The 57,671-nt window shown below is 60.0% G+C and carries 53 protein-coding genes and 1 pseudogene (1 of these 54 cut by a window edge); 23 read left to right on the top strand and 31 right to left on the bottom strand.

The window, feature by feature from the left end; translation table 11 throughout:
• From EN824_RS26475 to EN824_RS26500, 6 genes are all read right to left on the bottom strand, one after another.
• Positions 1–951 carry the 5' portion of an FAD-dependent oxidoreductase gene (locus tag EN824_RS26475; RefSeq protein WP_135881089.1) on the bottom strand. Its footprint begins 156 nt before the window's first position, so 951 of the gene's 1,107 nt are visible here — the first part of the coding sequence; it begins with the start codon at positions 949–951; its stop codon lies off the left edge, out of view.
• A 184-nt stretch (positions 952–1,135) separates the two neighbouring features.
• Complete coding sequence (locus EN824_RS26480; RefSeq protein ID WP_245521018.1) at positions 1,136–2,248, bottom strand: ABC transporter substrate-binding protein; 1,113 nt, start codon at positions 2,246–2,248, stop codon at positions 1,136–1,138.
• A gap of 97 nt (positions 2,249–2,345) precedes the next feature.
• On the bottom strand, positions 2,346–3,713 hold the full coding sequence (locus EN824_RS26485; RefSeq protein WP_245521019.1) for a branched-chain amino acid ABC transporter permease: 1,368 nt from the start codon (positions 3,711–3,713) through the stop codon (positions 2,346–2,348).
• The gene (locus EN824_RS26490; RefSeq protein ID WP_135881091.1) at positions 3,710–4,723 is read right to left on the bottom strand and encodes a branched-chain amino acid ABC transporter permease; all 1,014 of its coding nucleotides are present in this window, start codon (positions 4,721–4,723) and stop codon (positions 3,710–3,712) included. Before EN824_RS26490 ends, EN824_RS26485 begins: the two co-directional genes overlap by 4 nt.
• The gene (locus EN824_RS26495) at positions 4,716–5,420 is read right to left on the bottom strand and encodes an ABC transporter ATP-binding protein (protein WP_135881092.1); all 705 of its coding nucleotides are present in this window, start codon (positions 5,418–5,420) and stop codon (positions 4,716–4,718) included. Before EN824_RS26495 ends, EN824_RS26490 begins: the two co-directional genes overlap by 8 nt.
• A complete protein-coding gene (locus EN824_RS26500; protein ID WP_245521020.1) occupies positions 5,417–6,151 on the bottom strand; it encodes an ABC transporter ATP-binding protein in 735 nt (244 codons plus the stop codon). Before EN824_RS26500 ends, EN824_RS26495 begins: the two co-directional genes overlap by 4 nt.
• Before the next feature lie 386 nt (positions 6,152–6,537).
• On the opposite strand from EN824_RS26500, the gene EN824_RS26505 reads away from it, so the two are divergent.
• Positions 6,538–6,729 carry a hypothetical protein gene (locus tag EN824_RS26505; RefSeq protein ID WP_135881093.1) on the top strand — a complete coding sequence of 64 codons (192 nt, stop codon included), beginning with the start codon at positions 6,538–6,540 and terminating at the stop codon, positions 6,727–6,729.
• 44 nt (positions 6,730–6,773) lie between these two features.
• On the opposite strand, the gene EN824_RS26510 is transcribed toward EN824_RS26505, so the two are convergent.
• The 5 genes from EN824_RS26510 to EN824_RS26530 form a co-directional block, all read right to left on the bottom strand.
• The gene (locus EN824_RS26510) at positions 6,774–7,202 is read right to left on the bottom strand and encodes an FCD domain-containing protein (RefSeq protein WP_189522227.1); all 429 of its coding nucleotides are present in this window, start codon (positions 7,200–7,202) and stop codon (positions 6,774–6,776) included.
• Positions 7,203–7,340: 138 nt separating this feature from the next.
• A complete protein-coding gene (locus tag EN824_RS26515) occupies positions 7,341–8,771 on the bottom strand; it encodes an NAD-dependent succinate-semialdehyde dehydrogenase (RefSeq protein WP_135881095.1) in 1,431 nt (476 codons plus the stop codon).
• A gap of 38 nt (positions 8,772–8,809) precedes the next feature.
• Positions 8,810–9,622 (bottom strand): NAD(P)-dependent oxidoreductase, encoded by an 813-nt coding sequence (locus EN824_RS26520; RefSeq protein WP_135881096.1) that lies wholly within the window; start codon positions 9,620–9,622, stop codon positions 8,810–8,812.
• A gap of 39 nt (positions 9,623–9,661) precedes the next feature.
• Entirely contained in the window at positions 9,662–10,552 is an 891-nt protein-coding gene (locus EN824_RS26525; protein WP_189522228.1) for an SMP-30/gluconolactonase/LRE family protein, read from the bottom strand.
• Position 10,553: 1 nt separating this feature from the next.
• Positions 10,554–11,618 (bottom strand): GntG family PLP-dependent aldolase, encoded by a 1,065-nt coding sequence (locus tag EN824_RS26530; RefSeq protein WP_210236366.1) that lies wholly within the window; start codon positions 11,616–11,618, stop codon positions 10,554–10,556.
• 149 nt (positions 11,619–11,767) lie between these two features.
• On the opposite strand from EN824_RS26530, the gene EN824_RS36715 reads away from it, so the two are divergent.
• The 3 genes from EN824_RS36715 to EN824_RS26545 all read left to right on the top strand — a co-directional run bounded on the left by EN824_RS36715 (position 11,768) and on the right by EN824_RS26545 (position 14,459).
• Complete coding sequence (locus tag EN824_RS36715; RefSeq protein ID WP_189522229.1) at positions 11,768–12,253, top strand: Lrp/AsnC family transcriptional regulator; 486 nt, start codon at positions 11,768–11,770, stop codon at positions 12,251–12,253.
• A gap of 441 nt (positions 12,254–12,694) precedes the next feature.
• Positions 12,695–12,928: a hypothetical protein gene (locus tag EN824_RS26540; RefSeq protein ID WP_135881099.1), complete on the top strand. Its 234-nt coding sequence runs from the start codon at positions 12,695–12,697 to the stop codon at positions 12,926–12,928.
• 226 nt (positions 12,929–13,154) lie between these two features.
• Positions 13,155–14,459 carry an FAD-dependent oxidoreductase gene (locus tag EN824_RS26545; RefSeq protein WP_272483022.1) on the top strand — a complete coding sequence of 435 codons (1,305 nt, stop codon included), beginning with the start codon at positions 13,155–13,157 and terminating at the stop codon, positions 14,457–14,459.
• Positions 14,460–14,512: 53 nt separating this feature from the next.
• Here EN824_RS26545 and EN824_RS26550 read toward each other — a convergent pair whose 3' ends face one another.
• The 11 genes from EN824_RS26550 to EN824_RS26600 all read right to left on the bottom strand — a co-directional run bounded on the left by EN824_RS26550 (position 14,513) and on the right by EN824_RS26600 (position 24,951).
• Complete coding sequence (locus EN824_RS26550; protein WP_135881101.1) at positions 14,513–15,235, bottom strand: amino acid ABC transporter ATP-binding protein; 723 nt, start codon at positions 15,233–15,235, stop codon at positions 14,513–14,515.
• Positions 15,228–15,842, bottom strand: coding sequence for an amino acid ABC transporter permease (locus tag EN824_RS26555; protein WP_135881170.1), 615 nt, complete (start codon positions 15,840–15,842; stop codon positions 15,228–15,230). Before EN824_RS26555 ends, EN824_RS26550 begins: the two co-directional genes overlap by 8 nt.
• 65 nt (positions 15,843–15,907) lie before the next feature.
• Complete coding sequence (locus EN824_RS26560) at positions 15,908–16,570, bottom strand: amino acid ABC transporter permease (RefSeq protein WP_135881102.1); 663 nt, start codon at positions 16,568–16,570, stop codon at positions 15,908–15,910.
• Between the two features lie 18 nt (positions 16,571–16,588).
• On the bottom strand, positions 16,589–17,404 hold the full coding sequence (locus tag EN824_RS26565) for a transporter substrate-binding domain-containing protein (protein WP_135881103.1): 816 nt from the start codon (positions 17,402–17,404) through the stop codon (positions 16,589–16,591).
• 191 nt (positions 17,405–17,595) lie between these two features.
• Positions 17,596–18,603: a trans-3-hydroxy-L-proline dehydratase gene (gene lhpH, locus EN824_RS26570; protein WP_135881104.1), complete on the bottom strand. Its 1,008-nt coding sequence runs from the start codon at positions 18,601–18,603 to the stop codon at positions 17,596–17,598.
• A 620-nt stretch (positions 18,604–19,223) separates the two neighbouring features.
• Positions 19,224–19,934, bottom strand: coding sequence for an ABC transporter ATP-binding protein (locus tag EN824_RS26575; RefSeq protein WP_135881105.1), 711 nt, complete (start codon positions 19,932–19,934; stop codon positions 19,224–19,226).
• Positions 19,921–20,841 carry an ABC transporter ATP-binding protein gene (locus EN824_RS26580; protein WP_135881106.1) on the bottom strand — a complete coding sequence of 307 codons (921 nt, stop codon included), beginning with the start codon at positions 20,839–20,841 and terminating at the stop codon, positions 19,921–19,923. The genes EN824_RS26575 and EN824_RS26580 overlap by 14 nt, the downstream gene beginning before the upstream one ends.
• A 61-nt stretch (positions 20,842–20,902) precedes the next feature.
• Complete coding sequence (locus EN824_RS26585; protein WP_135881107.1) at positions 20,903–21,616, bottom strand: FadR/GntR family transcriptional regulator; 714 nt, start codon at positions 21,614–21,616, stop codon at positions 20,903–20,905.
• On the bottom strand, positions 21,613–22,707 hold the full coding sequence (locus EN824_RS26590) for a succinylglutamate desuccinylase/aspartoacylase family protein (protein WP_210236368.1): 1,095 nt from the start codon (positions 22,705–22,707) through the stop codon (positions 21,613–21,615). The genes EN824_RS26585 and EN824_RS26590 overlap by 4 nt, the downstream gene beginning before the upstream one ends.
• 16 nt (positions 22,708–22,723) lie before the next feature.
• The gene (gene livM, locus EN824_RS26595; RefSeq protein ID WP_135881108.1) at positions 22,724–24,034 is read right to left on the bottom strand and encodes a high-affinity branched-chain amino acid ABC transporter permease LivM; all 1,311 of its coding nucleotides are present in this window, start codon (positions 24,032–24,034) and stop codon (positions 22,724–22,726) included.
• Positions 24,035–24,036: 2 nt separating this feature from the next.
• A complete protein-coding gene (locus tag EN824_RS26600) occupies positions 24,037–24,951 on the bottom strand; it encodes a branched-chain amino acid ABC transporter permease LivH (protein ID WP_135881109.1) in 915 nt (304 codons plus the stop codon).
• A gap of 187 nt (positions 24,952–25,138) precedes the next feature.
• Here EN824_RS26600 and EN824_RS26605 point away from each other — a divergent pair, with 187 nt between their 5' ends.
• The 5 genes from EN824_RS26605 to pgeF all read left to right on the top strand — a co-directional run bounded on the left by EN824_RS26605 (position 25,139) and on the right by pgeF (position 30,805).
• The gene (locus tag EN824_RS26605; RefSeq protein WP_135881110.1) at positions 25,139–26,305 is read left to right on the top strand and encodes a branched-chain amino acid ABC transporter substrate-binding protein; all 1,167 of its coding nucleotides are present in this window, start codon (positions 25,139–25,141) and stop codon (positions 26,303–26,305) included.
• 26 nt (positions 26,306–26,331) lie between these two features.
• Positions 26,332–27,816, top strand: coding sequence for an NAD-dependent succinate-semialdehyde dehydrogenase (locus EN824_RS26610; protein WP_135881111.1), 1,485 nt, complete (start codon positions 26,332–26,334; stop codon positions 27,814–27,816).
• A gap of 254 nt (positions 27,817–28,070) precedes the next feature.
• The gene (gene thrC / locus EN824_RS26615; RefSeq protein WP_281041397.1) at positions 28,071–29,153 is read left to right on the top strand and encodes a threonine synthase; all 1,083 of its coding nucleotides are present in this window, start codon (positions 28,071–28,073) and stop codon (positions 29,151–29,153) included.
• 9 nt (positions 29,154–29,162) lie between these two features.
• Positions 29,163–29,972, top strand: a complete 810-nt coding sequence (locus EN824_RS26620; RefSeq protein WP_135881113.1) for an aspartate dehydrogenase — start codon at positions 29,163–29,165, stop codon at positions 29,970–29,972.
• Between the two features lie 44 nt (positions 29,973–30,016).
• A complete protein-coding gene (gene pgeF, locus EN824_RS26625; protein ID WP_135881172.1) occupies positions 30,017–30,805 on the top strand; it encodes a peptidoglycan editing factor PgeF in 789 nt (262 codons plus the stop codon).
• Positions 30,806–30,881: 76 nt separating this feature from the next.
• Here the strand turns inward: pgeF and EN824_RS26630 are convergent, their stop codons facing one another.
• The gene (locus tag EN824_RS26630) at positions 30,882–31,628 is read right to left on the bottom strand and encodes a FadR/GntR family transcriptional regulator (RefSeq protein ID WP_189522231.1); all 747 of its coding nucleotides are present in this window, start codon (positions 31,626–31,628) and stop codon (positions 30,882–30,884) included.
• A gap of 205 nt (positions 31,629–31,833) precedes the next feature.
• On the bottom strand, positions 31,834–32,499 hold the full coding sequence (locus tag EN824_RS26635) for a GntR family transcriptional regulator (protein WP_135881115.1): 666 nt from the start codon (positions 32,497–32,499) through the stop codon (positions 31,834–31,836).
• 372 nt (positions 32,500–32,871) lie between these two features.
• On the opposite strand from EN824_RS26635, the gene EN824_RS26640 reads away from it, so the two are divergent.
• The 3 genes from EN824_RS26640 to EN824_RS26650 all read left to right on the top strand — a co-directional run bounded on the left by EN824_RS26640 (position 32,872) and on the right by EN824_RS26650 (position 38,793).
• Positions 32,872–33,648, top strand: a complete 777-nt coding sequence (locus EN824_RS26640; protein WP_135881116.1) for an SDR family oxidoreductase — start codon at positions 32,872–32,874, stop codon at positions 33,646–33,648.
• Positions 33,649–33,822: 174 nt separating this feature from the next.
• The gene (locus EN824_RS26645) at positions 33,823–37,461 is read left to right on the top strand and encodes a hydantoinase B/oxoprolinase family protein (RefSeq protein WP_135881173.1); all 3,639 of its coding nucleotides are present in this window, start codon (positions 33,823–33,825) and stop codon (positions 37,459–37,461) included.
• 105 nt (positions 37,462–37,566) lie between these two features.
• Positions 37,567–38,793 carry an amidohydrolase family protein gene (locus EN824_RS26650; RefSeq protein WP_135881117.1) on the top strand — a complete coding sequence of 409 codons (1,227 nt, stop codon included), beginning with the start codon at positions 37,567–37,569 and terminating at the stop codon, positions 38,791–38,793.
• Positions 38,794–38,998: 205 nt separating this feature from the next.
• On the opposite strand, the gene EN824_RS35660 is transcribed toward EN824_RS26650, so the two are convergent.
• Both EN824_RS35660 and EN824_RS35665 read right to left on the bottom strand, forming a co-directional pair.
• Complete coding sequence (locus EN824_RS35660; protein ID WP_210236370.1) at positions 38,999–39,418, bottom strand: molybdopterin cofactor-binding domain-containing protein; 420 nt, start codon at positions 39,416–39,418, stop codon at positions 38,999–39,001.
• Positions 39,346–39,876, bottom strand: a pseudogene (locus EN824_RS35665) (molybdopterin cofactor-binding domain-containing protein); the annotation flags it as partial. The pseudogene EN824_RS35665 and the gene EN824_RS35660, both read right to left, overlap by 73 nt.
• 691 nt (positions 39,877–40,567) lie before the next feature.
• On the opposite strand from EN824_RS35665, the gene EN824_RS26660 reads away from it, so the two are divergent.
• The 4 genes from EN824_RS26660 to EN824_RS36720 all read left to right on the top strand — a co-directional run bounded on the left by EN824_RS26660 (position 40,568) and on the right by EN824_RS36720 (position 42,984).
• A complete protein-coding gene (locus EN824_RS26660) occupies positions 40,568–40,864 on the top strand; it encodes an adenylate cyclase (protein WP_210212440.1) in 297 nt (98 codons plus the stop codon).
• Between the two features lie 322 nt (positions 40,865–41,186).
• On the top strand, positions 41,187–41,627 hold the full coding sequence (locus EN824_RS26665; protein WP_127281091.1) for a hypothetical protein: 441 nt from the start codon (positions 41,187–41,189) through the stop codon (positions 41,625–41,627).
• A gap of 257 nt (positions 41,628–41,884) precedes the next feature.
• Positions 41,885–42,373, top strand: coding sequence for a hypothetical protein (locus tag EN824_RS26670; protein WP_245464549.1), 489 nt, complete (start codon positions 41,885–41,887; stop codon positions 42,371–42,373).
• 359 nt (positions 42,374–42,732) lie between these two features.
• A complete protein-coding gene (locus EN824_RS36720) occupies positions 42,733–42,984 on the top strand; it encodes a hypothetical protein (RefSeq protein WP_031240466.1) in 252 nt (83 codons plus the stop codon).
• Between the two features lie 84 nt (positions 42,985–43,068).
• On the opposite strand, the gene ggt is transcribed toward EN824_RS36720, so the two are convergent.
• The 3 genes from ggt to EN824_RS26690 all read right to left on the bottom strand — a co-directional run bounded on the left by ggt (position 43,069) and on the right by EN824_RS26690 (position 48,527).
• A complete protein-coding gene (gene ggt / locus EN824_RS26680; protein WP_135932877.1) occupies positions 43,069–44,808 on the bottom strand; it encodes a gamma-glutamyltransferase in 1,740 nt (579 codons plus the stop codon).
• Between the two features lie 235 nt (positions 44,809–45,043).
• On the bottom strand, positions 45,044–46,336 hold the full coding sequence (gene rhaI, locus EN824_RS26685; protein ID WP_127276990.1) for an L-rhamnose catabolism isomerase: 1,293 nt from the start codon (positions 46,334–46,336) through the stop codon (positions 45,044–45,046).
• Between the two features lie 88 nt (positions 46,337–46,424).
• The gene (locus EN824_RS26690; protein ID WP_135932878.1) at positions 46,425–48,527 is read right to left on the bottom strand and encodes a bifunctional rhamnulose-1-phosphate aldolase/short-chain dehydrogenase; all 2,103 of its coding nucleotides are present in this window, start codon (positions 48,525–48,527) and stop codon (positions 46,425–46,427) included.
• Between the two features lie 186 nt (positions 48,528–48,713).
• Between EN824_RS26690 and EN824_RS26695 the strand changes: the two genes are divergently transcribed.
• The 7 genes from EN824_RS26695 (at position 48,714) to EN824_RS26725 (ending at position 56,125) form a co-directional block, all read left to right on the top strand.
• A complete protein-coding gene (locus EN824_RS26695) occupies positions 48,714–49,517 on the top strand; it encodes a DeoR/GlpR family DNA-binding transcription regulator (protein WP_027145694.1) in 804 nt (267 codons plus the stop codon).
• 55 nt (positions 49,518–49,572) lie between these two features.
• The gene (gene rhaS, locus EN824_RS26700; RefSeq protein ID WP_127276986.1) at positions 49,573–50,568 is read left to right on the top strand and encodes a rhamnose ABC transporter substrate-binding protein; all 996 of its coding nucleotides are present in this window, start codon (positions 49,573–49,575) and stop codon (positions 50,566–50,568) included.
• 84 nt (positions 50,569–50,652) lie between these two features.
• A complete protein-coding gene (locus tag EN824_RS26705; protein WP_127276984.1) occupies positions 50,653–52,194 on the top strand; it encodes a sugar ABC transporter ATP-binding protein in 1,542 nt (513 codons plus the stop codon).
• On the top strand, positions 52,191–53,165 hold the full coding sequence (locus EN824_RS26710) for an ABC transporter permease (RefSeq protein ID WP_127276982.1): 975 nt from the start codon (positions 52,191–52,193) through the stop codon (positions 53,163–53,165). The genes EN824_RS26705 and EN824_RS26710 overlap by 4 nt, the downstream gene beginning before the upstream one ends.
• 268 nt (positions 53,166–53,433) lie before the next feature.
• On the top strand, positions 53,434–54,435 hold the full coding sequence (locus EN824_RS26715; protein WP_135932879.1) for an ABC transporter permease: 1,002 nt from the start codon (positions 53,434–53,436) through the stop codon (positions 54,433–54,435).
• Positions 54,435–54,752, top strand: coding sequence for an L-rhamnose mutarotase (gene rhaM / locus EN824_RS26720; RefSeq protein ID WP_127276978.1), 318 nt, complete (start codon positions 54,435–54,437; stop codon positions 54,750–54,752). The genes EN824_RS26715 and rhaM overlap by 1 nt, the downstream gene beginning before the upstream one ends.
• The gene (locus EN824_RS26725; RefSeq protein ID WP_127276976.1) at positions 54,749–56,125 is read left to right on the top strand and encodes an FGGY-family carbohydrate kinase; all 1,377 of its coding nucleotides are present in this window, start codon (positions 54,749–54,751) and stop codon (positions 56,123–56,125) included. The genes rhaM and EN824_RS26725 overlap by 4 nt, the downstream gene beginning before the upstream one ends.
• On the opposite strand, the gene EN824_RS26730 is transcribed toward EN824_RS26725, so the two are convergent.
• The gene (locus EN824_RS26730; RefSeq protein ID WP_210212410.1) at positions 56,126–56,338 is read right to left on the bottom strand and encodes a hypothetical protein; all 213 of its coding nucleotides are present in this window, start codon (positions 56,336–56,338) and stop codon (positions 56,126–56,128) included.
• A complete protein-coding gene (locus tag EN824_RS26735; protein ID WP_127276974.1) occupies positions 56,339–57,589 on the bottom strand; it encodes a D-amino acid dehydrogenase in 1,251 nt (416 codons plus the stop codon).
• Between the last annotated feature and the right edge of the window lie 82 nt (positions 57,590–57,671).

Below are 57,671 nucleotides of genomic sequence, written 5' to 3' on the forward strand. Positions count from 1 at the left end.
GCGCACGAAAAAGGCCCGATCGAAGGTGTTCGTGTAATAGCAGGCACGGCCACCGAGGATCTGATACTCGTCGAAACTGGCGAGCGCCTCGCGGGCGATGCCGGTAACGGTTGAGATTTCAGCCGGGCTCGCTTCGCGCGTCGTGTTCGGATCGTTGCGCTCGAAAGGCAGGTCGAATGTCATCTTCATTTGCGTACCGCGTAGCGGCGGCGTGACGTAAAAGTTATCCTCGACGGTCCAGTCCGCCAATGCGGGTGCGGTGGACCAAATCTTGGCCAGCCGCTCGGGAGGTCGGGCCAACAACATGAGCATGCGCGACGGCTCCAACTCGTTTCCATTGGGAACCAATTCCCCAGTCCAAGATCCGGCCGCGACAACCACCTGATCGAACTGTTCCCAGGCGCCCAACACCCTGACGCGGGCCCTGTCGTGGTCAACTTCGTCGACCCTCGCGTAGGGTCGCAACGAGGCGCCCTTCGCAATCAACCAGCGCGCCAGGGAAACCAGGATCCGTTCGGCTAGAAGAATGCCGGATTGCGGGAACAGGACGGCGCGATCGGTCAGCCTGGGGCGAAGATGCGGGAAACGCTTCACGAACTCAGCGTCGTCGATCTCGTGATACACCATGCCGTTGTCCTGGGCAAAGGCGACTGACAGCGCCACGTCCTCATTGGCGGCATCCGCGACGTAAAGCACACCGGTCTCGATGTACAATGTCTCCTGCAGGTCGTTCCAAAGCACGTCCCATGCGTCGGTCACGCCGAGTGCCAACTTAGCGTATCCAGCCATTCTTCCATAGGCGAAGCGATGATAGCGCTGCTCGTCGTAGGACGACGCCATCGGGTTCGGGATCGGCCCACGATCGAACACCGTCACATCGTGACCGCGGCTTCGGAGTGCCCAAGCCGTAGCCAAGCCTACGATCCCCGCACCTACAATTCCTACCCGCATCTTGCCCTGCCTTTATTGATTTGCGCCATTCCACCCCGCAGTCTGGCGATCTTATGCGCTGCTTTTAAGGGTGTGGACCCGGGCCGGTCCGCCGGCAGTTGGAAGAGACGCGTCTCTTTCAACTGCCATGGCCCGGGTCCAAGAGGGGTGCGCTCCCGGCACCCCTCTTCTTTTAAGTCCTCGATTAGCGAACCCCGATAACCTCGAACTTGCCGTTCTTGACCTCCTCGACGCGATAGGCACCTGGCACCTCGCCCTTATCGTCGAATTCGACGCCGGTCGCGCCTTCATAGTTTATCTTGCCACCCTCTTTCAGAATTTTGAGGGCCTTTGCGAGCTCGCCGGGGTAGATCTTCTCACCGGGAGCGTTAGCCACCTTCCGAATATTATCAGTGACGGCTTTACGATCCGTCGAGCCAGCAGCCTGCGTTGCAAGCACAAGAATTGCTGCGGCGTCATAGGACTCCGGCCGGAAGCCACCGTCGCCATCGAAGCCCGCAGCCTTGGCAAGCTCGACGAATTTCTTGGAAGCGTCCGATGAACTGCCGGGCTGGGTTCCGAAAGACCCTTCCAATCCGGCGCCGATCTTGTCGATCAACACCTGGCTGATCATGCCGTCGGCCAGCACGAATTTTTTAAACGCTCCGGTGTCCAACGACGTCTGGATAATAGCGGCGCCCCCCTGATCAAACCGGCCGAACACGACCAAGACGTCCGCGCCGCTGGCGCTCAGTGCGCCAACCTCGGCGGAATAGTCGCCACGGCCATCCTCATGCGCGGCGTTCAGCGTCACCTTTCCGCCCTTTGCGGTATAGGCCGCGGCGAAGGACGTGCTCAGGCCCTTGCCGTAGTCGTCATTGACGTAGCTGATAGCGACAGTCTTGATGCCGCGTTCGAGCACAAGGTCGGCGAGGATCTGGCCTTGCCGGGCGTCCGATGGAACGTCGCGGAACGTGTAGCCGCCATCGTCGAGATCGGTAATCGCCGGCGAGGTCGCAGACGGTGAAATCATCGGCACGCCGATGGTGCCGGTCACGTTTTTGGTGATGGCCACGGTGATGCCGGAGCAGGTCGGGCCCATGATGCCGACGACGCGCTCGCTGTTGACGAGGCGTTCTGCGGCCGCGGTGGCCGCACCCGCGTCCTCGCAGGTGTCGTCGCCGCGTACTGAGACGATCTTCGATCCGTTGAGGAAGATGCCGGAATCCGAGGCTTCCTTGAAGGCGAGCTCCGCAGCCAGCGCCATATTCGGGGCGATCGATTCCGCAGGCCCGGTAAACCCGAGCAGCACTCCCATTTTGACGTCCTCAGCGGAGGCTGGAATTGAGCCGGCAAGTGCAATCCCCCCGACCAATAAAAGAACATTCCTATTCATTTTCTATTCCCTCTACGCTTCATGATTGACGGTTGCGGCCTGGCCGCTCCGGTAGAAAGCCCTGCGGGTGGAAGCGCAGCACCAACAGAAGGATTGTACCCATCATCAACACGCGGAAGTATTGCGCCTGCTCCAGCAGGTGCGCGCGGATTGGCGAGGTATTACTCATCCAGGAGGTCGTGGTCTTGACAACCCAATAGCCAAGCGGCTCCGATTGCACCCATACAAACCAGATGAGAAAGGCGCCGAATACCGAACCGACATTGCTACCTGAACCGCCAACGATCACCATCACCCAGATGAGGAAGGTGTAACGCAGCGGGATGTAAGCGGCTGGCGTCAACTGGCCATCCAGAGTGACAAGCATTGCACCGGCCATGCCGACAACGGCCGATCCCAGCATCAGGATCTGGAGATGGCGCCAGGCAACGTCCTTGCCCATTGCGCCCGCCGCAGTCTCATTGTCGCGAATGGCACGGATCATGCGGCCCCAGGGCGAATTGAGCGCTAAGACGCAGAGCGTCAACAGACCGGCCAGCACTGCGGCGAACAGGCCCGCAAAGACAAGCTTGACGATGATCGACGAGGCTTCGGCGATGAGTAGCCGAAGCGCCGCGGTCTGCTCGGCGGCTGGTAGCGCGTCGAGAGAGGACCGGTTCATCCATGTGACGAGGTCGACGAGCCAGGTCTGTTCCTGCAGGAGGCGACCATCTGGAACCGGCTGCGGCAGGCCGGTTGCGTTCTTGACGCCACGCGTCAGCCAGTTCTCGTTCTTGACTATGGCGACGATGATCTCCGATATGCCGAGGGTCGCGATGGCAAGGTAATCCGACCGAAGGCCGAGCGCGACCTTGCCGATCAGAAATGCCGCGCCGGCGGCGGCCAGTCCCGCCAGCGGCCAAGATAAGAGTATCGGTAGGCCGAGGCCGCCCATGAAGCCGCTGGCGGCCGGATCATACGATTCGATGGCCACCCGGGCAGGCACGAATATCTGCCTGAAGAGCACAAAGGTTCCGATCAGGACGGCGGCCGGGAGGGCGTATTTGAAGACCCCTTTGAGGTATTTAAACAGTAGCCCCGACGCCGAACAGCCCGCTACAAGGACGATGAACGATAAAGCAACGCCCGCCCCGCCCGCTTCAATGGCACCCGACACGGGGGCATGCCCGATCAGGAGCGCCACCACGCCGCCTATGGCTGCGAAGCCCATGATGCCGGCGTTGAAAAGCCCAGCATACCCCCACTGGATATTAACGCCGAGCGCCATAACAGCGGAAATCAGGCACAGATTCAGGATTGCGAGCGCCACGGACCATGACTGGAAGAAACCGACCAGCAGGAACAGGACGATCAGAACGCCATACAGTCGGATCGCACGCTTCATCATGACGACTTGGCCTTTAGGATGCCAGTCGGCGCAATGACGAGAATGACGACCAGGATGACAAAGGAAATGGAGAACTTGTAGTCGGTCGGCACGAGCTGCAGGAGACTGTCGCCAACGTCCGAACCGGGCATGAAATAGAGCACGACTTTGCGGTAGGCGTAGGTGAGCGCTATCTCGGAGAAGGCGACGATGAACCCGCCAATAATTGAGCCGGCGGGCCTGCCGAAGCCGCCAACGATCGCCGCCGCGAAGATCGGCAGCAGAATCTGGAAATAGGTGAACGGCCTGAAGCTCTTGTCGAGGCCGTAGAGCACGCCCGCAATTGTCATTAGCGTGGCCGCGATGACCCAGGTCGTCCGGATCACGATCTTCGGGCTGACGCCGCATAGCAGCGCCAGCGTCTCGTTGTCTGAAAAAGCGCGCATAGCCGATCCCCTGCGCGTCCGCTGGAGGAACAGGAAGAGTGCGAGAACCGCCGCCATTGCGACAGTGAGCGTCAAAGCTTGGGAGGTCCTGATTGTCAGCCCTTCAAGAAGGCCGGTGGCGTCCTTGAATTGCTGCGCGGTAACCAGAAATCGTTCGCCATCGGCGAAATTCCGTTCGTCCGGCCCGATGATGACGCGGACGACGCCGTTCAGGATGAACATCACGCCCATGGAAGCCATCATAAACACCACAGGAGCGGCCTTCTGGCGCCGATAATGCGCGTAGATCAGGCGGTCAGTGGCAAGGCAGAACAGGATCGTCCCGGCAATACCGAGCGGCAGCGCTGCCAGCGCCGTGGGCAGGAAGCCGAGCGAGAATCCCGCGCTCTGCAGCGCCCATGTCCCGAGGATGGTGAGCATCGTGCCGAAGGCCATTGTGTCGCCATGGGCGAAATTGGAGAACCGCAGCACACCGAAGATCAGATTGACGCCGAGCGCGCCGAGCGCAAGCTGAGCGCCGTAGGAGGTTGCCGGCACGACGACGAAGTTCAGGAAAAGAATCAGTCCGTTGAGAAAATTATCCACCTAGAAAGCTCCGTCGGACTTCGGGATCTGCAAGGAGGTCTTGACCGCTGCCCGTGAAACGGTTTTCCCCGAGCACGAGTACGTAGCCGATATCGGCGATTTCGAGCGCCTGACGTGCATTCTGCTCCACCATCAATATCGCCAGCCCGCGCTCCTTGAGCGCCACGATCTGATGCAGCAGGTCCGCGGCGACATTGGGCGACACACCGGCGGTTGGTTCGTCTAGCATCAGAACGGTGGGCTTGCTCATCAAAGCACGCCCGACCGCCAACTGCTGTCGCTGGCCTCCCGAGAGAGTGCGGCCGAGTTGGGCGCGTTTGGCCCTCAGGATGGGAAAGGTCTCGAAGACCTCTTCGATACTTTCGTCGATATTGTCGCGGCGCAGGTAAGCCCCCATTTTGAGGTTTTCCAGCACCGTCATGGTCGGGAAGATGTTGTCGGTCTGCGGAACGAAGGAGATGCCCCTGTTCACCCGTGTTTGTGGATCCATACGGCCCAACGACTGCCGGTCTAAGGTGACGTCGCCAGCGGTTAACGGTACAATGCCCAGCAAGGCCTTCATCGCCGTGGACTTGCCGGCACCATTCGGTCCGACGATCACAGCCACCTGGCCGCGATCGACAGCAACGGAACAACCATTGAGAATCTGAACCCCATTGTAGCCGCCGCACATCTTGCTGCCATTCAGGTAGCTCATGCGGCAGGCCTCGATACGGGTGCGCCTAAATAGGATTCGATCACCGCCGGATCATCCATCACCTGCTGTGCGGTGCCTTGGGTAAGAACCCGGCCCTCGGCCATCACGATGACACGGCCGCATAGGCGGGAAATGAAGCCCATGTCGTGCTCAATCATGCAGAAGGTGTAACCTCGCTCCTCGTTAAGCCGGCGGATCGCGTCCTCGATCGAGACTAGCAAGGTCCGATTGACGCCGGCGCCAACCTCGTCCAGCAGCACCACCCGCGCATCGGTCATCATGGTCCTGCCGAGTTCAACCAGCTTCTTCTGGCCGCCGGACAGATTGCCGGCCGGCTTGTCGCGCAGGCGCGTGAGGCCCAGGAAGTCGATTACTTCAAGCGCGCGCTGACGGAGCTCGGCCTCCTGTGCGCGGATGCGGCGACGGCCGATCCAGGTATCGATGATCCGCTCGCCGAACTGCTGGGCCGGAACGACCATGAAATTTTCGAGGACGCTCAAGGTTGGAAATTCGTGGGCGATCTGGAAGGTGCGCACAACGCCCTTTGCGAACAGCGCATGCGGCGGCAGCCCCGAGACATCTTCGCCTTCGAGCAGGATGCGTCCTGCCTGCGGGCGGTAGAGGCCGGCAATCGTGTTGAACATGGTGGTCTTGCCGGCGCCGTTGGGACCGATAAGACCGGTGATCGACCCTTTATCGATGTTGAACGAGGCGCCGTTGATCGCCTTCAACCCGCCGAAACTCTTCTCGACCTCCTCAACAGCAATGAGCGGTTTCTGGGAAATCCGCGCTGCTTCGTTCGAAACTGCCTCGCGCCAAACAGAATTCAAAGCTTGCAACTCCCCTAGCCCACTTTCCTGAGCTCTTATTTTGATTACAGGAATTTCGAGGAGATTGCGGCTCGAATGTCGTCAATATCGACCTCAAGATGAAATTCTTGATCGCTTTATGCCATCTTTTGTGAAATCTGAATTCACGAGGCGCGAAACGGATCCCGATTGGCCAAAGCTTGTCGCACTTACATCGGCTCAGGCCGCTCAACTGCGCTCTTCAGGACGCCGGCTAGCGGCGGCCTGTACGGTATCAACTATGCCGATTACCGTTTCGGGCAGGGTCGTTGGAAGGCAAAGCGCTTGCCGACCGTCGCTATAAAGGGCGAACAGATCGCGCAGTCGAAAGCGATGAAACAGGAGCAACCAGTCGGGCGGTTGCAAAAGCGGCAATCGAGATGGCGTTATTGCGGTACGGGTTTGCACCGGCCCATGCCATCGGGCTCAAACCGGACCGCGTTCTGATGAAAGTGGTTTAGGTTTGTCGACCCGCGCGATCGGGGTGCCTTACTGGGCGCGGAGGTCAAGCGCGTCCTGCAATCTCCGATATGCCGAGGCAGGCGCAGTCTATCGCCTCCCTTAATATATCGAGTGCCTGATCCGTTTGTCTGCGTCGGCAGTGTTCTAATAGGCACCAAAGCTGATGCTGGGTGCGCTCACCCGTCAGTATGACCGAGGCCCTCTCGGAGATGTTTTCAAGAACGGTTGCGTGAACGGTCAACACTCTGGCCAGCAAGGCCGTGTCACCGCAGCGCTGCATGAGGCGCCCGTGATAGTCCAATGCCAGTTTCACACGCGACTTGGCCAGCATCGACAGATCACAACGCACGAGAATGCTTTCAGCATCCGCGACGTCGGCGTCGCGCAGCCTCGGAATCGCAAGTCTGAGCGCTCTCGGTTCATACAGGAGACGCCGCCGCAGCAATGTCTCGAGGCCACGAAGTTGGTTCATGTCCGTTGTCGGTTCGGCGAGGGAGACGTTTGGAGCTACGGCCAGACCTTGTAGAACGTCGCTGCAGCGCATTGTCAGCGGTGCGCGCTTCCACGTCCGACCGGCCGGTCGTGGAGAAGCAGGCAAATATTTTCAGAGCTACCAGCTGGCTGAGATGTACTGGGTTTCCATGAATTCGAGCATGCCTTCATGGCCACCTTCGCGGCCCAACCCCGACTGCTTGACGCCGCCGAAAGGCGCAGCAGGATCGGACACGAGGCCCCGGTTCAACCCGACCATGCCGTATTCCAATCGCTCGCAAATCTGGAGGGCGCGCTTCATATCTCGGGAGAAGACATATGCCACCAGTCCGTATTCGGTGTTGTTTGCCCTGCGGATAACGTCTTCATCGTCGCTGAACGTCTGGATTGCTGCAACCGGGCCAAAAATCTCGTCATGTACACAGGCGGCACCTTCAGGCACGTTCGATAGGACGGTTGGCGGATAAAAGTATCCCTTGCCGGTCGGTAGAACGCCGCCTATTTCGATCTTGGCACCCTTGGCTACGGCGTCGGCGACAAATCCAGCAACCTTGTCCCGCGTGCTGGCATTGACCAGCGGGCCGACATCGATGCCGTCCAGTGTACCGTCTCCGACCTTGAGGCTTCCCATTTCGTGTGCCAACCTTCGAGTGAATTCGGCAGCCACGGCGTCATGCACGTAGATACGATTTGCGGCCGTGCAGGCCTCGCCGAGGTTGCGCATTTTGGCCTTCATTGCGCCTTCGACGGCAACCTCGAGATCCGCATCTTCCAGGATGATCAGCGGCGCATTGCCTCCGAGTTCCATTGCGGGTTTCAGAACCTGGTCGGCGGCGACGCGGAGCAAGGTTCGTCCCACTGACGTCGAGCCGGTGAAACTTATCACACGCACCCGCTTGTCATGCAGGAGATGGTTGACCAGTTCGGCGGAGCGCGACGTTGGCAGCACGTTGACGAGGCCCTTGGGAACGCCTGCCTCTTCCAACAGCGGCATCAATGCAAGCATCGTAAGAGGGGTTTCCGCCGCAGGCTTGATGATAACGGCACAGCCCGCAGCCAAGGCCGGTGCAATCTTACGTGTACCCATGGCGGCCGGATAGTTCCAGGGCGTGACCAGCACAGCAATGCCGGCGGGCTTGTGCTGCACAAGGATGCGAGCGCCGGATTCCGGCGCATGCTTTACCAGGCCGTCGACGCGAACTGCTTCCTCCGAGAACCAGCGGAAGAACTCGGCGGCGTATCTCGCCTCGGCCATCGCATCGGCCTTGGCCTTGCCGTTCTCCAGCGTGATAAGGTGCGCCAACTCGCTGAGCCGAGCCAACATCAATTCCCACGCTTTGCGCAAAACCTCAGATCGATGACGCGGAGTCTGCTTCGACCAGTTGGACATTGCCACTTCGGCCGCGTCTAGCGCCGCATTTGCATCCGAGATTTCGGCCGAAGCGACCGAAGCGAGCACAGATTCGTCCGCCGGATTGATGACGTCGAAGCGAAGCTGCGAGGCCCCGCTTTGCCAGGCGCCATTGATGTATAGATCGGTATATTTCATCGCGAATCCCAGTTTGAAAATTCCGCTCGACCAGCCGATCAGTCCGCGCTCAAAGTCTTCTCGGCATCGCCCGAAAAACCGACGTCGCAAGCTCGTCCGCCCTGTGTTCTTCCGGATAACGGGCCCATGGGCTGGCCATGCCGCAGAATGTCTTCAAAGTAGTCCTCCGCATTCGAGCGCGGCTTGAACCCAAGCCAGGCGGCATGGGAGTTGTCGACACGCGAGCGTGTGTTTTTCGACACGCCGTAGACCACATAATAGTGGTGGTCCGGCGCGTTTATGCACTGCTCGAACAGATGGACGGCGTCTTCATGACTCAACCAGGTTGAAAGCATCCGCGTGTCCGTCGGCTCCTTTTCGAACGAGGCCACACGCACGCATGCCACCGACAGGCCGTGTTTGTCCGCGTAGAGGCTGGCGAGCGCCTCGCCCATCACCTTCGAAACGCCGTAATAACCACTCGGGCGCGGGCGCACGGTATGATTGATCGTCTTTTCGATAGGATGGAAGCCAACGGCCTGCACCGAGCTTGCGAATACCACGCGTCGTACGCCCGCGCGCCGTGCAGCCTCCAGCACTGCATAGGTGAGGGCGTAGTTGAGCGGGAAGATGGTCTCCCACGGCGCCTCTTCGGGATAGGCAGCTAGATGAACCACGACATCGACACCTTCCATGGCCTCGACCATGTCGGCCAAGTTGGTCCCGTCGGCATTCCATATTTCTTCGTTGTCCGCCGCCGTGCCCAGATTGGCGATGTCGAGCAGCCGCAGCGTTCGGTCAGGTTTCGCCAGGCCAGTTCGCAACACACGTCCTAGGCGCCCGGCCGCACCCGTGATCAGAACTTTCTGCAAGGCTTATTCCCCTCAGTTTTAAGAATTGGAAGCTGGCGACTAACCCGCGTATCGAGTCATTGGCACGCCGGCCACGCCGGCATCGTAGGCAAACACGTTACCGGAAAGCGGCTGACGCCGGAGATCTTCTTCCGTCATATCCTCGCGAGCGGTCGTGATGAACAGGGTGGACATGTTGGCGCCGCCAAAGGTGCATGAGGTGACGTTCTGCGCCGGAATGTCCAGGGTCAGCAAGACTTCGCCCGATGGTGAATAGCGGGTCACCCTCGAACCCGCGAAGTGCGCGCTCCACAGGCATCCCTCGATATCTACCGTGGCGCCGTCAGGACGGCCGTGACCGCGCGGCACGGACGCAAACACACGCTCGTTGGCGATCGAGCCCGATTGCAAATCATAGTCGAAAGCTAGGATGTTCAGCGTCGGCGTATCCGTGAAATACATGGTGCGGCCGTCGGCGCTCCAGGCGAAGCCGTTACTGGTCTTTATGCCGCTGCGAACCCTGGTGACCGTGCGGTCAGCGTCGACGCGATAGACCGAGGCGACGGGCAGCCTGCGGGACGGGTCGGAAACTTCGTGGATGCTGCCGCACCAGAAACGGCCCATGGGATCGCATTTGCCATCGTTCATGCGGTTTTCAGGCAGTTGCTGTTCGAGATGGGCGAAATGCTCGTACTCTCCGGAATCAAGATCGAAAATCGCGAACCCGTCACGCGTGCCGGCGATGATGCTATGTCCATCTTTCCTAAGGGCGATGGAACCGAATTCGAACGGCGTCTTCCAGGTCTTGACGTGGTCCCTGGCGGGGTCATAGCGGTGCAGTATCCTTTCGGTGATATCGACCCAATACAGGACCTGCTGTTCAACATCCCATACCGGGCACTCACCAAGAGTGTTGTGTACAATAGCTATGCAATTAAGGCCGGTCTGCATGTCATGTCCCAGATTTGCAGTTGCGCGTGAGTCTATGAAGCTCGCCGACCGCCGCGTCGACGTCGGCAGTAGACAGATCGCGGTGGGTGACGAAGCGCAGCCTGTTGCCTTTCGGCGGTAGGACAAAAACGCCCGCATCGTTCATCCGCGCATGGAATTTTCGTGCATCGCCGAGTTCGTCGGGCACATATGCCATGACGATATTCGTCTCGACGTTGTCGAGATTGACGTCGAGGCCGGCCTCCTTCAACCCTGATGCCAGGCGCCTGGCGTTGCTGTGATCGATGGCCAGATCGTCAATGTTCTCGCGCAAGGCCAGCAGGCCCGCCGCAGCCAGAATGCCGGCTTGGCGCATCCCGCCGCCCACCATCTGACGCCAGCGGCGCGCCTCCTCAACAAAGCTCCGGCTTCCCGCGACGATCGATCCGCCTGGCGCGCCAAGACCCTTCGACAGGCAAAAGGTCACGCTGTCGGCCGGAGCGGCGAGATCGGCGGGCTTGCGGGACAGCGCCACCGCAGCATTGAAGAACCGCGCGCCGTCCATGTGGAAAACCAGACCGCGTAGCGACGCGAACTCCCTGAGCTGGTTGAGATAGCCGACGTCGAGACAGCGACCTCCCTCGCCATTGTGCGTGTTCTCGACGCAGATTAGCTTCAATACCGGATTTATAACCGATGACCTTTGATTGCTCGCAGTCGCGGGTGCGAATGCTTTCAACACCTCTAGGGGGTACCGGCCATCTGGCGTCGGTAGCGGGTGGGAGGTTAGTCCGCACACCGCCGCCAGATGACCGGTTTCGTTGATGTGTATATGCGAGGAATTGCTGACGATCGCAGCTGAACCATGCGGCACTTGTGCCCGCACGGACACAAGATTGCCCATGGTTCCGCTGAGTACGAACAGGGCTGCTTCCTTTCCCAACAGTTCTGCCGCGTATTCCTCCAGCGCGTGAATGGTCGGGTCTTCGCGATAATAATCATCGCCAACCTCCGCATTGGCGATACAGGCCCGCATCGCCTTGTTCGGCATGGTCAGCGTGTCACTTCTGAAATCTAAATGCGTCACGTTCCGCTCTTTCCGCACATTTGGTTGCGTGTGAAGATATCGGGCCGAAGTGACGAATTTCAGCATAAGTTGACGAGACAGTGAAATTGTATATGAGTTCTACGAGCCAGATTGGTGGAAAATTTCAATCTCGCAGATAGGATAACGGAATGTCGACAAGACGCGCAGACCTCGACCAGATCGACCGCAAGATCCTGAACCGGCTGCAGCGGAACAGCAGGATCACCAACGCCGACCTCGCCGTCGAGGTTGGCACGTCGGCCGCTTCGTGCCTGCGTAGGGTTCGGCGTTTGCGCGAAAGCGGCTATATCGACCGCGAAATCGTTCTGGTTAATCCAGATAAGGTCGGGCCAAGACTAGTGACCATAACGGAGGCGCGCCTTAACAGTCTCGACCGAAAGGGCCGCGATGAGGCAATCCGCCTAATCAAGAACATTCCCGAAGTCATCATCCTGTACAACGTCACCGGTAGCCGGGATCTACTGTTCGTGTCCGTGTTCACCGATATGGCCGACTTCGAGCGTACAATTGCCGAGCCATTGTCGGTCGTTCCGCAGATACATTCGATCAACAGCTACTTCGCGATCAAGACCGTGAAATTCGAACCGCAGATTATGTTCGACGAATCTCGCTAGACACCACAGGATGGTTTTACCGGTCTGCCGCCTCCGGTTTGCCCGCTCTGGTCGGCTGGGGCAGCGCCTGGCCGGACCGAAGCGCCCTGACCTGAGGCGCCTTTCACATCCGTACCACGCACAGCGCTCTTAAACCGACGATCGGGTTGCATCGACAACGGTGGTGGCGCGATAAAATGGTCCGTGCGGCCATCGCCAATTCGCGGTGGAGTGAAATTCCCCGGCTCATTTTAGAGCGTTTTTGTCATATTATTTCAGATCCGGTCAGGGTTTGAAACATAATTCGCTTGAGAGTTTGCGACGATCTGAGATCGCTTGGGTGCGCAGTATGACTATCTTCGATGACATTCCGATCGGGTTGAATTTGTCCTCACAGGACCTTCTCGCGCTAGTGAGCTGGAAACCGGTCTCGTGGGTGGGCTCGGACAGTGGAGCGATCCGTTGAGCACTGCCCAGCCGGCCATCCGGATCATTGGCGTCGACAAGTTTTACGGCGATTTCAAAGCTCTGGTCGTGGATGGCGACCCGAGCGTCGACATCAAGACATTGCACAATGTCGACGTTGTGATGCGGTCGGGCTCGATCCTGGTTAAGAAGGGCGAGATCATCGGCAACGGCAGCCGCATGATTTCGGACCCGAACAATCCGCCCCACGGGCCTTTTCCGCCGGAATGAGACGCACCGCGGCCCGGCTAATCCAAGCCTGCCTGCATTCCTCAAGCCAGCCGCTGTAAGGGCGGCGTAGCATAGTTCCCAGGCGCGACGTACGGGTCGTTCCGGCAACGAAATCTTCGAAGCGAGACACCACATGAATCCCCATCAGACCCAACGCAGCCTGCGCAGTGTAGACAGCGCAGACATCGCCCCTGATTTCGTCGAGCGGTCATATTGGTGGGAGGCGATGGCTTCGGACATCTGCCGACCTTCACATGCTTTCTTGGCATCCGCGGATGTGGCGATCGTAGGCGCCGGCGTGACCGGACTCAACGCCGCCATCGAACTTGCCAGAAGCGGGAAAAGCGTTGCGGTGTTCGATGCGGGAGTTGCCGGCTTCGGCGCCAGTTCCCGCAACACCGGCTTCCTCGGGCGGTTCCTCAAGAAGTCCTTCGCGGAACTTGCGAAGGCCTATGGCGTGGACAAGGCCACCGCCTATTACGCTGAACTCGTCCAAGCGCTGAATGTAAGCATGATGGAAGTCATCGAGCGGGAGGCGATCGATTGCGATGTCAGGCTGTCTGGCCGGGTGGTCCTGGCGCGTTCGCCTGCCCAACTGAGCGGCGTGATCGACGAGTTCAAACTGAGGCAGAAGTATCTTGGCGAGGACATCGAGATCCTCGATAGCACATCGCTGCAACGCGAGATCAAATGCTCAGATATATTCTGCGGCGGCGTGCTGATTCCCGATATGGCCACGATCCATCCGGGTAAATACCACGAGGGCCTTCTGGCCGCCGCGACCAGGCTTGGGGTACGGGTATACAACAACGCCCGAGTCTCCGGCATCACGAAGTCCGCCGTCAAGTTCTACGTCGAAACCCCTTTGGGTACACTGTCTGCCGCCGATGTCATCGTCGCCACGAACGGCTATACCGGCAAGGAGATGGGCTGGTTCGCCCGACGCCTCGTGCCATTTCAGGGATTTGCGGTTGCGACCGAAGAAGTGGACAGCCAGAGGCTCGCACGGCTCTTGCCGACGAACCGCAGCTATACGGACGCTGATTTCGACACGATGGCCATTCGTCTGACCCCCGACGGCAAGCGCATCATCACCTCCGGCCGCACCGGAAAGGCGATGCCGATCCGTGCCAAGGCGAGCCTGCTTCGCAAGGACCTTTTGGCGGCGCTCCCCGAACTCGAAGGCGTCAGGATAAGTTACGGATGGAGCGGCTATTGTGCCGCACCGCTCGACACCATGCCCAAGATCGGGCAGCGCGCCGATGGCGTGTGGTACGCGACCGGCTTCACCTTCATGGGGATGCCTCAGGGATCCTATTTCGGCCGGAAGGTCGCCTTCCAGATCCTCGACAAGCCCGCAGGCAACACCATTTATTCAGGCGCCGTCTTCAAATCGTCCCCATTCTACAATGGCAACCCCTGGTTCCTGCGGCCGCTGATGGCTGCCATGAGGGTCAAGGATCACGTCACCAATCGCCGGCGGAGCACAGAGCGTGCCAATGCCGTGTTCCCGGATGGAGCGTTTCTATAGGGGTCTGCGCTACAGCTCGATCTTCCGAGTCGGCTCCGCTTGCGCTCGACAGGCTAGAGAACTGACTTGAGGAATTCTATGGTCTCGGGTCGCTCCGGGCGGCCGATTACTTGGCCGGGAGGGCCGATCTCGTGGATCTTGCCTCTGTGGAAAAAGGCGACGCGATCCGAAACTTCGCGCGCAAAGGCGATTTCGTGCGTGACGACAATCATCGTCATGCCCTCGGACGACAGAAGCCGCAGAGTGTCCAGCACCTCACCGACGAGCTGAGGGTCAAGTGCCGACGTCACCTCGTCGAACAGCATGTAGTCGGGCGACATGGCGAGCGCGCGGGCAATCGCCATGCGCTGCTGCTGCCCGCCGGACAGCCTCGAAGGATAGACTTTAAGTTTTTCGTTAAGCCCGACATGCGTCAGCTTCTCCACTGCTACGGCCTCCGCCTGCGCGCGGCCCATGCCTAAGACCTTACGCGGTGCAAGCATGACGTTTTCCAGCACCGTCAGGTGCGGAAAAGCGTTCCATTGTTGGAATACGATGCCGATCCTGCGCCGCAGCCGGTTCAGATCGGTGCCCCGGTTGTGGACTTCGATGCCGTCAACCTTAATGCGGCCGGAATTGATTTGCTCGAGCCCATTGATGCACATCAGCAGGGTCGACTTACCGGAGCCAGATCCCCCGATAACGGAAACCACTTCGCCTTTCTCGACGGTCATGGTGACGCCTTTGACCACCTCGAGCGAGCCGAAGGATTTGTGAACATCTTCTATCTCAATCATTTTCGCGCCACCTCTTCTCCAACCGGGCGCCGAGACGGGCGATCGGGAAGCTCATGAGAAAATAAATCAGCCCAACGATGCCTAGAACGAAGAGCGGTTCCTGTATGCGTGTCACGATGATCTGCGAGGACCGCAGCAACTCGATGATGCCGATCCACAAGACCAAGGCCGTATCCTTCATGGTGCCGAGCGTAAGGCTGATCCAGTTCGGCAAGGCCACGCGCAATGCCATGGGAAAGACGATTTCGGTCAGGTCTTGCCGCCAGTTCATCCCGAGGGAGCGAGCGGCGCGCCGCGTGGTGGTCGGCACGGCTAGAATGCCGGCACGGACGATCTCGGTGCAGAACGCCCCCGTATAGATGGCCAGCACTAGGCAGCCGATCGTGAACGCCGACCAGTTGAGCCCGATGATGGACTTGAAGGAATTGGCAAGAATCAGTTGGATGAGCAGCGGAACGGAGCGAAAAATATCCAGCACAAAGCCGATCGGCCCGTTGATCCACCACGGCACGGTGGCCCTCGCCATGCCGAATGCAACCCCCGTCAGCGTGCCGCCGAGCACGGCCCAGAAAGTTATGGAAAGCGTAACGCCCGCACCTTTCAGCATGAACAGGAGATCGTTTTCGGTGAGCGACGTGGCCAGAAAGGGACCGTCGAACAAATGCGCCTCCCTTAATAGCGGAACAGTCGCCAGGCCATCAGCCTGGCTAGGCCTGTAACGACCTTGGCGGTCACGTAATAAATGACTGCGGCTATGGAGAAGACCTCGAACGTCCTGAATGACTTCACGTTGATGTCTTGCGTAACCCCCATCAAATCATTGTTGAGCCCAACGATGACGCCAAGCGAGGTCATCAGAATCGACCAGACCATCTGATTTGTCAGCGGGTGGAACACAACGCGGAAAAGTTGCGGTAACACGATGAGCCGAAACGCCTGTATCGGCCCCATGCCGAGCGAGCGGGCAGCACGTATCTGTGTTTCCGGAACCGCGTGGAGACCGCCACGGAAGGTCTCGGCTAGATATCCGGCATTGTTGAAGGTCATGCCCGCCAGAAGCGCCGGAAAAGAGTCGAGAAATATGCCGAGCGACCCCAGGCCGAAATAGGCCATATAGATCTGGAACAATGCCGGCGTGTTGCGGGCCAGTTCTACCCACCCCACGGAGAAGGCCTGGAGCGCACGGAAGCGCGATCTGGAGGCGAGTGCAAGAAGGACTGCTAAGAAGACACCGAAGATCATGGAGAGCACGGCGACTTGGAGGGTCACCAGTGCTCCCCACAACATATCTGGGAGCACCTGGAAGGCGGGACGCCAGTGAAAGGTGTAGTGCATCGCTAGCGCCGGCGCCGATCAGCGATAGACTTTGGGCACCGTCATGTCAGGCGCGTCGCCGGGAGCGACCCATTTGTTGTAGAGTTCCTGGTAACGGCCGGTCCGCACCTGCTGATAGATAAAGAGGTTCAAATAGTTGAGAAAGCCCTGTTCGTTGCGCAGCGTTATGATTCCGGTGTAATCGATGTTGTAGGGAGCATCGCCGGCGACAACCAGTCCCTTATACTTGTCGTCCTTGACCGCCGCGGCAGCAGCCGCCGAAACCACGATCGTGGCCTCGATCTGGCCCTGGGCGAGAGCGAGGTTGCAATCCGCCTGGGTCTGATAGGAACGATAGGATCCTTGCCCCCAAGCCTTAACGTCTTTTTCGAGAGCAAGCGATTCATAGCCGCCAACAACAGCGCCGACCTTCCGGCCCTTGAGCTGTTCGTAGGTCTGGATGCCGGAACCCTCGCGCGTGAGGATGACGTCCTTGAACGCGAAATAGGGAATTGAAAAGCCGATCGTCTTTGCGCGCTCCAGCGTATCCGAGGTTCCGGCAATGCCGACGTCAGTACGCCCCGACACCAAGGCGGGGATCCGATCGGGGAACGGCGTCTCGACAATCTCAACCGATACACCAAGCGCCTTGCCGAGGTCGTTGCAGTAGTCAACGTCAAAACCAATCGGATTGTTGTTAGCATCGCGTGAACCCATCGGCGGGTAGTCCAGAACGACGCCGCATCGAAGTGATCCAGAAGAAATAACGTCGTCTAGCTTGTCCGCATGGGCGACAGCCGGTGCGGATGCGGCGAAGGCGGCGGCTAGGGCAAGTAACTTGATGCGCATTTTCATTCCCCTCTTGTTGATTGACACAGCGCCCTACAGGCGAAGTCCGTGCCTCGATATCGTATACGCTCGCACATGCCCTTCATTTCGTATTTGCCCGCAAAAATGACTATTGAAACCAACTTCTGCCGGCTTTTGAAATTTTGAACAAATTATCACCCGCAATGGCTGTCATCGCTTTGCCCCCTGTTTCGCCGTTATTGCACCAGAAAGCCGAAAGTGAGCGGGTCATTCCGGTCGATGATCCACTCGGCGAAGCCGCAAATAGATGCCTTGCCGCTGACCTCTGGAATGATGGCGTCGAACGGGCCGACCTTGGTCTCGTTCAAGACACGACCTTGGAAAACGGTCCCAATGATGGACTCGTTGATAAGCGTCTCGCCTTTGGAAATTTCGCTACGACGATACAATTGGGCGATGCGTCCGGCAGTGCCCGAACCTGTCGGCGAGCGGTCGATCGCGCGATCTGCGTAGACGCAGCAATTCGCTTGGGTAGATCCTTCGTGGCGGGGATCGCCGTAGACCATCACGCCGTAAAGGTCGTTGAATTCAGGAATTTCCGGATGAACGATTGGCATGGCGCCGTTCACGGCAGCCTTGATCTCATAGCCGAGCTGCATGATCTTCTGGACATCCCTTTCACGAATGGCGATGTCGTGCGGGCGCCCGTCGACATAGAAATAGGTGGCTCCGCCATAGGCGATGTCCCCGGTCACTTCGCCGAAAGTCGGCGTGACGACGGTCACGTCCTGCTTGAAGACGAACGACGCCACGTTCACGAAGCGCACTGTGCCGGTTCTGTTTCCGTCCCATCCGACGAAGGCCTCGATGAATCCGCAGGGGGCGTCGATCCCCACCCTTGTCTCCGGTGATGTGCGCTCGATCCAACCCATTTCGACGGCGGCGGTGGCCAGCGCGATTACGCCGTGCCCACAGTGGGGGCTATACCCGGCGTTGTTGAGGAAAATCACGCCGAAATCTGCGTCGGCGCTGACCCGTTCCGTGAGATAGCCTCCATAAAGGTCTTTATGGCCTCGGGGTTCGAGCATGATTGCACGCCTATAATGGTCCGCATTCTGTTTCAGCCATGCGCAACGATCGACAATGGTTCTTCCCGGAAATCTGGGCAGCCCTTGAGTCACAAGCCGAAAAGTTTCCCCGCATGTGTGCAACTCGACGGTCTTCAACGATCGCTCGTACTGCATTCGGTGCTCACCCAATTCAATGCTCGGCTTGAATGTCGTTCAAATTTCATATATCGTATACGATTTTACGGTTGCGTCAACCCGGAAACGGGCGTCGCATTGGTCGAACTGGCTGCTGAGCCTGAGCGGCGCCGCCGTAATGAACCTACCTCTGCCGGAACGCCGCGTGCAGCGAACTGGTCAGCGGGCCGAGAATATAGTTTAGCGCGTGCGCTCGGTCACAAAGATGACGGGCGCAGACATGCCTGGACACCCGCGCCTTCGAGTGCGTGATTTGGAGCTCGCAACGCGCACATAAGAGCGCTTCGCTCTCTTTGTCGCCCACGTCTTAGGCGTGTTAAGGTCTACTCGCCGACACGACGAAGGCGAAGGCGCGACGCCATCGGCCGCGAACTCGATGTCGCCGGGAATGGCCAAGATCCACCAACGACCGGCTAGGCTCATCCCGGCGCCGCCAGCAATTGGGGAAGCAGACCAGATAGCGCTGCACGAGGTTCACAGGCACATTCTCGCAGCCAGCCTTGGCCATGCCGACCGACGCCTTGATTTATCCGAACATTCTTCGAGGCCTGCAGCAACGCTGGCTGACATCAATGCCTGAAGCGTCCTCTGGCTAGAGGCTACGCCGCTCCCTCGAGATAGGCCGCGCGCACTTCCGGGTCGGCAAGCAACTCGGCGCCCGTGCCCTTCACGGACACGCGGCCATTTTGCAGCACATAGGCGTGGTTCGCGAGCCCAAGAGCGTGATGTGCGTTCTGTTCTACAAGCAGCACCGATACGCCTTGGGTCGAATTGATATCGCGAATGATGCTGAAAATTTGCTTCGCTATTATCGGCGCTAGACCAAGAGAAGGCTCGTCCAGCAGGAGAAGCTTTGGGCGTGCCATCAGAGCGCGCGCGATCGCGAGCATCTGCTGCTCGCCGCCCGACAATGTTCCGGCCCGCTGATCCTTTCGGTCGCGCAATCTTGGGAACATCTCGAAAACGCGCGACAGATCCTCGCTAAAGTAGCTCGGACTCGAAATTGTTGCTCCCATCTTCAGGTTTTCAAGGACCGTCATTCGCTGAAATATCCGCCTTCCTTCAGGAGCGTATGCGATGCCGGTACGTACAATTTCGAAAGTCCTGAGATCCGACAGTTCGGTTCCACAAAACAGAACGCTGCCGGCGCTCGGCTTGGGTTTACCGCAAATGGCGTTCAGGAATGTCGACTTGCCGGCGCCGTTGGCACCGATGAGGGCCACGATCTCTCCCTCATTGAGCTCAACGTCGATCCCTTTGACAGCAGCCACGCTGCCATAGTGAACATGCAGATTCTTAACGCTCAGCATTGGTCGTCTCCGCTATGAGACCTTCAGAAACCATGTCTTCGGGGGTTTCCCCGAGATAGGCAGCAATAACCACTGGATCCCGTTGGATCGTTGCCGGCGAGCCCTCGGCTATCTTGCGACCATGGTCGAGAACGGCAACATGATCGGAAATCTTCATCACGACACTCATGTCGTGTTCGATCAGGATGATCGTGGTCTTACTGACATTCTTGATATGAAGGAGCAATTCATTCAGTTCCAGGGATTCGCGCGGATTGAGTCCCGCCGCGGGTTCATCCAGGCACAGTAGTGATGGCTCGGTACACATCGCCCGCGCAATCTCAAGACGTCGCTGCGCTCCATAGGGCAGACTGCCCGCTTGCTGATCGGCTAGACTATTCAGTCCCACTTTACCAAGCCAATGCCTTGCCAGCGCTATGGCGTCTTCCCGGACCTTTCGCGACCCCTTGACGTTGAGCAGGGCGGAGATGACCGAAAACCTGCTGCTGTTGAATTTGTTGTGCTGGGCGACAAGGAGATTGTCGAGCAGGCTCATTCTCTGAAACAGGCGAATGTTCTGGAAGGTCCGAGCGACGTGAGCCTTTCGCGCAATATTGAAACCCTGCATTTTCTCCAGCGCATAAACCTCGCCGCTAGCCTCCGCCAGACGAATGTTGCCCGAGGTCGCTCGATAGAAACCTGTGATGCAGTTGAACAAAGTGGTCTTTCCCGCGCCATTCGGACCGATCACAGCGGTGATTTCGCCTTGGTGCGCCGTCAAGGAGACATTGTCGACCGCCACCAGGCCGCCAAACCGCATGGTTAGCTCTTCCACAGTCAAACCTGCCCCGCTCGGGAGCGCTCGGCCAGCCTTGTCGGCGCTAGCAAACGGGCTAAAAATCTCAACAGATACTTTTTCTGTTTTCATGGCGACGTTCTCTTTTGCACTGCGAGTTGCCTGATGTGGGAGCTAAAACAAGGGCACGCCTTCAGCTCCCATCCGGCAGGAGGATCTCCGCGGGCGGACGCAAATGGTCCTGCATGGTCTTGCGGGCCAAGGCCGGGTTCCGGTCTCTAATGGCTTCAAAAATCGCACGGTGCTCAAGCCGGTCCGTCACGGGGACCGACGAAAACGATTTCATTATGCGTTCACGCAGTTCGCGCATAGCCCCGATCAGTAGCCCTATCGTGGTGATAAGGAAGCTGTTTCTCGATGCTTCCGCCACGGCGATATGGAATCGCTGGTTCTGCTCGAAATAGGTTTGGCCGGCTGTAATCTTCAGCTCCATCTCCGCGACGGCGCGCTCGATATTGGCGACCTGATCCGATGTAGCGCTCTGCGCAGCCAACTCTGCTGCAAAGCCCTCGAGCAGCGACCTCACCTGAAGGAGGTCTTTGAGCACCCAAGCCGACATCGACTTCTCGATATCGCGTCCAATGGAATTGCCTAAAGGCGAAATCACTACCGTGCCGAGGCGCCCACGCTTTTCGAGGACGCCAATAAGTGCCAGGCTCTGCACCGCCTCCCTGACGCTAGACCGACCAACCCCCAAGATCCGCATCAACTCCGGCTCGGGTGGCAAGGTTTCGCCGGGCTTCACTTTTCCATCGCGAATGAGCGACAGAAGTCCATCGGTGACGCTTCCAACAACCGTTGTCCGCGTGATCCGGCGGAGAGACTTGGAAACAGAGTCGTCGCTCATGACGGTCGGGTTCCTCCGACCGGCACCGAATAGGTTGCCGTGACGGATGCCCTCAACGTCGCCAGTTCCTGCTCCGACAGATCGGCGGCGAGATGGAACAGGCAGTGGCCCCGCTGCGACAATGCAGGTACTCGTTTGCAAATCACAAAGCCGGAGGACGCGAACCGAACAGCGACCGGTTCTCGCCACGGCGTGTCGGGAAAATGCAACAGCCCCGCCGTCTGGCCGCTTTCCACCATGTCGCCCAAGTCGACCCAAGGTTCGAAAACCCCATTCTCCGGGCAATACAGATAGTCCTTGCCGGAAATGACCCGCATGATACGGCCGCCCGGCGCGCTGGCTGCGTTAGGCCATTCCAGGATGCCGTAATAGGCAAGCATTCTGCGCAGGCCCTCCTCGGCCATTTTCAGCGCGTGCCTAGAAACGGTACCGCATCCCCCGAGTTCCGTCTCGGTATAGATCACCCCTGCCCGATCCGCCGCAGCGGAAAGCATCCGATCCTCGCGTTCGCCGCCTTCGGAAAAATATGAGATGGGTGCGCCAAAGGCCAACAATGCCGACGCCAGCTCGCCGTAGCGTTTGGGATCGGCTCCGCGTAGCGTTGCAAGCGCGCACGGGACATATTGCAGAGTCGAGCCTCCCGAGTGAAGGTCGACGACGCCGTCACAAAGCGGAAGCAAATGGCTTTCGATATAGTGCGCAATCATCGAGGTGGGGCCGCCGTCCGGATCGCCGGGAAAGGCCCTGTTCAGGTTGCCGTCATCCAGCGGAGACGTGCGGGTGCCGTTCAATGCCGCCGGAAAGTTTGCGGCTGGCAGAATGATGATACGCCCCTTGATGTCGGCGGGTTCAATGGCCATCACGAGCTTGCAGAGCGCTACCTGACCCTCATACTCGTCGCCATGGTTTCCGGCCACCAACAGTATTGTAGCGCCGTTTCCGCCCTTAATGCAGACGATCGGCACCGGCACGAATGCGTATGCTGCCTTATTCGTCGACACGGGGACGCGCAGAAAGCCGTGCTGCTTGCCATCACGGTCGAAATCTATTTCGCACGCTATTCGGCTTGGAACACGCATCGCATTGACCAATCTGAAATTATCGGGACTAGGCACGGAGGTCAGCCACGGGAACGGCTAGCTCGCCGTCAGGCATTTTGGCCGACTTGGGTTTGAGCAGACGGCCAGGACGAATGACCATGATGAACATCATGGCGAGCCCAAACAGGACCATTCGGTATTGTTCAAACTCGCGCCCAATCTCGGGCAGCAGAACCAGGAGCGCCGCTGCCAGAAAAATGCCCAGTTGGTTTCCTCTTCCGCCGAGAACTACGATAGCCAGCACGATCGCGGATTCGGCGAATGTGAAGCTTTCAGGACTCACAAACCCTTGACGCGTGGCGAAGAAACAGCCGGCCAACCCCGCGAAGGCAGCCCCGGTAGCAAAAGCCGACAGCTTCACGCTGGCTGGATTGATGCCGAGAGAACGGCACGCGATCTCATCCTCCCGCAACGCTATCCAGGCGCGACCGATTGAAATCTGTTTGATCCGGCTGGTAAAGGCATTTGTGACCAATGCGAGGCCAAGGATTACAAAATAGAGGAAGATGATCCGGTGGGTGGGCGAGTAGGCTATGCCTAAGAGCTCGTGGAACGTCCTCCCGTTTGCCTGAGACGCGGCGAACGGAATTCCAAAGAAACTGACCCTCCCAATGTTGTCGATGCCGTTAGGACCGCCGGTGAAGTCCTGCCAGTTGATGAGCACAAGGCGTATGATTTCGCCAAAGCCTAAAGTGACGATGGCGAGGTAATCGCCTTCCAGCTTGAGCACCGGATAGCCTAGCAAGATCCCGAACGCCGCCGCAATGATCGCTGCAATGGGCAGGCACGCCCAGAATCCCAACCCAAATGTGGTCGACAATATCGCAAACGTGTAGGCACCTACCGCGTAGAACGCGACGTAACCAAGATCAAGCAAGCCGGCTAAGCCCACAACGATGTTGAGCCCCCAGCCAAGCATGACGTAGATCAGGACCGTAGTGGCGAGATCAACGTGATAACGGCCGACGCCAGGCAGAAAAGGGAATATCGCAGCCGCACCGAGCACAGCAAACACGATCGTCTTGTTACCCGGCAAAAAGCCTGGGGTCGCCGAGACGCCTGTCGACAGGGCCGAGAATACCGTCTGCAACTGGCCCAGAAGCTGACGGTGGACGACAGCCCACGTAACGCGCCCAATGAATACGGCGGCCACGATGAAGGCCACGATCGTTGGCCTGATCTGGAGCGACAGGGCACCGCCAACTTCGGCGGCGTGCAGGCCGATCAGAGGACCGGCCAGAACCAGCGCCACTCCGGAGGCAATCAGAGCATCCAGGAGTATTTGCCGGAAGTTGATGCGGGCGGCGGGAGCACTCATGATCACACCTTCTCGATGTCGGGACGTCCCAGCAGGCCGCTTGGCTTGAGCGTCAGGACAAGTATGAGGACAACGAAGACGGCCACGTCTTTGTACTCGACCGAAAAATATCCAGACCAGAACGCCTCGATAAGTCCGATCAGAAGGCCACCAATGACGGCCCCCGGGAGCGATCCGATGCCACCCAAAACGGCGGCCGTGAATGCCTTAACCCCGACCACGAAGCCGATATAAAAATCGACGACACCGTAGTATAAAAGCACCATCGTTCCGGCGATTGCAGCCAGTATCGCGCCAATCACAAAGGTTGCGGAAATTGTACGATCGACATTCACGCCCACAAACTCGGCCATGGTGATGTCCTGTTCGCACGCCCGCTGGGCCCGACCGAGCGTGGTCGATGACACAAAATAGGACAGTGCTCCCATAAGCAGGAGCGTCAGCACCAACATGGCGCACTGAATGTATGACAGCCGCACGGCGAAACCGTCGCTTTTGGTCAGAATGATACCGCCGGTGATCAGCGGCTCAAGCGCCTTGATGCGCGCGCCCTGGGAGAGCTGGATCGCATTTTGAAGGAAAATGGATGCACCGATAGCGGAGATCAGAGGTGCGAGTCTGAACGAATTGCGAAGCGGCTTGTAGGCCAGCTTCTCGATCGTCCATCCGCAGAACGCACAAACAACGACCGACACGATTAGAGCAACAAGAATGACCAGCGCAACGGAGGTCAGTCCGAGCGAGAAACAGGCCATGATCGCCAGCAGAGCGCTGTATGCGCCGATCATGAAAACCTCGCCATGGGCGAAATTGACCATCCTTATAATGCCATACACCATCGTATAACCGATCGCTATCAGGCTATATACAGACCCTATAGTTAGACCGTTTATCGTTTGCTGTAACAAGTAGTCCATTAAACCTCCCGCCCCTCCGTTTTTATAGGCTCAAAAGGCCAAGGATGGAGTCCATCTGTTCATCAGACGATATGATGATAATTTTGAGCATGTCAATGGGATTTTTGAGTCGCAGTGGCTAAACAATTTCGTTGATTCATCAGATGGTCTGATGTATCACCCCTGACGTTAGCTCTTGGAGGATAAAATGAGCGAAAATCGGAAAAAACGGGGAATTGTCTTTTGGTTTGCATGTCAGCTAGCCGCAGGTGCGGTGCTGACCGGTAGTTTGGGCGCCGTTTCAGCCAGGGCCGACTCGCTCGTCCTTGGTGTTGCTGGATCGCTGTCCGGATCGAACGCGGCGGAAGGTGAGCATCTCAAGCACGGCAGCGAGGCAGCGGTAGCCGACTTGAACAAGAAGGGCGGCTTACTTGGCCAGCAGGTCGAGCTGTTTTTTGGCGATGATGCGGGGGATCCCCGCCAAGCCGTCGCCGTCGCCAATCAGATGGTCAATCACAATGTTATCGGCGTGATTGGCCATCTGAGCTCCGGCGCGTCGATTCCGGCCTCGTCCGTCTACGGAGAGTCCGGCATTATTATGATCAGCCCGAGCTCAACAAACCCGATGGTCACGGACGGCGCCGCCGAAAAGGGCTTCAACACGATATTCCGCGTCTCAGGCCGCGACGACGTCCAGGGACGGGTCATCGGCGACTATCTGGCGAAGAAATTCGCCGGAAAGAACATCGCGATCATCCACGACAAGCAAGCTTATGGAAAAGGCTTGGCCGACCAGGCAAAGAAGGTCCTGAACGACGCTGGCCAGACGGAAGTCCTGTTTGACTCCATCAGCCCCGGCGAACGCGACTTCTCAGCCCTGGTCAGCAAACTGAAGGCCGCAAAGGTCGATGCCGTCCTGTTCGGCGGCTACTACGCCGAGGGTGGACTTCTGATCCGCCAGGCGCGCGAGCAAGGTCTGACGACGCAGTTCGTGGCCGGCGACGCGCTGAACAATACCTCGTTCTGGGAAATTGCCGGAGACGCAGCGAATGGCACGCTCTTCACCTTCCCGCCGGACCCACGGAAGTTGCCCGACGCGCAGCCGGTACTGCAGGAGCTCAAGGCGAAGGGTGACCCGGCCGAGGGCTACACGCTCTATGCCTACGCCGCCGTGCAGGTCTACGCCTGCGGCGCTGAGAAGGCGAAATCCACCAATGGGCAGGACATTGCCAAGGTTCTGAAGTCGGGAGAGCCCTGCCCGACGACGATCGGACCGATCGCCTTTGACGAGAAGGGCGACGTCAAGCAGCAAAACTTCGTGTTTTTTGAGTGGCGCGACGGAAAATACAATCAGCTTCCCGACGTCGCAAATTAAGTGAAACGGTAAATATAGGGCTTGCAATGTTAAACACACTCGCGCCGCAAGAGACGAATTGGCGGCTCAATCGAATAGAATTGCTTCGGCAATGTGCTCTCGTTGCGGGCGATTGGGTCGAAAGCAATACCAGGACGGCGGCGCGAGTGTTTGATCCGGCTACGGGAGATCTGGTCGGAATGGTTCCTCAACTAAGTCGCGCCGACACGCGCAACGCCATCGAAGTGGCGGCAAGGGTTGGGCAGACCTGGTCGCGCGAATCTCCCTTGGCGCGGGCCGATGTCCTGCAACGATGGCGGTCGCTGATCTTGGACAATCTGGATGACCTGAGCCAGATCATGACCGCCGAATGCGGAAAGCCCCTGGCGGAATCGCGAGGCGAAATCACCTTTGCCGCAGATTTCGTCCGCTGGTTCGCTGAAGAAGCTCGTCGAACCTATGGCGAGATGATCCCGTCTTCCAACACTCGCAGGCGGCTAGCGGTCATAAAGGAGCCGGTTGGTGTCTGCGCAGCGATAACGCCCTGGAATTTTCCCGGCGGTACCGTTCTCCGAAAGCTTGCGCCGGCTTTGGCCGCTGGTTGTTCGATGGTCCTAAAGCCGGCCCCGCAGACGCCCTTCACCTCGCTAGCCCTGTGCTATCTCGGGATGGAGGCTGGCCTGCCTGCTGGCGTCTTGTCCTGCCTGACCGGTGACGAGCGCGAGATCGGCGCCGAGCTCACGGAAAATCCGCTGGTACGCAAAATCACCTTTACCGGATCGACATCGATCGGACGGTTGCTGCTCGCCCAATGCGCTCCGACTGTGAAACGCGTGTCGCTCGAGTTGGGCGGAAACGCTCCGCTGATCGTGTTTGACGACGCGGACCTGGAACTTGCGGTCCAGGGTACTCTGGCCTCCAAGTTCCGGAACAATGGTCAGACCTGCGTGTCCCCGAACCGGATCTACGTCGCGTCCTCGGTCTACGAGACCTTTTCGGACTTGCTCGTTCGCGCCGTCGAAAAGCTGAAGGTCGGCGACGGCCGGGACGCCAGCACTATGCTCGGCCCGCTGGTCAACGCGGCCGCGGTTTCCAAGATCGAACGCCAGATCGCGGATGCAGTTGATCTTGGCGCTACAGTGTTGACGGGGGGAAAGCGGCACGGTCTCGGCGGGAATTTCTTCGAGCCGACCGTTCTTGCGGACGCAGCGCATGGGATGGCCCTCGCATCGGAGGAAACGTTCGGACCGGTCGCGCCGCTGTTCCGCTTCGATACGGAAGACGAAGTCGTCGAACTGGCGAACCGGACCCAGTACGGGCTCGCCTCCTATTTCTACTCCAAGGACATCTCGCGTTGCTGGCGCATGATTTCGGCGCTCGACTTTGGCATCGTCGGTGCGAATGAAAGTCTGACATCCGCCGTTGAAGCGCCCTTCGGCGGACGCAAGCAGAGTGGCCTTGGCCGCGAGTCGGGACGGCTCGGCATCGATGAGTATCTAGACGCGAAATACGTCTCGTTCGGAGGACTTTAGTCCGTTTTCCAGGACGTAACCAATCCACGGTCCGACTTCTGGTTCGATAATTTTTCCAGGACGGTGCGAAGCACCGCACCGATACTGACTAAGGAAAGAGAATGACACCTCATTTACTCGTCGCCCGGCGACTCAGGTGCGATACATGTGGGCACATCGAGTTGAACCCCATCTCCGCTCTGTGCCCGAATTGCGGTGGCATCCTGTTGAGCGAATATGACAGTGCGATGTTTCCCCCCGCTAAAGTGAAGTCGATGTGGGACTACCGCGCTCATCTCCCAGTGGACAATGCAGCGAACATCGTCAGTCTGGGCGAAGGCGGGACACCGCTACTGGAGGCTCGCAGCTTTGGCGAGCAGCATGTCTTTATCAAGAACGAGACGCGCAATCCAACCGGTTCGCAGAAGGACAGAGGCGTTTCGGTCGCGCTGTCCAAGGCAAAGGAACTCGGCGTCTCCCGGGTGATCACGGCGTCCACCGGCAGTTCCGGTTTCGCTTGTGCCACCTACTCGGCCCGCGCCGGCATCCCATGCGTCATCCTGGTGCCCGCCGACACGCCTAGTGCACGCACGGCGCCGATGGCGGCGCATGGAGCGATCGTCGTCCAAATCCAGGGTCCGTTCACGCGCACGGCCGATATCTTCGAGGCGGTCAGGGCCGATCCAAGCTGGTACATTGCCGCTACCAATCGCCAGATGAACCCGTATCAGGGCGATGGCACGCGCACCATGGCCTTCGAGATCTTCGGGGAATTGCAAGCAGTTCCGGACTGGATCATCGTGCCCGTGGGCAGCGGCGGCACACTGTCGAGCCTGTGGCGCGGTTTCAATGAATTGAAGAGGAACGGCGTCATCGCCTCGATCCCGAAGATGGTCGCAGTGCAGCCATCCGGCTACAACAGTGTCGAGCAGGCTCTTGCACGAGGCATATTCGATCGCGATGGCGTTTCGAAGCTTGCAGCTGAAGGCTCGGGCGAGACCGCGATGCTCAATCTCCGGACTGGTCGCAGGTCCGATCTTGCGGACGCGGTGTCGGCGGTGGAGGGGTCCGGCGGTCTGGCCCTGTCGGTTAGCGATGCCGAAGCCTCGGAGTGGCAGTTCAAGATTGCCGCGCAGGAAGGCGTTTTCGTCGAGCCAAGCGGCGCGGCCGGATTCGCCGGGCTGGCAAAGTTGCTCAGGGACCAGATCATCCAGCGAGGCGAGTTGAGCGTCGTCATCGCCACCGGCTCCGGATTGCGACAGCTTTCGGCCATCGAACGACCGCACCGGGTGTCGGCCCCTGACCCGCTGACTCTCGCCGATCTCGGTGCTTTCACCCGCCAGAGCCTGCCGGCATAGAGCACGGGCATGGAACACAAGCTCATTCCGACGGTCGTTGTGGGTTTCGGCACGATAGGCCATCGCGTTGTATCCGCACTCCAGGACGGCATCGCGGATCTGGAGCTCATTGCCATTGGCGTCCGCGACCCGAATTCATCCCGGTTGACCGAAACGCCACAGGCAGTCGAGTTCATAGCCGGATCAGAGGCGTCGATGCATGGGCAGTTGATCGTCGACTGCGCGTCCTCTGGCTCATTTGCCGAAGTGGCGGAACCGGTCATCCGAGGAGGCAAAACCTTGGTTACCGTTAACTCCGCCGCGCTGTTAGCCAGAATGGATCTTGTGGACATGGCGGCCGCAACTGGTGCAAGGATTATCATCCCGAGCGGCGGAATTCTCGGCCTCGACGCTGTTCGTGCTGCTGCCGAGGGCCAGATCATGACAGCTGAGATAACCACAAGGAAGCCGCCGCGCGCGCTTAAGGCAGCGAAATATGTGGTCGAGCATCAGATCGATTTAGACCGCCTGACCGAACCGGTGCTGCTCTTCCAGGGCAGCGCGCGCGAGGCGGCCCGATTATTTCCCGATAATGTCAACGTCGCCGCCTCCCTTAGCCTCGCGGGGATAGGTCCGGACAGGACCGCCGTTCAGATCTGGGCCGATCCGGCCTGCACGGTTAATTCCCATACCGTCGAAGTCGAATGCGATGCCGGGCGATTCACCATGACGATCAGCAGTTCTCTCTTCGCGCAGAAAGCGGTTAGCGGACGCATGACCCCTCAAAGCGTCATCGCTTGCCTGCGCGGACTGCACGCGACGCTGCGCGTCGGCAGCTAGCCCGGTATCTAAAACCGATGACGAGCGACAAAGACGGTGGCGAGATGTTCCCCGAATCAACGCCGTACCCACTCATGTCGGCATCGCTGGGTGATGCCGCCGGAATTCGACATGGGTTCTTTACGCGGAGCGGTGGTGTCTCGCGCGATATCTACGCCGGGCTAAACATCGGCCTCCGATCGCTTGACGACCTGTCCTGCGTACTGGAGAACCGCCGCCGCGTCGCGCACTGGATGGGCGTGGACGAAGCCCGCTTCCTCACCGTCGTGCAGATCCACTCGAACGAAGTAGTCGTCGCGTCAGAGCCCTTCCAGGGCGAACGACCGAAGGCCGACGCAATCGTCACTGATAGGCCTGGTTTAGCCATCGCATCGTCGACCGCCGATTGCGGACCGATTCTTTTTGCCGACGCACAGGCCCGTGTCATCGGTGCGGCGCATGCCGGCTGGAGGGGCGCCTTCAGCGGTATTCTGGAAAACACCATCGCCGCCATGGAAGGACTGGGCGCCGAACGCGATCGCATTGTGGCGGTGCTTGGCCCGTCGATCGGACAGGAAAACTATGAAGTCGGTCCTGAGTTCGTGGACCTATTCCTCAACGCCGCGGCGGACAATGCCACCTATTTCAAGCCCTCGCCCCACAGGTCGCATGCCATGTTCGACCTCAACCGCTACACTATTGACCGCCTGAGCAAGAGCGGGGTCACCGCCGAAGGTTTGTGTCGATGCACCTTTGCGGAAGAGAACCTTTTCTATTCCTACCGCCGCAGCAAGCGGCACGGCGAGCCCGATTTCGGCCGCCAGGCTTCGTCCATCGTACTGCAAGACGACTAAATGCTTGGCATTACCTAGCAAAGAACACACCCGCAGACATGATTTCAGGATCGATGCCTTGCGGAGTGCCGCCTGCCTACGGTTTGGCAGGAAACTTCAGGTGCTTTTCCATGAGCCGGCGCGCGGCCTTCGCGTCCCGGTTCCTTATTGCTAAGAAGATTGCGCGGTGATCCTCGACGTCATGATCGCGGACCGCCGGGTCTAGGCTGATCGTCCGTTCACGAACTTCGCGCATACCGCCTATTATCTGTCGTAGTGTCGCGACCAGGACCGGATTTCTGGACGCTTCGGCAATGGCGAGGTGGAAGCGCTTGTTTTCCTCGAAATACTGCTGGCCGCTCTCGATTTTTCGCTCCGCGGCGTCGCACGCTTTTTCAATGACTGCTAGTTGCTCGTCGGTAGCCCGCTCGGCGGCACGGGCCGCAGCATGCCCTTCGAGTATCGCCCTCACTTCGAACAAATCCCCGGTCACCCAAGCCGCGATCGAATCGGCAAATGCAGCCTTGAAATGATTTTCGACTGGAGACAGAACCACGGTTCCCAGCCTTGGCCGGGGGTCAAGGATGCCGACGGTCGCCAACGCGCTGACTGCTTCGCGGATACTGGATCGTCCCACGCCCAACATCTTCATCAACTCCGGCTCAGTCGGCAGCGTCTCGCCGGGCTTCACCGTGCCGCTTTGGATGAGTTGCAACAATTCTTCAGTGACGCGCTCGACCAGAGACACACGCTGCACCTTCTTGAGCTGGACAACCGGCGCACGAACTTCCTTGAAATTGCTAATCGGTCTGCTCCCTAAGTTGACACCGATTTTATGTGACACCCGAGATTCGGGCAATCCATTACATTTGGCCGTGGGGAAGAGCCGACTGAGTGCGCAAAGGCAGCATGCGGCAAAACAATGGCCTCAGAGCTTTCAGCCCATCGCCGGCGACGGTCGGTTGCTATTCGCCTCTGGAAAGCAAACCGCCTCCGTTCAGCCGGTATGGACACGCCCAGCCAAGGTGAGAGGATTGAACTGGAAGACGTCAGTTCTTCAAATTCATTAGCAGCGATTTACATGCGTTGGAGATATGTTTCTGCAATATCCCCGCTGCCTTCTCCGCGCTTTTTTCTTTGCAGGCGGCAAGTATCTGACGATGTTCTCGGTCATCTACACGGATATCACCAGAGAGTGTGAGCTGTATTCTCAAATAGCGCTCAACCCTGTCGTTGACCGAGCGGATAAGATTTACCAGAAACGGTCGATTTGCGTCCTCGTATAGGCACGAATGGAATTGCCAGTTCAACTCAGACCATCGCGCCACGTCGGTCTCGCGCGCGAAGGCGTCGCAGTACTCGGAAGCTTTTTGGATCGTTGCCGATGTTATGTGCGGCACAGAAAGTCGTAGTGCATTTGTCTCGAGCATGGCGCGGACCTCAAATATCTGGACTATTTCAGACCTTGAGACACTTGCGACAACGGCGCCGCGATTCCGCTGAAACTCGACCAGACCTTCGGCCTCGAGCCGCTTCAAGGCCTCCCGAACCGGGATTTTGCTGACACTAAAAAGCCTTGCGACGTCATCCTGGCGAATTGGCTCTCCGTCACTGTAGGAGCCGGTTACGATCGCCTCACGGATATGTTTGGCTATGATGTCTGAGGCTGTCGGTGCGGAACCGAGCGATGGCAGTTCGGCAGGATTGAGGGGCAAAACGATCTCCAAACCAGGTCAGACTACAATCGACTACCGTATCCAATATAAACTCTCAACGACTCTGGCTTAAATCAACGGCGAAGTCTGGGTCGCGAACTCGCTTTCAGAGACGCGATGCCGCTTCGTAGGGCGCAGCCTCCGGCCTGATTCCGTGCGCTTCCGCCGAAAATGTTAGCCCGGCGAAGTCTGTCACTTGCGTAGCGCGACATGTTACCGCCTGCCACCCTTAGAGACGCCTTCGGCAGCTTTCGTTCCAATGGTGGCAAAAAAAGCCGGTTCCCTTCGATTTCAGCGAGCTTGCACTTGAGCCACCCAGATGGGCGTGCTATTGAATATCGTATACGTATACGATTTTGGAGGACCCAAGATATGAAATTTGATGGCAAGGTGGCAATCGTAACCGGAGCGGCGCAAGGTCTCGGATTGGCTTGTGCGAAGCGCCTCCACAGCGACGGCGCCGATGTGCTGCTCGTTGATGTCCAGAAGGATGAAGTGAAGGCTCAGGCTGAACTCTTGGGACCCAAGGCATTCTGGTGGGCTGGAGACCTCGCAGACATTTCCCAGGACATGGCCCGTGAGATCGTAGATCAAGCCATAGCCCGGTTCGGAGCGATCGACATCCTGGTCAACAACGCAGGTATTACCCACATTGCCGACTTCGTAGATTTTCCGGAGGACGTTTTCGATCGGGTGCAACGCATCAATGTCAAGGCGCCCTATCTTCTCGGTCAAGCAGCAGCGAGAGCTATGATCGCTCAAGGCAAAGGCGGATCGGTCGTAAACATGTCGTCTGTGAATGCCCACTTGGCCATTCCAGGTTCGGTGGCATACGCAGTTTCGAAGGGGGGTATCAAGCAGTTGACCGCGGTAATGGCGGTAGGATTAATTCCTCATGGAATCCGGGTAAATGCCGTTGGGCCGGGAACGATCATGACTGACCTTGTCCGGAATTCCGTCATGAAGAACGAGGAGCAGCGTAGGATGCTCCTCTCGCGCACGCCGATTGGCCGCCTCGGAACACCGGAGGAGGTTGCGAGCATCGTCTCATTCTTGTGCAGTGATGACGCTTCCTACGTCGTCGGCGAAACTATCTATGTAGATGGCGGTCGAATGATCTTGAATTACACGGTTCCAGTGGAATCTTAGTCCTTTAAAGCATTTCTGCAACTCATTGATAATTTCCGGTCTGCTTTGCAGCGGGCGCTCGTGCGTCGGATCGCAGCTTGATTTCTCCGCGTGACTTTAGGTGCAGGCGCTTTGTCCTCCTCGAGCACAACCGGGCTTTCGCTTGTTAAACACAAAACTGGCTTAGAGGTAATAATGACTGGTCGTTGGGATTTCTGGATCGACCGAGGCGGCACGTTTACCGACATCATCGGTCGCGATCCAGATGGCGGACTGCATCCGCGCAAGCTGCTGTCGGAGAATCCCGAAGCCTATCGCGACGCGGCAATCCAGGGTATCCGTGACCTTCTGGGCCTGCAACCGGACGCAACAATACCGCCTTGCATGATCGGCGACATCAAGATGGGCACGACGGTGGCTACCAACGCGCTGCTGGAGCGCAAGGGCGACCGTGTCCTGCTGCTCATCACGAAGGGGTTTCGCGATGCATTGCGCATTGCATACCAGGCGCGACCCGACATTTTCGCCAAGGAAATCATCCTTCCTGAACAGCTCTACGAGCGTGTCGTGGAGGTGGACGAACGCGTCCGCGCCGACGGGTGCGTCGAGAGAATGCTTGATCTCGCGGCCCTCAAGCCGGCCATCGAGCAGGCCAAGGCCGACGGTATCGACGCCGTGGCCATCGTCTTCATGCATGCCTGGAAATATCCCGACCATGAGAAGGCCGTCGCGACACTCTGCCGCGAACTCGGCTTTGGACAGGTTTCTGTCAGCAACGAGGTCTCGCCCCTGATCAAACTGGTTGGGCGTGGCGACACGACCGTGGTCGACGCGTATCTTTCTCCGATTCTGTCGCGCTATGTGCAAAGGGTGGCGGAGGAGTTGGGTATCGGGTCTCTCCCCGACGGGAAAGATACTCCGCATCTAATGTTCATGATGTCGTCGGGTGGCCTCACTGCGGCCGACATGTTTCGGGGCAAGGACGCGCTACTGTCGGGTCCTGCCGGCGGCGTGGTTGGCATGGTCGAGACCGCGAAGCTCGCCGGCTTCGGCAAGGTCATCGGCTTCGACATGGGGGGCACCTCGACCGATGTCGCGCATTATGAGGGTGACTACGAGCGCGCCTTCGACACAGAGGTAGCAGGCGTGCGCGTGCGCGCGCCGATGATGCGCATCCATACCGTTGCCGCCGGAGGCGGGTCGATCCTGCACTACGAGGCCGGCCGATTCCGCGCCGGACCCGATTCGGCAGGTGCCAATCCTGGCCCCGCCTGCTATCGGCGTGGCGGCCCGCTCGCAGTGACTGACGCCAACGTGATGCTTGGCAAGCTGCAGCCCGATTTTTTTCCCTCGATCTTCGGCCCGAACCAAGACCAGCCGCTCGATGCGAAAGTCGTCCGGCGGAAGTTCGAGGCGCTCGCCACTGAGATCGGTGCTGAGCGGACGCCAGAAGCTGTCGCCGAAGGCTTCGTTACCGTCGCCGTCGAGAACATGGCCAACGCCATCAAGAAGATCTCGGTGCAGCGCGGCTACGACGTCACGGAATATCTGCTGAACTGCTTCGGCGGCGCAGGCGGACAACACGCTTGCCTTGTCGCTGATGCGCTCGGCATGGAGGCAGTGCTGATACATCCATTTTCCGGCCTACTCTCCGCCTATGGCATCGGCTTGTCCTCGGTTTTTGCCTCGCGGCAGCAAGCCTTGCTGAAGCCACTGGACGAGGCATTTCTTCCGGCTATCAACGAGATGATCGCCACGTTGCGTCTGGCAGTTACCCAGGAACTGGGTGCCCAGGGAGTCGGCGAAACGTCCGTCACGACGAAACCAGTGCTGCATATCCGTTATGACGGTACCGATACAGCATTGCCGGTCGACTTTTCCGATGCCTCGATAGCGCGCGCGCGAAAGGGCTTCGAAGCCTCGCACAAGGCGCAGTTCGGCTTCGTTTATGACGACAAGCCGATGGTTATTGAGACAGTTGCGGTTGAAGGAACGGACGGTGGTCGGGGTGGGCTGGTGGAACCTGAATCAGAACTCGACGACATAGCCGCCAAGCCTGATGACCTGCGGAAAATCTTCTGCGAAGGAAAGTGGCGGGATGCCGGCGTCTACAGGCGTCAAACCCTCCGCCCAGGGCACAAGGTCGCCGGCCCTGCCCTGATAATCGAGCCGAACCAAACCATCGTCATAGAGCCAGGCTGGCAAGCGGAAATCACTCCCCGCAACCATGTGCTCCTGCGCCGGATCGAGAAGAAGCAACGCCGTGCCGCACTCGGGACCGAAGCCGACCCGGTGATGCTTGAGGTCTTCAACAACCTCTTCATGTCGATTGCTGAGCAGATGGGCGTGACACTGCAAAACACAGCCTATTCGGTAAATATCAAGGAAAGGCTGGATTTCTCCTGCGCCGTCTTCGACCGGACCGGCGCCCTTGTCGCGAATGCACCTCATATGCCGGTGCATCTGGGATCGATGGACCGTTCGGTAGAAACCATCATCCGGTTGAATACCGGCGATATTTATCCCGGCGATGTTTTCGCCCTCAATGCGCCGTATAACGGCGGTACACATTTGCCGGACATCACGGTGGTGACGCCGGTGTTCAATGATGCGCAGGATGCGATCCTATTCTGGGCGGCCTCTCGCGGACATCATGCCGATGTCGGCGGGACGGCACCTGGCTCGATGACGCCACTCGCCACCACGGTCGATGAGGAAGGCGTGCTGTTCGACAATTTTCGCATAGTCGATCGCGGCCGCTTCCGCGAGACTGACCTGCACACGCTGCTGACCAACCACAAATATCCAGCGCGCAACCCGCGCCAGAACATCGCCGACCTGAAAGCACAGATCGCCGCCAACGAAAAGGGTGTGGCTGAACTGCGCAAGATGATTGCCCATTTTGGCTTGGACGTGGTGGAAGCCTATATGGGCCATGTGCAAGACAATGCGGCCGAAAGTGTGCGCCGCGTACTGGAACGCCTTCCCGACAGTTCAGAGTACGAGTACGCGACTGACACTGGTCAGTCAATCAAAGTGCGGATCACGGTCGACCGACTGAAGCGTCAGGCCAAGGTAGATTTCACTGGGACTTCGCCGGTAATGAAGAACAATTTCAACGCGCCTGAACCGGTAGCCCGCGCGGCGGTGCTGTATGCCTTTCGAGTCATGGTCGAGGACAACATCCCTATGAATGCTGGATGTCTCCGACCGATCGACATCGTCATACCGGATGGCTGCATGCTGAAACCTGCTTACCCTGCTGCGGTTGTTGCCGGCAATGTCGAGACGTCGCAGCACGTCACCAATGCGCTATTCGGAGCAATGGGGGCTATCGCCAATGCGCAAGGGACGATGAACAACCTGACCTTCGGCAATGAGACCTATCAGTATTACGAGACCATCTGCTCGGGTTCGCCCGCTGGACGGATGAACTCGGGCCGCGGCTTTGCCGGAACTTCCGGCGTGCATACCCATATGACCAATTCGCGATTGACCGACCCCGAAATTTTGGAGTTGCGTTTCCCGGTTCTGCTTGAAGACTTTCATATCCGAAAGGGGTCAGGGGGCAAGGGCAAATGGAGCGCCGGCGACGGCATCAGCCGCACCATCCGCTTCCTCGAAAAAATGGAATGCGCAATCCTCTCCTCCCACCGCAGCCGGCCGCCCAAAGGGCTCGATGGCGGCGGCGATGGCCAGGCTGGATCGACGAAAGTACGTCGCACGACTGGCCGGATTGACACGCTGAAAGCCTGCGACCAGACCGTTCTGGAAACGGGTGAGGCGGTGATCCTGACGACCCCTACGCCAGGGGGGTTCGGATCGGCCAAATAGAATGCTCGGTCAATCCGGATCGATTCCAATATCGTGCGCTTGAACTTTTACCGCCGCGGTAGATCCAGCCGGCAGCAATTTCTCATCGATCGCGAAGGTACTTCAATGACTTTGACAACCCTTCTGAATGCGAATGTCCTCGACGTCGACAATGGGACCATCGTGCCCGACCAGAAGATCGTCATTGAGGACGGGATCATCTGCGAGATCAGTCCTTCGACCGCAGGGGTGAAGTCAGGGCGTTCAATAGACTTGAGCGGCGCGACGCTGATGCCGGGCCTCATCGACGCGCATGTGCACGTTACTGCCTACACCACGTTCGGCGAGCTCGCTCAAGCGGCACCGTCCTATGCTTCGGCCCAGGCTGCCCGGTTGATGAAAAAGATGCTGATGCGGGGATTTACCACGGTTCGCGATGTCGGAGGCGCCGACTTTGGGCTTTCTAACGCAGTGGCGGAAGGCTTGTTCGAGGGACCGCGGCTTCTCTTCGGCGGCAAAGCTTTGTCCCAAACCGGCGGCCATGGTGATTTTCGGGCCGCTGGCGTCGACGCCTATGACCCGTCCTACTGGCAACCGGGTCTCGGCTGCATCGTCGATGGCATCACCGAAGTGCGCCGTGCCGTGCGCCACGAGGTCCGCCGCGGCGCGAACCACATCAAGTTCATGGGCGGCGGCGGCGCGGCATCGCCCACCGACAGACTCGATTCCGATCAATTTTCAGAGGAGGAAATTGCCGCCATCGTCGAAGAGGCCGCTATGGCGAACCTGTACGTGGTGGTTCACGCCTACGCCACCAGGACCATCGAACGCGCGGCTAGGCTCGGCGTACGCTCAATCGAGCACGGCAACTACCTCGATGAACCGACGGCTGCCCTGCTGCGCGAACGCAACACCTTTCTGGTTCCCACCATCGTTACATGTCAGGCAGCCATCAGATACGGTGCGGAGGCAGGTCTATCGTCAAGTTCGATCGCGAAGGAAAAGGCGCTGATAGAGCCCGCGTTCAGGGCGATAGAGCTGGCGCGCAACGCCGGCATTCCAATGGCCTACGGCACCGATCTAGTCGGCAATATGATGCAGGAACTCCAACTGCAGGAATTTTCCATTCGAAGGGAGGTAGTTCCATCTTCGGAACTGCTGAAGTCGGCCACGATCGTCGGCGCGGAGCTGGTCAAAATGGAGAACCAAATCGGCCGTGTCGCCAACGGCTATTTCGCAGATCTTATTGCGATAAAGGGAAATCCGCTCAACGATATTTCGATCATGGAAAACCCGGAACACAATCTCATGCTCGTGATGAAGGGCGGAGCCATACATAAGAACGAGCTTTAGGACTGTGTCGCCCCGGCCTCGGTCCTGCCCAACTCAAGGGCGAGAAAGAGTTCGGTCTCCTCTGGACATGCCTCTTAGATTCAACCGACCGTTGCTTGTCGTTGCTTGCTCTAAAAACCTCGTTGCCGATCACGAACCGTCACGCTATCTCCTCCGCAACATGACATCAACATTCGCGCAAGGAAAGTCTCAGGCCGCGCAGCGCTCACATCACGTCTTCGATGCGTATCGGCAGGTCGCGCAGGCGCTTGCCAGTGGCATGCCAGATGGCGTTTACGATCGCGGCCGCAACACCGGTCATCACAACCTCACCGAGGCCCTTGACGCCGGTCTTGTTTAGCATCGGGTCGGGTTCGTCGATGAAGGCTACTTCGTTGCGGCCGATATCGGCGTTGACCGGGACGAGATATTCAGCGATGTCGCTGTTGAGGAACCCGCCATAGCGCGGATCGATCTCGCTGGCCTCCCGCAACGTCGCGCCAATACCCCAGACGCCGCCGCAGTTCACCTGGCTCCTCGCCGTACGCGGACTGACGACGCGGCCGCAATCAACTACGCTGACCACGCGTGATACGCGAACACGGCACGTTGTCGGCTCGATGCGGACTTCGGCGAAATGGGCGATGTAGCTGTAGCGACGAACTTTTCATAGATCGGCCCAAACGGCGCCGGCTTGCCAGCCTTCAAGGCCTGCGCCGCCTCCTGGGGCTGATCCGGCGCGCGTCGCTCGATCTCGACTTGGTAGTGGCCGACCTTGCGTTCCCTCAAAGTCATCAGCGGGTTCTGTCCAAGCTCGATGAGAAGCTTGTCGGCGGCTTCCACTACCGCCGGGATCGCGGTCGCAGTGCCCCATGACCCCGCCGTGATATGCTGCGGGGCACCCGTCGTGTCGCCGACGATCGCTTCGACCCTGTCAGCTCCGATGCCAAGCTTCTGCGCTAGTACGTTGGCGATAGCCGGGCGAATGCCCTGCCCCATCTCGTGAACACCGACGGAGACCTTGACCGTCCCGTCGGCGTTGAGACGCAGCGTCGCGACCGCAGCCGCGGTGGCGGCCTTGTAGCAGCCGCAGCCAACCCCGAGGCCGAGAAGAGTGCCGTCGACTTGATCTGCCGATTACGCAACTGTGAGAACTTGCCGCGTCGAAGATACATTCAGGTTACGGATTTGCCTCATAGCCTCGGGACCGAACCAATCCACAGAAATATTTGGTTGGTATTTTTGTTGGATGAATTGCTGGTAGTCGACGGTCATCCATCTGGGAACAAAGGCAAATTTCCTTCACTTGGTTTCCGCCTCTGGGCACCATCTTTTTAAAAGAAAATCACGTTCTTATATAGAGCGACCACCTGATCGTTCTCGTGTGGCATGCGCCTGTTGCAGGCGCGTTCGCGGGTCGGCGTTTAGGCTTTCTTGTCGCCATTGGGATTTGGTGCCGGCGCCTCCCGCACGTCTCGCGGTGGCGGATCGACATGCTCAAGCTCTGACGGTGCTTTGTCTGGCCGACGGACCGGTGGCTGCGGGCCGGGCTTCGGCTGTGGTTCTTTGATCTTGGCTGGCATATCCAGTTAACTGGGATCCACAGGCTCTTGTTCCCTGATGCCTTAAAGGACCTGGAGACCGAAGCCGCCAAAAGCGTGTCACGGTGAAACAAACAGATCACAGTTTGCGACAGTCGGGATGAATGATCGTCCGAAGAGCGTTCTAGCTTTAGTTCGCCGGGCGCTCACAAGACCCCGAGCGCCCAAAATCAAATGCTTTTGGGAGAACGATCATGAGACATCTCCTCATTCCAATGGTGGCAGGCTTGTTCATAGGTTCCACCAGCATGGCCTTGGCCACCAATGTTCACACGGTGACGGGCACGACAGGTCAGCCCAGCCAAGAAATCGGAACTGCTCAAACAGGAAGTGCGACCCCCGGCCACGCCAGCTCTGCCCCGGGCTCAGCTTTCAACCCGGATGGAAATGCCGGAACACATTACGCCGGCACCCAGCCGCAAAACTCGAAGAATCCGAAGAGCGTATCTCAGTACGACGTGGCCGGCTTCCAGCAGTCCCATAATAGGTGACAGCACGGTCCGCGGAACAACAGGCCCGGCCGCCGAAGCAGCCGGGCCAACGCATCCCGCCAAGTTGACGCCACTTGTGGGCGTGAGCTCGGGAAACTCGCCGGCACCACGCGAAAACCGCGGCGAATCTGCTGATCCGAGCGTTTTCTAACCTCGGATCTCGGAATTTATCGGGCCAGGCTCACTTCTCGGCGTGGTGGGGGTACTCACGGATATCGATGGACGGAACGACTTTGCTCTCACCGGGCTCCTGGGGGATTCAATTTGCTTGGCGCCCCACCATCCCTAGGGCAAACTCCCTGCCGGGGCTGCAGGAGGTGAGATGAGAGCACGCGCGGCTACGCTCGGGGATCTCGAGGATGTCTTCCATGGCCTGTCCAAGCGGATGTCGGACGAGTACGTGGCGGCCGGCAAGGACAGCAAGATCGCCTACGACAATCTGATGATGAATTTGAAGGAAGGCCGGGCGCATGCGCTCGTTGAGGGCGACAGGGCCGTGGCGATCATTGCCTGGCACGAGAACAGCGATGCCGCCGATACGCTGTTTGCCGCGCAGGAGGATTTCTTCCGCGCCTCGACCGTGCGCTTCTGCAAGCGGCATATCAGGCATATCCAGGCGCTGGCCGGCAACCTTCCGATCCATTCGCGCAGCTGGCTGCAGGGGCCTGACGTCGCCAGATGGTTCGGCATCATCGGCTATGTCGAGCGGGGCCAGGAGAACGGCGCCAATCTGTTCGAACTGCCACCGGCTCGCCTCGGCTAAGGAACCCTGGCTGCGGTAGCTGTTCATCTTTGCCGCGAACGCCGACTGTACATCGCCATCGCCCGCGCAAATTCGTCGATGCGGGTCACCGTCTTCGCCTCCAATCGCTTTAACGCGGCGGCCTTTGCGAATTGCACACTCGGCCGCCTCATGGACTGCCTCGGCAAGCGGCTTGCGCAGGACGACGATTGGCGGGATGTTGCTGGGGGGCAACCGGGGCCAAACCGGCAGGCCGAGACCAATATGGCTGCTGTAAAATGTCGCGAGCTTGCTTCGCCTTTCTTGTCTTTGTTGCCTTGCTGATGCCGGTAGAGGCAAGCGAACGCATGTCTCATCTGTTTGATCGCTCCAACCTGCCGATCGCCTATTTTCGCGAATCGGATCTTGTGACCGCGTACGCGACTGCAATGGCGCGCTTCCGTCTGCAGTTCGCAGGGCGCGCCGGCGAAACCAATCTTGCGATCCCTCTCGAACCATTGCTTTTGCGGGCCGAATTCCGGGCGCGGACATGGCGCTCGGCGGACGGCAGCTTGTTGCAAGGCTTCGCCGGCAAGGGCGGCTTCCGATTGACTATCGGTAACTGCCTGGCGCGTATTTGCGCAGCCAGCGAATGCAGCGATGCCGGTTGGCCGGTTTACGCCTGCAGCGACGGACGCAAGCGCAAGATGTCCGTCACCGATTTTGTGACGGCAAGATTCGATGGCATCCCCTATCGTCGACTGAGCGCCCCTCCTTCACAGCAATGATAGCGCGAGGTGGTCTCACCGAGGCAGATGTTCAGCCAGGGCGATATTCGGTTGCCGCAGCGCGAAAGCCGCCTGTACCGAGCGGTTGACCGTCACCGGCAGGATCGGAGGCGACAAACCCGAGAAGGTAGGTGACGCGATCGGGCAACAGCTCCGCAAAACCATCCCCGAGAGGGGCCCAGAGCGGTGCCGGGCGCATCCGCCACAGCGCGATCGGGTTGCGCTCGGCAGGCGTTGATGGTTTGTTGCCGGTCAGCGGAGATCAAGTGATGCGAGAATCCATGGGTCAAGACGAATACGGGTCGGCGAACCCCTTCGATCCGGACGACCTGCCGAATTTGAACGCGATCGGACCAGGGATCGGCAACAACGACTTCGAGAAATACGCGGTCGCCGTGATCATCGTGTTCGGCGCCCTGATTATCGGCGGGCTGATGGCCGCGTCGATGACTTTCGGCCATCGCAACGGCTTCCTCTTCGCTCTGGGCGGCGCCACGTCGGCCTGGATATCGGGAAATGCGCTTTTGCTCGACCGGCCACGCATCTATGCGCTGTTCGTCGGCATTGCCGCCTTGATGCTGATTGCATCGACCATCACGCTGGTGACCTGACGGCTCCTGCCGGGCCATGAAGCGGAGGCCGCTCCCGAAGGGTGGAATCCGGCCTCGTCCGGCAAGGAACAGGCTTGCGGCCTGTCAATATCCAAGCGCTTCGCCCGACGCCGCGCGGCTGTCGATGGCGCCATTGTAGCGCGCGCCGCCGCCCTTCTCGATTTCCGCCAGGCTCTTGCCGCCGACGAGAATGCCCGCCGCCTGGCCCCAGCTCTGGTGAGCGAGATCGAGGTGATAGCCCATACCGGCGAGCAGCCTTTCGGTATCGGGCGAAAGCCCGAACGGCTCGACATAGACCGTGTCGGGCAGCCATTGGTGATGGATGCGCGGCGCGTCGATCGCCTCCTGGATGTTCATGCCGTGGTCGATCACATTGACGATCGCCTCCAGCGTGATGGTGATGATGCGCGAGCCGCCCGGGCTGCCGATGACCATGAACGGCTTGCCGTCCTTGGCCACCACGGTCGGGCTCATCGAGGACAGCGGCGTCTTCTTCGGCTGGATAGCGTTGGCCTCGCCCTGGACCAGGCCATAGAGATTGGGCACGCCGGGTTTCTGGGTGAAGTCGTCCATCTCGTTATTGAGCAGGATGCCAGTGCCATCGGCGACGACGCCGGCGCCGAACGAGCCATTCAGCGTGTAGGTCACCGCGACCGCGTTGCCGTCCTTGTCGATGATCGAATAATGGGTGGTCTCCTTCGATTCGCCGAAGCCCTTCGGCATCAAATCCTGCGACACGCCGGCGCGGAACGGATCGATCTTGTCGCGGATGTCCTTGGCATAGGTCTTGTCGAGCAGCTTCGAGACCGGATTGTCGACGAAATCCGGGTCGCCGAGCGCCGAGTTGCGGTCGACATAGGCGTGGCGCATCGCCTCGACCATGACATGGACCGTCTCGGCCGAGCCGGCACCGAGATAGGACAGCGGATAGCCTTCCAGCACGTTGAGGATTTCGCAGATGATGACGCCGCCCGAGCTCGGCGGCGGCGAAGAGATGATCTCGTAGCCGCGATAGGAGCAGCTGACGGGCTTCAGCTCGCGCACCGCATATTGCTCGAAGTCACCCTTGGCCAGGATACCGCCCTTGGCGCCGCTCGCCTTGACGATGGCGTCGGCGATGGCGCCTTTGTAGAAGGCATCGGGACCTCTCTCGGAAATGGCCGAGAGCGACCCGGCAAGGTCGGGCTGAACCAGCTTCTCGCCGATGCCATAGGGCTTGCCCTCGGGTTTGAGGAAGATGGCGGCGGCCGCCGGGTCCTTCGCCAGCCTGTCGGCGCTGCCGGCGAATGAAGCCGCATCGCCCTGATTGAGGATGAACCCGTCCTTGGCATAGGCGATCGCAGGCGCCATCAGGTCCTGCCTGGACAAGGTACCGTATTTCTCGCGCGCCATCTCGAAACCGGCCACGGAACCCGGCACGCCGACCGCGAGATAGCCGTCGAGGCTGGCGCCCTTCACCGGCTTGCCGTCCTTGTCGAGATACATGGTCTTGGTCGCGGCAAGCGGCGCCCGCTCGCGGAAATCGAGGAAGGTCGATTTGCCGTCCTTGAAGCGGATGGTCATGAAGCCGCCGCCGCCGATATTGCCGGCATTGGGATAGACGACGGCCAAGGCATAGCCGACGGCGACAGCCGCATCGACGGCATTGCCACCCTTTTTCAGAACCTCCACGCCGACTTCGGAAGCCAGATGCTGGGCGGTGACGACCATGCCGTTCTCGCCCTTGGCGGGTGCCGGCGAGGCGGCGAAGACGGCGGCGGATGGTATGAAGGCGAAGGTGATCGAAAGGCTGACGGCAATGAGCGTCCGGCGGGTGAGGTGCATGGCGGGACTCCTAAGCGGGACGCCTAGGAAAGACCTTCGGGGGGCGTTAGTCCAATAACAATTGAATAAGCGCGTGAGAGACCCCCTCACCCGGATTGCCAAGTCGAATTGCAAGGGCAATTCGGGCAATCCGACCTCTCCCCAAGGGGAGAGGAGCTTGCACCGGCGCTGACCTCTTCTCCCCTCGGGGAGAAGTTGGCCGCGAAGCGGCCGGATGAGGGGGAGTGGCTCGACCTCAGACGATACCGCCGGAACCACCTGCGACTGCAGGCCGTTCGGCCGCGACCTTGGCGCGGTAGCCCGCCGCCCGATAGGCGGCGACCGGATCGATGGCGCCACCGGTCTTCAGCCGCGCCATGGCCAGGATCGGCTCGACATCGGTGCGATAAGCAGCCTTCAGCGTCTGCGTCGCCATCAGCGCGTCGTTGGCCTCCTGGAAGCCTTCGAGCGCCTTGCGGTCGACCAGCAGCGCCTGCGCATAGGCACGCTGCACCTCGACCGCCGACAGCATCAGGCTTTCGATCGGATCGGTGACGTTGTGGCTCTGGTCGAGCATATGCGCGGGATCAAAGCCCTCGGCGCCGGATAGCTCGGCATCGACCAGCTCGTTGAAGACCAGGAAAAGCCGGTAGGGATCGATCGAACCGGCGTCGAGGTCGTCGTCGCCATATTTCGAATCGTTGAAGTGGAAGCCGCCGAGTTTCTTGAACTGGATCAGCCGCGACACGATCATCTCGATGTTGACGTTGGGCGCGTGATGGCCGAGGTCGACGAGGCAGAACGCCTTGTCGCCCAACTCCTTGGCGATGATGTAGTTGGTGCCCCAGTCCTGGACGACCGTGGAATAGAAGGCCGGCTCGTACATCTTGTGTTCGGTGAACAGCTTCCAGTCGGCCGGCAGGCCGGCATAGACCTCCCGCATGGCGTCGAGATAGCGCTCGAAGGCCTTGGCGAAATTGACCTGGCCGGGGAAGTTGGAGCCGTCGCCGATCCACACCGTCAATGCCTTGGACCCAAGCGTCTCGCCGATCTCGATGCATTCGAGATTGTGCTCGACGGCTTGCCGGCGAGCACCGGCATCGGCATGCGACAACGAACCGAACTTGTAGGAGAATTTCTGGTCCTTCGCGTCCGAGAAGGTGTTGGAATTCATGGCATCGAAACCGAGACCGAAGCGGGAGGCCGCCTGCTTCAGCCGGTTCGGATCGGCCTTGTCCCACGGAATGTGCAGTGAGACGGTCGGGGTCGCCTGCGTCAGTTGGCTGATGACGGCGCAGTCCTCGATCTTGTCGAAGATGTCGCGCGGCTCGCCGGCACCGGGAAAGCGGGCAAAGCGGGTGCCGCCAGTGCCGACACCCCAGGAGGGGATCGCGACCGCGAATTTCTCGACCTTGTCCCTGATGGCATCGATGGCGATGCCGTGGCGGTCGAGGCGCTCGCCGAGCGAGGCGTAGTCACGCTCGAGGTCGGCCTTGCGCGCGGCATTATTTTTTTCGACGACGTCGGCCGAGATGATCAATTCGGACACTGCTGTTCCTCCCAGTACTCGCACGGCTGGCGCCGCCCCTCATCCGCCCTTCGGGCACCTTCTCCCCGTAGAACGGGGAGAAGGAAGCTCAGCGCGTAAAGCTCTGCGCGTTGCCGGCGTCGACGTTGATGATGTTACCCGTCGATTTGGCCGACATGTCGGAGGCCAGGAAATAGATCGCCTCGGCGATGTCTTCCGGGAAGACGGAGCGCTTCAGCATCGAACGCGAGCGGTAGTGCTCTTCCAGATCGTCGGTCGACATCTTGTAGGCGGCGGCGCGCTGTTCCTTCCACTCGCCTGTCCAGATCTTCGAGCCGCGCAGCACGGCGTCCGGGTTGACGACATTGACCCTGATCTGGGCTTCCGCGCCTTCCAGCGCCAGGCAGCGGGCGAGATGGATCTCGGCGGCCTTGGCGGTGCAATAGGCGGAGGCGTTGGGCGATGCGGCAAGGCCGTTCTTGGAAGCGACGAAGACGATATTGCCGCCGATCTTCTGTACCCGGAACAGCCGGAATGCTTCCCGCGAGACCAGGAAATAGCCGGTCGACAATATGTCCATGTTCTTGTTCCACAGCGCCAGCGTCGTCTCCTCGATCGGCGCCGAGGAGGCTAGCCCTGCGTTGGACACCAGGATGTCGATGCCGCCGAACTCGACCGCCGTCTCGGCAAAGCCGGCGACGACCTGGTCTTCCGAAGTGACGTTGATCAGCACCGGGCGGACGAAATCCTTGCCATAGGTCTTGGCCAGTTCCTCATTGGCGCCCGCGAGCGCCGCCTCGTCGATATCTGCCAGCACCACGCAGGCGCCTTCGCGCAGCAGCCGGTTGGCCGTCGCGCGGCCGATGCCGCCGGCGCCGCCGGTGACCAGCGCGATCTGGCCGGCGAGCGACTTCGGCTTCGGCATGCGCTGCAGCTTCAGGTCCTCCAGCAGCCAGTACTCGATGTCGAAAGCCTCCTGCGCGGGCAGGCCGACATAGGAAGAGACGGTGGAGGCGCCGCGCATGACGTTGATGGCGTTGACGTAGAACTCGCCCGAGATGCGCGCCGTCGCCTTGTCGCCGGCGAAGGTGAATATGCCTACGCCGGGCATCAGGTAGACCACGGCGTTGGGATCGCGAATGGCGGGTGAATCCGGATGCTTGCAACTGTCGTAATAAGCCTGGTAGCCGACGCGATATTCGGCAATGTCGTCGGCGAGGCGCGCGATGACGGCATCGACATCAGGCTTTGCCGGATCGAATTCGATCACCAGCGGGCGGATCTTGGTGCGCAGGAAATGATCCGGGCATGAGGTGCCGAGTGCAGCCAGCGGGCGCAAATTCTTCGAGTTGACGAATTCGAGCACGGCGGCCGAATCGTCGAAATGGCCAATCTTGTGGCTCTTTTCCGAGATCAGGCCACGGATTTTCGGCATCAGTTTCGCAGCGATGTCGCGACGAGCCGAAGCGTCGAGCGACTTGACCACTTCGCCGCCGAAGATCGCCACACCCTCGGAGCGGCGCTCGAACCATTCGATCGCCTGGTTGATTACCGATATCGTCGTCTCGTAGCACGCCTTGGGCGTATCGCCCCAGGTGAACAGGCCGTGGCTTTCGAGGATGACGCCCTTGGCTTCAGGGTTCTCGACACAGAATTTTTCCAGCCACAGGCCAAGTTCGAAGCCGGGACGCTTCCATGGCAGCCAGCCGATGGCGTCGCCGAAGATTTCCTTGGTCAGCGCCCTGGAATCCTTCGCTGCGGCAATGGCGATGATGGCATCGGGATGCATGTGGTCGACAAAGGGCTTCGGTACGTAGGCGTGCAGCGGCGTGTCGATCGAGGCCGCCCGCGGATTGAGGTTGAAGGTGCAGTGGGGAAGATAACCCACCATCTCGTCCTCGTGCTCGACGCCGCGATAAAGCCCCTTCAGCGCCTGCAGCTTGTCCATGTAGAGGGTGGCGAAGCCATCAAGCTTGATCGAAGCGCTGTCGCCGCCCGATCCCTTGACCCACAGCACTTCCACATCCTGGCCGGTGAGCGGATCCTTCTGCCATATCTTCGAAGAGGTGTTGCCGCCGCCATAGTTGGTGACGCGCTTGTCGGAGCCGAGCGTGTTCGAGCGATAGACCAGAAGCTCGGGATCGCTCATCCCCTTGGCCTTCGCATCATCCCACAGATTGGCGAGGCGCGAGCCGGAGCGCTTGTCGAGCATAGGTAATCCTCCCTGGGGACGCAAAAAAACGCGGTCCATTTTGTCGGGAATGTCTACGCAAGACACAAACTTGTCAATCACAAACGATCAAGATCGATCATATTGCACTGCACAATGAAATTATATGATCGGAAATGATTGACACTGCTCGTTTTGGGTGCCTAGATGGCCAGGCAGGGAGGAACCATGCACGAAAAAGAGCGCCACAGGATCATTCTGTCCGCCGTCCAGGAAAAACCTGTGGTGACGGTGCAGGAAATGGTCGACCTGACGGAGTCGTCCGAGGCGACGATCCGGCGCGATATCGCGGCTCTCCATGTGCAGAAACGCCTGCGCCGTGTGCGCGGCGGCGCCGAGGCGATATCGCCGCCGCAGTTCATCGGGCTGGCCGGCCGGCCCTTCTCGGTCAACGAAACGCTCAACGCCGCGCAGAAGCGGGCCATCGCCCGCGAGGCGGTGGAACTGTGCAAGGACGGCGAGCCGATCATCATCAATGGCGGCACCACCACCTTCCAGATGGTGCATTTCCTGACCGGCCGCCGCATGCCGATCTTCACCAATTCGTTCCCGATCGCCGAGCACTTGCTCAAGCACTCCAAGAACACGGTGATGCTGTCGGGCGGCACGATCTACCGCGAGCAGAACATCATCCTGTCGCCCTTCGACAATGACGTGACGCGCAATTTCTACGCGCGCCGCATGTTCATGGGTGCTCAAGGGTTGGGGCCTCTCGGCCTGATGGAAGGCGATCCGCTGCTGATCCAGGCGGAGCAGAAGCTGATCGACCAGGCCGACGAACTGGTGGTGCTGGTCGATTCCTCGAAATTCCGCAAACGCTCCAGCCTGATCCTGTGCGGTCTTTCGCGCATCGCCACCGTCATCACCGACGACGGCATCGAGGACCGCGAAGCCAAGATGCTGGAAACCGCGGGGGTGACGCTGATCGTCGCCCGCAAGTCGACAAAGGAAGAATCTTCACTGCAGGCCTGAGACCAACTCACGCCCGCAGCGGCGATGGAATGCAACGCTCAAGGGAGGATATCAGATGAGCATCTTGAAGAAATTGATGGTGACGGCGGCCTTCTCGGCCGCCATGTTCGTGAATGCCGCCTACGCGGAAAACGTCAAGATCGCGCTGGTGGTCAAGTCGCTCGGCAACGGCTTCTTCGATGCCGCCAACAAGGGCGCCGAAGAGGCCGCCAAGGAACTCGGCGACGTCGACATCATCTACACCGGCCCGACCAAGGCGACCGCCGAGGCGCAGATCGAAGTTGTCAATTCGCTGATCGCGCAGAAGGTCAACGCCATCGCGATTTCCGCCAATGACGCCGACGCCCTGGTGCCGGTGCTGAAGAAGGCCATGGAGCGCGGCATCACCGTCATCTCCTGGGATTCGGGCGTCGCCAAGGAAGGCCGCCAGCTTCACCTCAACCCGTCCGACACCGGCCTGATCGGCGAGACCATCATCAAGCTCGCCGCCGACTATCTGCCGGAAGGCGGCGACGTCGCCATCCTGTCGGCCTCCTCGACCGCGACCAACCAGAACTCCTGGATCGAAGCTGCCAAGAAGGTGCTGCCGGAGAAGTTCCCCAAGATCAAGCTGGTCGCCACCGTCTATGGCGATGACGACTCGGCCAAGAGCACCGACGAGGCCAAGGGCCTCTTGAAGTCCTACCCGAACCTCAAGGCGATCATCGCGCCGACCACAGTAGGCGTCGTTGCCGCCGCCCAGGTCGTCACCGACGAGAACCTGATCGGCAAGGTCAACGTCACCGGCCTGGCGCTGCCGTCGGAGTTCAAGAAGTTCATCGACAACGGCGCCAGCCAGGCGGTTGCGCTGTGGAACCCGATCGACCTCGGCTATTCCGCCGTCTACCTCGCCCATGACCTGGCGGTGAAGAAGGAAGAAGCCAAGCCGGGTGCGACGCTGTCGATCGGCCGTGTCGGCAAGGTCACGCTCGACGACACCAACTCGGCCGCCATGGCTCCGCCCTTCCAGTTCGACAAGTCCAACATCGAGAAGTTCTCCAAGATCTATTGATCACTGAGTTTTTCAAGCTGACGCGGCGGGAGTCACATCCCGCCGCGACTTCAAACGGACCTAGTTTCAGGGCTTGATACGGATATGGACACGACGGCCCGACACAACGAGACAAAGGAGCGGCCTCCGGCCTCGGCTCCACGCCTGACGCTGTCCGGCATTTCAAAAAGCTTTCCCGGCGTGCGGGCCCTGCACAATGTCAGCCTGTCGCTCTATCCGGGTCAGGTGACCGCGCTGATCGGCGAGAACGGCGCCGGCAAGTCGACGCTGGTCAAGATCATGACCGGCATCTACCAGCCCGATGCAGGCACCATCAGCATTGACGGACAGGCCGTCGCGCTGCCAAGCGCACACGCCGCCTTCGGGATTGGCGTCACCGCCATCCATCAGGAAACCGTGCTGTTCGACGATCTCAGTGTCGCCGAAAACATTTTTCTCGGCCATGCGCCGCGCACGCGCTTTGGCACCATCGACTGGCGCATGATGCGCAAGAATGCGCGCGAAGTGCTCGACACCATGCATGCCGGCCATATCGACGCCGATGCGCGGCTCAGGGATCTCGGCATCGCCAACAAGCATCTCGTCGCCGTCGCGCGCGCCATGTCGATCGACTCTGGGATCGTCATCATGGACGAGCCGACGGCCGCCCTTTCGATGAAGGAGATCGAGGAGCTGTTCCTGCTCATCGCGTTCCTCAAGGAGCAGGGCAAGGCGATCCTGTTCATCAGCCACAAGTTCGACGAGATCTACCGCATCGCCGACCGCTACACGGTCTTCCGCGACGGCGAGATGGTCGGCGAAGGGCTGATCAAGGATGCCGGCCAGAGCCAGATCGTACGCATGATGGTGGGCCGTTCGGTCGACCACATCTTTCCGCAGCGCAAGGCTGAAATCGGCGCGCCGGTGCTTTCCGTTTCCGGCCTCTCGCATCCAACTGAGTTCAACAATATCGGCTTCGAGCTGCACAAGGGCGAAATCCTCGGTTTCTATGGCCTTGTCGGCGCCGGGCGCAGCGAGGTGATGCAGGCGATATCCGGCATCACCCGCATATCCGGCGGCACGATCACGCTGGAAGGCAAGGCAATCGCGCCGAAATCGGCCGCGGATTCGATCGGGGCCGGCATCGTCTACGTGCCGGAGGAGCGCGGCAAGCAAGGCGTGGTGATCGGCCTGCCGATCTTCCAGAATGTTTCGCTCCCATCGCTCGCCCGCACCTCCAAATCCGGTATGCTGCGGCTCGCGGAAGAGTTTTCGCTTGCCCGCTCCTACACCGAGCGGCTGGACCTGCGCGCCTCTTCGCTCAGCCAGGATGTCGGTACCCTCTCGGGCGGTAACCAGCAGAAGGTGGTCATCGCCAAATGGCTGGCGACGACACCCAAGGTCATCATCCTCGACGAGCCGACCAAGGGCATCGATATCGGCTCCAAGGCCGCCGTGCACGGTTTCATGGCGGAGTTGGTGGCGCAGGGCCTGTCGGTGATCATGGTGTCATCGGAACTGCCGGAGATTCTCGGCATGTCCGACCGCGTCGTGGTCATGCGCGAGGGCCTGGTCGCGGCGGTCTACGACAATAAGGGACTGGACGCCGAGACGCTGGTCCGGACGGCAGCGGGAATCGCGGCATGAAGGCTTTCCTGAAATACCGCGAAATCTGGCTGCTGGCGGCCATCGCCGTGCTGATCGGACTGATCTCGATGCGCTTTCCGGGCTTTGCCGACCCCGGCAACCTGCGCCAGGTGTTCAACGACACCTCGATCCTGATGATCCTGGCGCTCGGCCAGATGGTCGTTATCCTGACACGGTCGATCGACCTGTCGATGGCCTCCAACCTGTGCTTCACCGGCATGGTGGTAGCGATGCTGAACGCGGCCCATCCGGCGATCCCGATCCCGCTGCTGGTCGTGATCGCGCTTGCCGTCGGGCTGGTGCTCGGCGCCATCAACGGCCTCTTGGTTTGGCGGCTGAACATCCCCTCGATCGTGGTGACATTGGGCACGCTGACCATCTATCGCGGCGCCACTTTCGTCATTTCGGGCGGCGCCTGGGTCAACGCCGACAAGATGAGCCCGGATTTCATCGGCTTTCAGCGCGCGGCCTTGCTTGGCATTCCGGTGCTGTCCTGGATCGCCATCCTGGTCATCGCGCTGTTCTTCGTCTTGATGACGCGTACCGCGCTCGGCCGCTCGATCTATGCCATCGGCGTCAATCCGACGGCATCGGTCTATACCGGCATCGATGTCGGGCGCACGAAATTCATCGTCTTCTGCATCTCCGGCATGATCGGTGGCCTCGCCGGCTATCTCTGGATTTCGCGCTACGTCATCGCCTCGGTCGAGGTCGCCAACGGCTATGAGCTCAACATCATCGCCGCCTGCGTCATCGGCGGCATCTCGATCGCGGGCGGCATCGGCTCGGTCGGGGGTGCGGTGCTCGGCGCATTGTTCCTCGGCATCATCTCCAATGCGCTGCCGGTCATCAACATCTCGCCCTTCTGGCAGATGGCGATTTCGGGCAGCGCCATCATCCTGGCCGTGGTGCTCAACGCCCGCGGCGAACGCCAAAAGGGGCGGATTATTCTGAGGAAGGCGGAGGCATGAGCGGGACGTTGAAGTGCTCCCTTCTCCCCGTCACTGTACGGGGAGAAGGTGCCGGCAGGCGGATGAGGGGCGGCGCTTACGGTGCAAACAGGATCGTTGCGAATAGCAACGGTCCGATTTGCCTCGGCCGGAACTCGCCGCATACGTTGAGCACCTCCGAACATTGGCGCCGCCCCTCATCCGCCCTTCGGGCACCTTCTCCCCGTATAGTGACGGGGAGAAGGGACGCTCTTTGCGACGGGCAGCGCCAGCGTCTGGAGCATGCCGCATGACCGATACCCCCGCCCCGCGCCACATTCCCGACCGGCTCGACAAGCCGCTCTCCTCGGCGATCTTTTCCTGGGAAGCGCTGCTGGTCGCGGTGGCCATCGCCATCTTCGCCATCAACAGTTTCGCCTCGCCCTATTTCCTCGACCCCTATTCGCTGTCCGATCTGACCTTCAACTTCACCGAGAAGGGCCTGATCGCCTTTGCCATGGCATTGCTCATCATTTCGGGCGAGATCGACCTGTCGGTGGCCGCCATCATCGCGCTCGCCTCGACCATGATGGGCATGGCGGTGCAGGCCGGCGCCGGCACGCCAGTACTTGTCTTGATCGGCATCGTCGTCGGCCTCGGCTGCGGAGCCTTCAACGGGCTGCTGGTGACGCGGCTCGGCCTGCCTTCCATCGTCGTCACCATAGGCACGATGAGTCTGTTCCGCGGCATCGCCTTCATCATCCTCGGCGACCAGGCCTGCAAGGGCTATCCCGAAAGCTTCGCCTTCTTCGGCCAGGGTTACGTCTGGTGGGTGGTGTCGTTCGAACTGGTGCTCTTCCTCATCGCGGCCGTCGTCTACTGGTTCCTGCTGCACCGTACGAGTTTCGGCCGCCGTATCTTCGCCATCGGCAACAACCCGGTCGCGGCGCAGTTTTCCGGCGTGCGCGTCGGCCGCATAAAATTCATCCTGTTCTGCCTGACCGGGCTGATGTCGGGCATCGCTTCGGTGCTGATCACCTCGCGGCTCGGCTCGACGCGGCCGTCGATCGCACAGGGCTATGAACTCGAGGTGATCACCATGGTGGTGCTTGGCGGCGTCAGCATCCTTGGCGGCGCCGGCAGCATTCTGGGCGTCGTGCTCGCCGCCTTCATCATGGGGCTGGTGACCTTCGGCCTCGGCCTGCTCAACGTGCCCGGCATCGTCATGTCGATCTTCATTGGCCTGCTGCTGATCATCGTTATCGCCCTGCCGATCGTATGGCGACGGCTGCGCGGGGGACGCCTGGCCTGATGTCCGAGAAATACGCATTCAAGATGATGCTCAAACCCGGCATGAAGGCCGAGTACAAAAAGCGCCACGATGAAATCTGGCCGTCGCTGGTCGCGTTGCTGAAGCAGGCCGGCATCTCCGACTACTCGATCCATCTCGACGACGAGACGAACATCCTGTTCGGCGTGCTGTGGCGGCGCGATGGTCACGGCATGGCCGATCTGCCGAAGCATCCTGTGATGCAGCGCTGGTGGGCCCATATGGCCGACATCATGGAGACGAAACCGGACAACGAACCAGTGGCCGTTGCGCTGGAAATAATGTTCCATATGGAATGAGCGCGATCCGCCACGTCGCCGTCATCGATATCGGCAAGACCAACGCCAAGGTGGCGCTGGTCGATCTCGCCACATTGAGCGAGGTGGCGCTGCGCCGGGTGGCGAACGCGCCGTTGCGGCAAGCGCCCTACCCGCATCACGATGTCGAAGCGCTGTGGGCGTTCATCCTCGACAGCCTTGCCGACCTCAACCGCGAACAGCGCATCGACGCCATTTCAATCACCACCCATGGCGCGACCGGCGTGCTGGTCGATGCCCCCGGCGAGCTGGTGCTGCCGGTTCTCGACTATGAATTCGACGGCCCCGATGAACTCGCGGCGGACTATGACGCGATCCGCCCGCCTTTCGCCGAGACCGGCACGCCGCGCCTGCCGCTCGGCCTCAATCTCGGTGCGCAATTCTTCTGGCAGCAGCAAAGTTTCCCGACGGAGTTCGCCAGAGCCGCCGCGATGCTGATGTACCCGCAATACTGGGCGCTGCGTCTGACCGGCGTCGCCGCTAACGAGGTCACGTCTCTCGGCTGCCACACCGATCTGTGGAACCCCTGGACAGCGGATTTTTCAGCGCTGGTCGACCGCCTGGGCTGGCGCGACCTGATGGCGCCCGTGCGGTCGGCCAGGGACCGCCTTGGCCCGATCCTGCCTGTGCTTGCGCAGCGCACCGGGCTCGATCCTCAAACGCCTGTCTTTTGCGGCCTGCACGATTCGAACGCCTCCCTGTTGCCGCATCTCCTGTCCGACGCCCCGCCCTTCTCGGTGGTCTCGACCGGCACCTGGGTGGTATCGATGGCGGTCGCCGGCAGGACGGTGGCGCTCGACCCGGCAAGGGATACGCTGGTCAATGTCAATGCACTCGGCGATCCCGTGCCCTCGGCGCGCTTCATGGGCGGTCGGGAATTCTCGCTGCTGACCGAAGGCGCGGCGCAGGACTGGAGCGACAACGACGTCGCCGCCGTGCTGGCGCGCAAGACATTGCTGTTGCCTTCGACCCAGCAAGGCTCGGGGCCGTTTCCGCACCGTGCGGCCGCATGGCGCAAGGGCGAAGCCATCCCTCCCGGCCAGCGCTTTGCCGCCATCTCCTTCTACCTGGCGCTGATGACCGCCACTTGCCTCGACCTGATCGGCGGCGGTGGCCCGACGACGGTCGAGGGACCCTTTGCGCGCAACCAATTGTTCACGCGGATGCTTGCCGCGAGCACTGGCCGTGGGGTCATCGCATCGGAAGCCGCGACGGGCACCAGCATCGGGGCCGCCCTGCTGGCATCGGATCAAGGAGCCGCGCATGGTGAGGGCCAAACACAAGAGCCGCCGGCCGGTCCGGCCTGGGCGGAGTATGCGCGCGCGTGGCGGGCGGCGGTCGGGGCAGTTGGCTGATCAGAGGATCCGCTTGCCGAAGGCCGACATGACGAAATTGACCGCGTCGATTCGGCGACACCGCCGCGGCATGGCGCGCGCCACTTGCGGCATGCCGCACATACCCTTGGTGACGCCGAACACCTTGATATCAGACAGCGCGCAGCGCTCGACGATGGTGCGCGCGTTGCATTCAGTGCGGCCAAGGTCGATGGCGACTTGCCGGCCCGACATTTATCCCCTGTAGACCAGTCCCTGCGGATCGATCTCCGGCTTGCGGCCGGCAACGAGGTCGGCGAGGAATTTTCCCGAACCGCAGGCCATGGTCCAGCCGACATGGCCGTGGCCTGTGTCGAGATAAAGGTTGCGGTATTTCGCCTGGCCGATGACCGGCACCGAGTTCGGCATCATTGGCCGCAAACCGGCCCACAGCTCCGCCTTCTTCTCGTCGAAGGCGCCGGGGAACAGGTCCTTGCCGGTCCTGAACATGGTGGCAAAGTCGCTGGGCTTGTGGGTGCGGTCGAAGCCGGTGAATTCTGCGGTCGAAGCCAACCGCAATCGATTGCCAAGCCGCGAATAAGCCATCAGCTGGTCCTCGTCGGCGCCGCCCATGGTCGGGCCCTTGCTCTCGTCTTCCAGGGGAATCGTCGCCGTGTAACCTTTCACCGGATAGACCGGCAGGTCGATGCCGTAGCGACGGCCGAGCAGCCCACTTTCCGGACCCATCGATAGGACGACGGCGTCACCGGTGACCGGTCCGGCCGAGGTCATCACGGCGCGCACCCAGTCGCCCTCGATGTCGAAGCCCTCGACCGTGGTGCCGTAGCGAAACCTCACGCCGAGCTTTTCGGCCGCATAGGCGGCCAGATTTTCCACGAACTGCCGAGAATCGCCGGTCTGGTCGATCGGCGAGTAGACGCCGCCGGCGATCTTTTCCTTCACGCCGGCAAGGCCCGGTTCAAGCTCGACCAGCCGGTCGCGGCCGACGATCTCGATGGGCAGGCCATGCTCGGCCAGATAGCGATAATTGTCGGTGCCGGTGTCGAGGCTGTGCTGCGAGCGGAAGAAATACAGGATGCCCTTCTTGCGCTCGTCATAGTGGATGCCGGTGTCACTGGAGATGGCGTTGATGCAGTCGCGCGAATAGAGCGCGAGCCGCAGCTTGACCTGGCTGTTGGCACGCAGGCGGGCCACCGTGCACTGGCGCAGGAAGCGCAGACTCCAGGCGAGGAAATAGGGATCGAAGCGCAGCCGCACCTTGATGCCGAGATCATGATTGTAGAGCCCGCGCAGGAAGGTCTTAAGTGCCGCCGGCGAGGCCCAGGCGGTGGCATCGCCCGGAGACACCAGCCCGGCATTCGACTGGCTGGTGCCCCGCGCCGGCGCCGGATGGCGCTCGATCACGGTGACCTCATGGCCGTCGGCGGCCAGGTAATAGGCGGCCGCCGTACCGACGACGCCGGCTCCAAGCACCGTTATCTTCATGCCATCCCCCAAAGCTCTTCCCGGCACGGCGCCTCCACGCCGTGTCGCGAATGCTTCCATAGCGCGTCGCCACGCGCCTTGC

Source organism: Mesorhizobium sp. M8A.F.Ca.ET.181.01.1.1 (assembly GCF_004792025.1).
GTDB lineage: Bacteria > Pseudomonadota > Alphaproteobacteria > Rhizobiales > Rhizobiaceae > Mesorhizobium.

What these genes read in the sequence shown, in the direction of transcription:
- EN824_RS26480 (WP_245521018.1), bottom strand. Translation starts at nt 2,248, where the DNA reads ATGGGAGTGCTGCTCGGGTTTACCGGGCCTGCGGAATCGATCGCCCCG.
- EN824_RS26485 (WP_245521019.1), bottom strand. Translation starts at nt 3,713, where the DNA reads ATGATGAAGCGTGCGATCCGACTGTATGGCGTTCTGATCGTCCTGTTC.
- EN824_RS26495 (WP_135881092.1), bottom strand. Translation starts at nt 5,420, where the DNA reads ATGAGCTACCTGAATGGCAGCAAGATGTGCGGCGGCTACAATGGGGTT.
- EN824_RS26510 (WP_189522227.1), bottom strand. Translation starts at nt 7,202, where the DNA reads ATGAACCAACTTCGTGGCCTCGAGACATTGCTGCGGCGGCGTCTCCTG.
- EN824_RS26515 (WP_135881095.1), bottom strand. Translation starts at nt 8,771, where the DNA reads ATGAAATATACCGATCTATACATCAATGGCGCCTGGCAAAGCGGGGCC.
- EN824_RS26525 (WP_189522228.1), bottom strand. Translation starts at nt 10,552, where the DNA reads ATGCAGACCGGCCTTAATTGCATAGCTATTGTACACAACACTCTTGGT.
- EN824_RS36715 (WP_189522229.1), top strand. Translation starts at nt 11,768, where the DNA reads ATGTCGACAAGACGCGCAGACCTCGACCAGATCGACCGCAAGATCCTG.
- EN824_RS26545 (WP_272483022.1), top strand. Translation starts at nt 13,155, where the DNA reads ATGGCTTCGGACATCTGCCGACCTTCACATGCTTTCTTGGCATCCGCG.
- EN824_RS26550 (WP_135881101.1), bottom strand. Translation starts at nt 15,235, where the DNA reads ATGATTGAGATAGAAGATGTTCACAAATCCTTCGGCTCGCTCGAGGTG.
- EN824_RS26555 (WP_135881170.1), bottom strand. Translation starts at nt 15,842, where the DNA reads ATGCTGAAAGGTGCGGGCGTTACGCTTTCCATAACTTTCTGGGCCGTG.
- EN824_RS26560 (WP_135881102.1), bottom strand. Translation starts at nt 16,570, where the DNA reads ATGCACTACACCTTTCACTGGCGTCCCGCCTTCCAGGTGCTCCCAGAT.
- EN824_RS26565 (WP_135881103.1), bottom strand. Translation starts at nt 17,404, where the DNA reads ATGAAAATGCGCATCAAGTTACTTGCCCTAGCCGCCGCCTTCGCCGCA.
- lhpH (WP_135881104.1), bottom strand. Translation starts at nt 18,603, where the DNA reads ATGCAGTACGAGCGATCGTTGAAGACCGTCGAGTTGCACACATGCGGG.
- EN824_RS26575 (WP_135881105.1), bottom strand. Translation starts at nt 19,934, where the DNA reads ATGCTGAGCGTTAAGAATCTGCATGTTCACTATGGCAGCGTGGCTGCT.
- EN824_RS26580 (WP_135881106.1), bottom strand. Translation starts at nt 20,841, where the DNA reads ATGAAAACAGAAAAAGTATCTGTTGAGATTTTTAGCCCGTTTGCTAGC.
- EN824_RS26585 (WP_135881107.1), bottom strand. Translation starts at nt 21,616, where the DNA reads ATGAGCGACGACTCTGTTTCCAAGTCTCTCCGCCGGATCACGCGGACA.
- livM (WP_135881108.1), bottom strand. Translation starts at nt 24,034, where the DNA reads ATGAGTGCTCCCGCCGCCCGCATCAACTTCCGGCAAATACTCCTGGAT.
- EN824_RS26600 (WP_135881109.1), bottom strand. Translation starts at nt 24,951, where the DNA reads ATGGACTACTTGTTACAGCAAACGATAAACGGTCTAACTATAGGGTCT.
- EN824_RS26605 (WP_135881110.1), top strand. Translation starts at nt 25,139, where the DNA reads ATGAGCGAAAATCGGAAAAAACGGGGAATTGTCTTTTGGTTTGCATGT.
- EN824_RS26610 (WP_135881111.1), top strand. Translation starts at nt 26,332, where the DNA reads ATGTTAAACACACTCGCGCCGCAAGAGACGAATTGGCGGCTCAATCGA.
- thrC (WP_281041397.1), top strand. Translation starts at nt 28,071, where the DNA reads ATGTGGGACTACCGCGCTCATCTCCCAGTGGACAATGCAGCGAACATC.
- EN824_RS26620 (WP_135881113.1), top strand. Translation starts at nt 29,163, where the DNA reads ATGGAACACAAGCTCATTCCGACGGTCGTTGTGGGTTTCGGCACGATA.
- pgeF (WP_135881172.1), top strand. Translation starts at nt 30,017, where the DNA reads ATGTTCCCCGAATCAACGCCGTACCCACTCATGTCGGCATCGCTGGGT.
- EN824_RS26640 (WP_135881116.1), top strand. Translation starts at nt 32,872, where the DNA reads ATGAAATTTGATGGCAAGGTGGCAATCGTAACCGGAGCGGCGCAAGGT.
- EN824_RS26645 (WP_135881173.1), top strand. Translation starts at nt 33,823, where the DNA reads ATGACTGGTCGTTGGGATTTCTGGATCGACCGAGGCGGCACGTTTACC.
- EN824_RS26650 (WP_135881117.1), top strand. Translation starts at nt 37,567, where the DNA reads ATGACTTTGACAACCCTTCTGAATGCGAATGTCCTCGACGTCGACAAT.
- EN824_RS26660 (WP_210212440.1), top strand. Translation starts at nt 40,568, where the DNA reads ATGAGACATCTCCTCATTCCAATGGTGGCAGGCTTGTTCATAGGTTCC.
- EN824_RS26665 (WP_127281091.1), top strand. Translation starts at nt 41,187, where the DNA reads ATGAGAGCACGCGCGGCTACGCTCGGGGATCTCGAGGATGTCTTCCAT.
- EN824_RS26670 (WP_245464549.1), top strand. Translation starts at nt 41,885, where the DNA reads ATGTCGCGAGCTTGCTTCGCCTTTCTTGTCTTTGTTGCCTTGCTGATG.
- ggt (WP_135932877.1), bottom strand. Translation starts at nt 44,808, where the DNA reads ATGCACCTCACCCGCCGGACGCTCATTGCCGTCAGCCTTTCGATCACC.
- EN824_RS26690 (WP_135932878.1), bottom strand. Translation starts at nt 48,527, where the DNA reads ATGCTCGACAAGCGCTCCGGCTCGCGCCTCGCCAATCTGTGGGATGAT.
- EN824_RS26695 (WP_027145694.1), top strand. Translation starts at nt 48,714, where the DNA reads ATGCACGAAAAAGAGCGCCACAGGATCATTCTGTCCGCCGTCCAGGAA.
- rhaS (WP_127276986.1), top strand. Translation starts at nt 49,573, where the DNA reads ATGAGCATCTTGAAGAAATTGATGGTGACGGCGGCCTTCTCGGCCGCC.
- EN824_RS26705 (WP_127276984.1), top strand. Translation starts at nt 50,653, where the DNA reads ATGGACACGACGGCCCGACACAACGAGACAAAGGAGCGGCCTCCGGCC.
- EN824_RS26710 (WP_127276982.1), top strand. Translation starts at nt 52,191, where the DNA reads ATGAAGGCTTTCCTGAAATACCGCGAAATCTGGCTGCTGGCGGCCATC.
- EN824_RS26715 (WP_135932879.1), top strand. Translation starts at nt 53,434, where the DNA reads ATGACCGATACCCCCGCCCCGCGCCACATTCCCGACCGGCTCGACAAG.
- rhaM (WP_127276978.1), top strand. Translation starts at nt 54,435, where the DNA reads ATGTCCGAGAAATACGCATTCAAGATGATGCTCAAACCCGGCATGAAG.
- EN824_RS26725 (WP_127276976.1), top strand. Translation starts at nt 54,749, where the DNA reads ATGAGCGCGATCCGCCACGTCGCCGTCATCGATATCGGCAAGACCAAC.
- EN824_RS26730 (WP_210212410.1), bottom strand. Translation starts at nt 56,338, where the DNA reads ATGTCGGGCCGGCAAGTCGCCATCGACCTTGGCCGCACTGAATGCAAC.
- EN824_RS26735 (WP_127276974.1), bottom strand. Translation starts at nt 57,589, where the DNA reads ATGAAGATAACGGTGCTTGGAGCCGGCGTCGTCGGTACGGCGGCCGCC.